The organism is Massilia sp. 05N420 (assembly GCF_056397205.1).
Genome location: NZ_JBFTMX010000019.1, coordinates 1 through 57,671 on the forward strand (window position 1 = coordinate 1; position 57,671 = coordinate 57,671).

Below are 57,671 nucleotides of genomic sequence, written 5' to 3' on the forward strand. Positions count from 1 at the left end.
GTGCTTGCCTTCCTTCAGCAGCGCCTTTGTGCTTGCCTTCCTTCAGCAGCGCCTTYTCCCARTCCTCCAGGCCTTCCATCGCCTCGTTGTACTTGTTGCGGTCCTTGTTGGTGACCGTGAAGTCGTCGTGCTCGTTGTAGAAGTCCTTGAGTTCAGGATGCGCATCGACGCGGCGCTCCAGCGTGCCCTTGTTGCGCTGGTCGGTGATCGACACCGGCTCCTGGTCCTTCAGGGATTTCTTCCACTTCTTCTCGATTTCCGGATCCTTGGTGCCGATCGTGTACTCGCTGATGCCGTCTACGCTCACGTCCACGTGATCGGTGGTGTAGAACCAGCCGCGCCAGAACCAGTCGAGGTCCGTGCCGGAAGCGTCTTCCATGGTGCGGAAGAAGTCGGCCGGGGTCGGACGCTTGAAYTTCCAGCGGCGCGCGTATTCGCGGAAGGCGAAGTCGAACAGYTCGCGGCCCAGCACGGTCTCGCGCAGGATGTTCAGCGCGGCGGTCGGCTTGGCGTAGGAGTTCGGGCCCAGCGCCGAGATCGACTCGGAGTTGGTCATGATCGGCTGCTGGTTCGCGCTCTTCATGTAGTCCACGATCGAACGCGGTTCGCCGCGCGACTGCGGATAGCCTTCTTCCCATGCCTGCTCGGCCAGGTACTGCACGAAGCTGTTGATGCCCTCGTCCATCCAGGTCCACTGGCGCTCGTCCGAGTTGACCACCATCGGGAAGTAGTTGTGGCCCACTTCGTGGATCACGACGCCGATCAGGCCGTACTTGGTGCGCTTCGAATAGGTGATCTCACCGGTCTTCTTGTCCTTGGTCGGACGCGGGCCGTTAAACGAGATCATCGGGTATTCCATGCCGCCCACCGGACCGTTCACGGAAATCGCGACCGGATACGGATAGTCGAAGGAGTACTTGTTGTACTGGTCGATGGTATGGATGATGGCCTGGGTCGAATAGCGCTCCCACAGCGGGTTGCCTTCCTTCGGGTAGTAGGACATCGCCAGCACATTGGTCGAATCCTTCTTGAAGCCCTGCGCGTCCCAGATGAATTTGCGCGAGGACGCCCAGGCGAAGTCGCGCACGTTCTTGGCCTTGAAGCGCCAGGTCCTGGTGGTGGTGGCGCGGGTCTTTTCCTTGGCTTCCGCCTCGGCCTGGGTCACGATGACGACCGGCTTGGTGGCGGTGCGGGCCTGTTCCAGGCGCTGGCGCTGGGTGGCGGTGAGTACGTCGCCCGGGTTCTGCAGCTCGCCGGTGGAGGCCACGATGTGGTCGGCCGGAACCGTGACGGAGACGTCGTAGTCGCCGAATTCCAGCGTGAATTCGCCGGTGCCGAGGAACTGCTTGTGCTGCCAGCCCATCACGTCGTAGTAGGCGGCCATGCGCGGGAACCACTGGGCGATCTCGAACAGGTCGTTCTTGTCTTCGTCGAACTTCTCGTAGCCGGAGCGGCCGCCGAGCACCTTTTGCTCGTTGATCTTGTAGCTCCACTCGACCGAGAACGCGACCTTGGCGCCAGGCTTCAGCGGCTGCGGCAGGTCGATGCGCATCATGGTGCGGTTGATGACGTAGTGGAGCGGGGCGCCATTGGCGTCCTTCACCGACTTGATGTTGAAGCCGCCGTCGAAGCTGCGCGCGGTCATCAGCGACTGCATCGCGTCGAATTTCATGCCGTCGTCCGGGCCGCGCGGCTTGTCCCAGGCGTCGCGCGAGCGGATCGTGGCGGTGGTGCGCGAATCCGAGTTCGGCTTGTAGATGTTCTGGTCGAGCTGGACCCACAGATAGGTCAGCGTGTCAGGGGAATTGTTGTGATACGTGACCGTCTCGGCACCGGTGATCGCACGGTTCGCTTCGTCCAGCGTGGCGCGGATCGTGTAGTCGGCGCGCTGCTGCCAGTAGGCCTGACCCGGTGCGCCGGACGCGGTGCGGATCGTGGTCGGCGTCGGAAGCAGTTCGTCGAGCTGGCGGAACTTGTCGTCGAAAGGTTCCGCTGCGATTGCGGACATGGTGAGGCATAGCGCCGCCAAGCTTATCGGCAAACGTATCATATTTACCCTGCAATAGAGGTTGAAAAGAAGAAAATATTCTAGTCTTACCTCTAGAACAAGGGTCCGCTTGATTTGTAACAAGCTTGTTACAAAGCACTAAAATGCCAAAATGTGGCGTTTTGGATACTTTTGTTGCTCTATATATGCATATGTTTATGCGCGGCGTGCCGCATTCGCCACCGTGCGTAAATAGAGGGTGGCAAGCGCAATCAGGATGCCCAGCAGTACCAGCACCGTGTTCATCCCCAGCTTGACCTGCAGCGCAAACGCATAGCTGGCCGTCATCGCCAGGATAGCCAGGTTTTCGTTGAAGTTCTGCACCGCGATCGATTGCCCGGCGCTCATCAGGCTGTGGCCGCGGTGCTGGAGAATGGCGTTCATCGGCACCACGAACAGGCCGGCCAGCACGCCGATCCCCAGCAGCATGGGCAGCGCGACCTGCAGCGTATGCACCAACACCATGGCGCACAGGCCGACGCCCATCACGATCCCGACCGGCATCACCGACATCGAGCGCACCAACGGCACCGTCTTGCCGGCGATCGCGGCGCCGATCACGACGCCGAAGGCGAACACACCCTGCAGCGCGGCGGCCTTGTCCAGCCCCAGGCCGAGGGCCGACTGGGCCCAGGCCAGCAACAGGATCTGCAGCACCATGCCGGCGCCCCAGAACAGCGAGGTCACGCCCAGCGAGACGCGGCCTTCGCGGTCGCGCCACAGGGTCGAATTGCAGCGGTAGAAATCGAGCAGCAGCGAAGGAATCGAACGGCGCGGCCTGGCATAGCGCGTGCCGGCGTTGACGATGCACAGGTTCAGCACGCCGGCCACGAAATAGGTCAGCACGATCACGAACGCCGCCGCGCTCACCGGCGTGTCGGCGATGCCGCCGTGGGCGGGCGCCAGCCGCAGCAGCCAGGCGATCGTGTGCTCGTTGGCGGAGATCAGGCCGCCGAGGATGGTGCCGAGAATCATCGAGACCACGGTGCTTCCCTCGATCCAGCCGTTCGCCGCCACCAGGCGCGGCGCCGGCAGGACCTCGGCCAGGATGCCGTACTTGGCCGGCGAATAGGCGGAGGCGCCGAAGCCGACGATGCCATAGGCGAGCAGGGGATTGGCCTTGGCCAGGATCAGCGAGCAGCCGAACATCTTGATCGTGTTCGTCACCAGCATCACCCGGCCTTTCGGAAACATGTCGGCGAAGGCACCGGCGAAAGGCGCCAGCAGGATATAGGAGAGCACGAAACCCATCTTCAGCATTGGCGTCATCCAATCCGGAAACGCGAGCGTCGTGACCAGCGACACGCACAGGATGAACAGCGCGCTGTCGGCCAGCGAGGAAAAGAACTGGGCCCCGACGATGGCGAAGAAGGCTGGTTTCATGAAATCGGCCGGTAGTGGAGTGCCTTGTATATCACAGCCTTGCTGGGCTCCGTTTTCGCTTGGATCACGCGCGGCATCAGCGCCGGGCGGAACGGGCGCGGCCGCGCCGGCGTGCATGGGGTGAATTTCGGGATGAGGGGGGCGCGACTGCCGGCGGTGGCTTGAGTGGCGCGTCAATCCGGTCAGCGGCCCAGGGCCTTTTTGTCATCACGGTACGCGTTTATTATTTTTCTTGATCGAAAAGGTTTTGCTCGGTGTGGACTCTTTGGAATTTTGTGCCTGAGGTATTTCTTTGGCTTCAGTCGGAGAAGTTGTCGATCCCAGGAGCCCGTTTTTTTTGATAAACGCAGCAAGGGTATCGAAATATTCTTCGAGAGCCTTTTGTCCTGCCATAAGGCTTTCGACGGTTGGCCATTCTGGCGTGGAAGCGGGTGCAGTGCCAGTATGCCCTGTAGCGCCCCGCTTCAGCGGCACGAACGCCACCTCCAAACCAAAAAACTCGCCGATCCGGTTCAGCGTCGCCACGGTCGGATTCCCCTGACCCAGCTCGAGCGTCTTGATCGCTCGCGCACTGACGCCGCGATGTTGCGCGAATTCTTCCTGCGTCATGCCGGCAATCGCACGCATCTCACGCACGCCTTCAGTGAGCGACAGTTCGGCCGCGGCAGCGGTTTCCAGCAGCCGATTGCGCCGTTCACGGGCTTGCGCCTTATCCATTGGTTTTCGTTTGCTCATGACGACCTCAATGCCAGAAGTTGGGTGCGTTGCCTGTCGATGCTTGGCCCGAGGAAATCGACGATGTCCTCTTCGACGCCGACTTCACGCATGCAGTCCTGCAGTCCGGCCAGCCGCTCGCCGAACCGCACGAGCGCCTCGACTAGCTGCTGGTGTTCAGACGCCGGCAGCGCCAAGTGCGGCAAGACGTCCTCCCAGCTCTGCAGCTCCCTGCCGGTCTCAGGGTGATACCAGCGCGACGCACGGGTAATGCCTTCAGGGTCCAGATACATCGGCGCGAAGTCGAACAGCGGCGTGATGCGGGTAACGCCATCGACGGTCTGCACAGCCGTGTTGCGGGCGTGGTTGTCGGTGTTGCGCATCGCCAGATTGAGTACGTCGCGCCGGATGAATTCGATGGTCTCGTCGATCGGTACGTCGACCACGCGGCGAATCGCCGCGAGCAGCTGGAACTGGTTGGCCTGGATGCCGAAACCGCCCAGCTTGGCGATCGAGGCCGCGCTCTCCTGATGGAAGCGCAGCACGCGTCCGTCCTGTGCGCGGCGGTCGAAGCGCGGAATGAACAGCATGTCGGCGTGCAGGGATGGCAGGTCGAAGCAGCGGATGCCGAGGCGCTGCGCGACTTCCATGTAGTGGACTTCGTTGCGCAGCACCTTGCGGTCGGCCTCCGAAGGACCCCGAGGAAGTTTGGCGATCCAGTGACGCCGCGCACGGGCGTCGGGAAGCGCCGCGTCGGGATACCAGTTGCCGTCGTCGGCTTCCGTCAGCAGATATTTGGGCGCCACACCCTGAATGCCGGTACCGCCGGCGGCAAGCATGCCGTGCACCATCATCGCTTCATGAAATTCGGGCGTGCGCGCCAGCAGTTCGTGAAAGTCCAGGCCATCGACAGCGAATCCATGGCGTTCCACATGCTGTTCGAAATACTCTACCGCCTCCCGGATGCGCAAGCGCCCGATCGGATTGAAGGCGCCAGCGCACAGCAAGGGCAGGTCGGAGGCCTGCGCATCCGGAAGCTGGAGACGGTCGAGCAGGAAACGGCGTCCGTTACCCTGCGGGACCAAGTCATATAGGAAGGCAGGCCAGGCTTGCAGGACATGACGGTCGGCATCCACCGGGAGCGTCAGTGATACCGGAGGCGGGACCTGGCTGAAGGCAAAATCCAGTTCGTACTCGAACACGCAGTCGCTCGCGCGGAAGCCATTGCGAATCACATCGGAAAAGCTGGCCAGCGCGGCTTCGAGCCACCGGTTTTCATGAAAAATCTCGATATGGCAGTCCATGCTCGGCTTTCAGGCGTCCTGATCTGCTTGTCTGATGCACGAAAAGTGCAATAAAAGATACCAGAGCAGTATATCAGTCGAATCCGCGTACCGGGAAACTCCCATCCCGCTGGATCCAGTTGCGCGACGAGTAGGCGGTGCGCGCATCCGTCGCATGCAAGGTGAAGGCATGCCGCGATACGGGTGAACGATTCGGCGCACTGTAATGCGGCAGCAGCCCATGGAAGCACACCAGGCTGCCGGCCTTGGCCTCCAGCGGCACCGCGGTGGCGTCGTCCGGCCAGGGCGTCGCATCCAGCTTTTCCATCGTGATCCGGTCGCCGTCGCGCAGGAAGCGTTCGCGCAACGGGCCGCGGTGGCCGCCCGGTTCGACCCACAGGCAGCCGTTGTCGATGGTCGCGTCTTCGAGCGCGAACCAGAAGGTGGTCACGCTGATCGGCGTCGAGTCGAAGAAGGTGGCGTCCTGGTGCCAGCGCACTTCGCCGCCAATGCCGGGCTGCTTGAAGATGTACATCGATTGCCAGACCTGGGGCTGCTCGAGTCCCAGCTCGCGCGCCACCGCCGCCAGTTTCGCGTCGCGCGTGAAGGCTTCGAAGACCGGATCGAGGTCGTGCATGGCGTGGCCGATCTTGTTGATCGACAGGGCCTTGGCCTGTTTCAGCTGGCCGTTCGCGTCGAAGGCTTCCTCTTCGAAGAAGCAGCGCACCGTGTTGTCCGAGCCGAGGAACCAGGCGTCGCTGGCGTTTTCCTGGTCGCGCGTGGTGAAGACGACGCGGGACGCCATTGGGTCGAAGGCGTCGACGATGGCTTCGGCGCGGGCGCGCAGGCCTGCGATCTCGTCCGGCGTCTTGAAATTCGGGATGACGAGGTAGCCGTCGCGCTGGTAGCGGTCGCGCTGTTCCTGGGTCAGCATGGTGGCAGGCTCCGTTGAGTAATCAAGGCATTCTACGCCGCCGACACCGTCCAGCCGCCATCGGCATACACCCGCTCACCGTCCAGGTACACCGCATCGGTCACCACGAACACGTCGATGTGGTAGCGCGCATCCTTGCGCTTGAATCCGGGCTTGGCGTACACCCCGTGCTTGGCGCCCAGCGACAGGTGGATGCCGCACATGCGCTCGTAGGTGCCGATGTCGTCGACCCGGCGCTCGCGCGAGAAGGCGCGGTTCATGCCGAAGCCGAGTTCGCGCACCCAGACCTCGCCCTCGTCGCGGCGGATGATGTCCAGCACCTGCTGGAACCCGGGCGTCACGTTCTCCGCACCGACCACGCGGCCGCGCTCGATCACCAGCGTGATCGGCGCCTCCGGACGGTTCACCAGATAGCTGGTATCGCCGAACACGTGGACCTGGGCGCGGCCGTTGACGGCTTCAAGGTCGCGCGCCTCGGTGAACACTTCGCCGATCGGGAACTGGCCGCCGACGTTGTTCATCGCGCTGTAGTCGCCGACATTCAGCTTGGCCGATTCGAAAGGCGAATCGAATACGAGCACGGCGTCGCCGCCATGGACTTCGGCGCGCGAGGCGGTATCGATGCGGCGCTTTAGCGCATGGCCGACGCCGCGGAAGTACCGAGGATCCTAGGCCAGCGACTCGATGTAGTGCTCGCCCTGAGCCCCCGGCATGCGCGACAGGTGCACGTGCTCGATCACCTTCAGTCCCAGCTTGAACAGCTCCACGCGCAGGCGGAAGCCGTCGAGGCGGAAGTTGGTCGACTGCACCAGCACCACCAGGTCGCCCGGCGCGTAGGTCTTGAACGCCGTGAGTACCGTGTCCGGCGTGACGGCGTCGAAGTCGATGAAGCCGGCCTCGGGCAGGTTGCGGCGGTAAGCCTCCATCAGGGCGCGCGACAGGCCGGTCCGGCGGTCGAACACGACCAGTGCGCGCTTGCCCGGCTCGTGTTCGAGCGCGATCGCGAGCACGTCGCGCAGGTGCGCGGTGGCGGCGTCGATGGCGGAGGAGGGCAGGTCGGGATTCGGGAGCTCGATGGCGTTCATGGCGTCGGACGATGGGAGGCAACCCGTCATTATAGCCTTGCCCCGGCCGTCCGGATGCCGGCGGCAGTGCTTGCGGCAGCTCACGGACACGAGGCCGGCTTTGCTGCACAGTTTTCCTGTCGGGGAGTCTTATCATGTTGATTCTAAAAGGAAAATTTCATTTCTTTAATTTATTTCCGCTGCTGCTGGCGTTGCTGCTGGCCGCAGGCTCGCCTGCGCAGGCGGCCGAGGCCAAGGCGGGCGCGGTCGCGCCGGACGTGGTGGCGGCCGAGTTCTACGGCTGGTACCTCGAGGCCCTGAGCGCCGACCAGGATCCGCTCAGCGACCGTTACGACACCTTCACCCGCTACGTGACGAGGGAGCTGGCGGCGCGGCTGGTCGAACGGCTGCAGGGCGGCCGGCTGCCGCAGCGCGATTACTTCACCCAGTCCGCCGGCTACCGGCCGGCCTGGCAGCGCAGCGTGCACGCGGCCACCATGCGCCGGCGCGCCGCCGCCGCCGATGTCGTCGTCACCCTCGGCGGCGGCGGGGAAACCGGCGAGGACCACGGCCCGCGCCAGGTGCTGGCCCTGTCGATGGTGCTGGAGAACGGCAGCTGGAAAATCCGCCAGGTCGTGTCCGTCGATGCGTCCAGAAGTTCCGCTGAACAGCCCRCCATTTGATCCCTGAAGCACTGCCGCCCGCTCCTTTCGTGAACGGGGCGCCATGGCGCCCATGCTGGCGCTATGATTCCAAAAGCACAACGGCCCCAGGAATGGTGCGGGCCGTCGCGTTTTTGACGACCGACAGCGGGGGACAATGGCAAACCCAGTGGCATACCGATGGGAAACTCCGGCCAGTGTCTGGCTGGAAAACGAGAACGGGCAGTTCGAGCTGGCCGCCAGCGAAGGCCTGGGCCGGATCGACTGGAGCACCCATGCGCGCGGACGCATGGCCGACTTCGCGCACCTGCTCGGCGCCTCCCTTCCATCCTGCGATGGCGGGAGCTGCGAGCACTCGCCCATCTATCCGGAAGGCTTCTCGTTCTGTCCCGAATGCGGGCGCCCCCTGGAGCGCCTGGCCGGACGCCAGCAGCGCCGCCCCGACTGGTGGGGCCCGCATGCCGACCAGCTGCTGCCGCGCCATGTGCCGCACGGCCTGCCCGTCACCTCGCTGCCGCTCGGCGACAGCCTGGAGGAACGTCCCGCCGCGCCTCACATCGGCCGCTTCGACACCTCGATGCCGCCGCCGCCCAACGCCCAGTGCGTGTTCATCGCCGCCGGCTACGGTTTTCCGGAACAGCGCCTGCTGGCCCTGGCACCGGGGCGCGGCGTGCTGCAGTACTGGGATCCGCTGGGCGCGCTGTGGCACGTGCTGGTGCCGGAAGAGGGTACGGCCGACCTGCGCTTCGGCGCCTCCGACTACGGCTGGCTGCCGGCCGTGGAGCCGCGCCGCGGCGAAGTCGGCCTGGTGCCGACCGCCCAGGGCCTCTACCGCCTGTGGATCAATCCGATCAACGAAACCTACCGCCTCGAACCGGTGCTGGCCGCGCCCCTCGTCGCCGCGCCCGGTCTCATGCGGCGCCAGCTCGCCTGCCTGGTGCGCGGGAATGCCGGCGTGCTGGTGCTGGCCTCGCTGGATGCCGACCTGGCGCCCGGCCCGCAGTATGCATGCGGCGCGCTGCCGCTGACCGGCTGGAGCCGGCCGATCGCCTACGACGGCCAGTTGTCCTGGCTGCATGACGAAGGCCAGCTGCTGTGGCGCCCGGGCGAGGCGCCGCGCTTCCTGCCCTGGCCCGACACCTGGCTGCCGCGCCTGCAGTTCGGCGGCCCGACCCTGAGCCGCGACGGCCGCATGTGGCTGATCGGGCACGACGGCCAGTCCTACTGCTTTCTCGAACTCGGGACGGAGAAGCCGCAGCGCGAGCCTATCGACGGCGCCCGCCTCGGCTTTGCCAACCTGCTGTTCCGGCGCGGCCATCCGGTGGTCGACGAGCCCTGGTCCGGCGAACACGTCGAAGACCAGAACGAAGACGATTCCCTGGTGCTGCCGCTGCTGCGCAGCTTCAACAACAACCGCAGCCAGCCCAGCGGGCTGGTGCTGCGCTTCCACAAATACACCGGCCGCGCGGAAGACGCGCTGGCCGACCGCGTGATCGCCCGCACCACGGTCGAATGGATAGGACGGCGCAACGTCATCCTCGACGAGATCGCACGCCTGTCGCGCCCGCTCGAGTGCCTGCCCTTCGTGTACGCCAACCATCTCTGGCTGCACCACCCAGACTGGAACCGGATCCGCGGCTGGAACCTGGAAGAGCCGTCGTGAGGCGCGCGCTCGCCTCACTTGCCACACGGTTGGCGACGCTTGCCGGCCTGCTCGGGCCGGCAGTGCCGGCCTTCGCCATCCCGCAGGTGGTGCTGGTGCAGAACTCGGGCTGGATGGAGCCCTTCTACAGCGATCCGGCGTCCGCCTTCAAGCCGCTGGTGACGGAACTCGTCGCCAGCGTGGTGCAGCCCGGCGACGCCCTGGTGCTGGCCGCCTTCAACCAGTCGCTGCCGGGCGCGCCGTCGCCGAAAGGGTTGCTGTCCGAGCAGGCCGACCCGAAGACCCTGCATGCCCACGTAGAGGCGGCGCTGGCCGGTTTGCAGACCGCGCGCAAGCCAGGCGCGGGCAGGTCGGGTGGCGCGGCCCTCGCCGACACCGACCTCGGCGAAGCCGTCGACGCCGCCCTGAACCAGGTCCTGGGAGGCAAGCCCGGCCTGATCTGGCTGGTGACGAACAACCGCAACAGTCCCAACAACGACCAGGCGACCGCCGCGCGCAACCGCGAGTTCTATGCGCTGATCCACCGCGGCGCCGCGATCGACAAGGCGCTGGCCTTCCCGCTGCGCATGCCGGTCAAGGGCGAGCACTACAGCGCGAACGGCCTGATGGTCTACGTGTTCGCGGCCGGGAAGGAAGGCGCCCGGGCGCTCGATGCCCTGCTGGCGTCCGGCCGCGTGCAGCGCGTGATCACCGAACCGCCGGCGCGCCTGAAACCGCTGGACCGCGACACCGTGCGCCTGGTGCCGCGCCGCGTCGAGGGCGCGGCCGGCGTCGCGCTGGCGATGGATGCCGGCGGCCGCCTGCATGCCGACGTCGAACCGGACGCGGTGGCGCCGAGCACCCGCATCCAGTGGCAGCTGGAGAACACGATCTATCCCTACACGATCGCCGGCGCCACCATCAGCGCGCGCTCGATGCTGGCCGGCGAGAACCGCCCGATCGAGCTGGCACGCAGCAGGATCGACCAGCTGGCCCCCGGCAAGGCCGAGCCGCTGGCGTCCAGCATGCAGCTGCCGGTGGCCAGGCTGCCGGGCAAATGGTCGATGGAGGCGATCAGGTCGGCCGGCTCGGCCTATGTGCTGCCGGGAAGGATCGAACTGCACCTGGCCGGCCAGAAGCTGGTGCTGTCGCAGGCTTTCCGCGAACGGATGGCGGCGCTGTTCCCCGGCGATCCGCTGCCCGAGATCTTCACACCGCCGGCCGAGATCCAGGCCTCGACCGCCACCTTGCCGCTCGAAGTAAGGGTGCACTACGGCTCGGGGCCGCTGGTGGCGCTGATCGGCGCGGCGCTGGCCCTGCTGGCGGCGGGCGTCGGCGCAGCGTACGCCTATGCCCGTCCGCGCCGCGTGCAGCTGACCGTGGAGGACGAGCTGCGCACCATGCACACGCGCGCCGGCGCCACCCAACCGATCTACGACAAGGCGGGCAGGGAAGTGGCCCGCCTGAAGACGACGCTGTTCGGCCACCAGCTGATCGACCTGCGCGAAGGCGCCCAGGTCAGGCTGGGGCGATAGAACGAGAACAACCCCGAGAGGACCCCATGCAAGATCAGAAAACCAGTCCAACGTCGACCGACCCCGGCTTCAAGCTGCCGGCCCAGACGACGCCCACCACGCCGCAGGACGGGATGCCGAAGACGGCGCCCGATACCGCCAGCCAGCCGGTCGAGATCGCACCGGGCGGCGCCACCAACACGAGCGCGGCGCCGCTGCGCGACACCTCGGCGCGCGACCTGGCCATCGGCGGCGCGGTGTTCGTGGTGCTGCTGGCGATTTACTTCTTCGTGCGAAACGCCTACGTGCACCACCTGGTCGTCAGGCGCGTGGCGCCGTCCTCGGCCGGCAGCGCGGGCTGGCTGATGTTCGTGGGCCTGGCCTTCCTGTCCTTCGCCGCGGTGCTGGCGATCATCAACGCGGCCAAGTACCTGACCCTGGCGATCACGGGCCCGCTGGTCGTGATCGGCGTGCTGGCCCTGATAGCGGCTTTGCTCATCGGCCGTCGCTAAGTGTACAAAATAAGTAAGGATGCATGACATGGCAGATTTTCCCGATCCCTCGGCCCTGAACACCACCGGCGCAGCCGGCCGGGCCGAACTCAAAGTCGACCTGCGCCCGACCCTGTTCATCGGCGCCGGCGGCACCGGCATGGAAGTCATGATGCGGATCCGCCGCCGCATCCTGTCGGCGGTCTGGAACCGCCAGCACCCGACCCGCGTGGAGTCGATCGCCGACTTCCCGGTGGCGCGCTTCCTGCACTTCGACCTCGACAACCAGGCCATCATCGACGAAGGCAAGTCGCAGCGCACCGACCCCTGGTTCGAACTGGTCAAGCTGACCGACGAGGAGCGCCTGGTCGAGCCGCTCGACCTGCCGCAGTACCACGAGTCCGACGACAGCCTGGCGCGCTTCCCCTTGATTGAACAATGGATGCCGCTGCGGCCGAAGAAGCTGCGCTCGCTGGGCATCGACCCGTCCAAGGGCGCGGGCCAGATCCGCGCGCTGGCGCGGCTCTACCTGTTCGACAAATATCCCAAGCTGAGGGGACGCATCAAGGGCGCGCTGAACTTCCTGAGTTCGAACGCCGGCATCGAGCGCAAGGAGAATTACCAGCGCCTCGGCCTGCAGGTCGATACCAGCAAGTTCCGCATCGTCGTCATCGCCTCCAATGCCGGCGGCACCGGGGCCGGCAGCGCCATCGACCTGGGCTGGATCGCCAAGGCCATCGCAAGCCAGGAGGTATCAAGCAGCCAGGTCGACCTGGTGATGTTCCTGCCTTCGGGCTATGCGAAGGCCAACAAGGAACGCACCGAGGCCAATGCCTACGCGACCCTGATGGAGCTGGAGACCAGCATGCGCGACATGAATGCGCGCGTGCAGTGGATGGATCCGGACAGCGTGGTCGGCCGCGGCGCGCCCTTCGACGACGTTTATTTCGTCGATACCGCCAACCTGGCCAACAAGGCGACCCAGGATATCAAGGACGTCTACCAGATGGTGGCGGACACCCTGTTCGAGGATTTCGCCTCGGCCGATTTCGCCAACCGCAAGCGCTCGGTGGCGGTCAACCAGCAGCAGCACAAGCTCGGACCCTACAACCCGCGYGTGCCGGAACAGCGCTTCGGCGACATGCGGCTGTCCTATTCGAAGGTGTACTCGGCCTTCGGCCAGGCCGTGCTCGACACCCAGCAAAGCTTGCGCGACGATATCCGCGCTTACGAGCTGGCGGCGCTGATGGTAAAGGCCTTCTTCGGTCTCGCCAGCACCGACGGAACGGCAGCGCGCCGCGCCACCGATGCGGAACGCGACAGCTTCATGCGCGAGCAGATGGGCATGGGGGAGCATCCCTTCTCGGAATTCCCGGACTTCCGCAAGGGCACGGTGGACGTCACGCCCTTCCAGGAATACGCACTCACCGACATGCTCCTGATGGACAAGGACCAGCGCTCGCTGCTGGAACGGGTCGAAAGCAAGGTGCAGCTCGAGATCGACCGCATCATGGCGTCCTACGACCTCAAATTGTGGCGCGAGAAGGTGGTCGAGCTGCTGCCGAACCTGGAGCGCGACGCCATCCGCGAAGCCGGCGCCACCGCCGAGACCAGCGAAGACCGGATCAAGCGCAAGACCGGAGAACTGCTCGGAGAACTGAGGTTGAACGTGCGCGGCCGCCTCTACATGCTGCTGGACGACCGCAAGCAGGGTGGGCTGGAATTCGTGCTGTCGCTGCTGGAGCAGGTGAAGGCGAGGCTGGCCCAGCGCGACCTCGCCAACGCCCAGCGCAACGGCAAGCGCTACCGCGACATCCGCGATGCCCTGCGTACCCGCCAGGTCGAGGAATCGCTGAACAACCTGTCGCAGGCCTCCGGCCGCCTGTTCGGCAAGGACGCCCAGTCGCGCGAGGTGATGAATCACCTGAAGCGCGACATCGCCGACTACCTGCGCTTCCATCTGCTGGCGGTGGCATCCGGCCAGACCATCGATGTCATGAACAGCATGTCGGCCTGGCTCGGCAACCCGCAGGGCACCGACGAGCAGGGGCAGGCGCAGTGGAGCGGCATCGCCGGCGAATTCCAGGACGGCCGGCGTTCGGTCCAGGCCATGCTGGCCGCCTGCGACCAGCGCATCGGCCAGTTGCGCGCCGACGCCCGCCAGGAACACGCCACCTACATCAAGCTGGCCAGCGACGTGCTGCCGCAGCCGGTCCGTCTCACCAGCGACGTCGGCGGCTGGGCCGAAGAAGTGCTGCTGGAATTCGGCGGCTCGGCCAAGCTGTTCCCGCAGCTGGGCGACGAGCGCCTGCGCGCCGATCTGCTGCTGAAGCTGTTCCGCCGCGCGCAGACCCAGCTGTCGACGATGCAGGCGGCCGGGCTGGAGCCGGCGCAAAGCATCGATCCGCTGCTCGAGCGCCTGAACGCCATGTCGCCCCAGGAGCGCCACCGCGTGTTCAGCGAATGGATCAAGAGCAGCATGCCCTGGATTAACGCGCGCTTCTCGGCCGAGTTCACGCCCAGCGCCGACCAGTTCAAGTGCTTCATCGGCGTCGGCGACCCATCCGCCTGGCGCAAGCTGGAACCCGAGATCCGCGCCGCCGTGCCGACCGGCTTCCTGCACGGCGACGCGGTCGCCATCGTCAACACCGGCGAGCCGGGGCGGGCGGTCTGCTACATCGAACTGTCCGGTTACCCGATGACGGTGCTGCGCGGCCTGCCGACCTGGCGCGCTTCCTACCAGATCGAGAACCCGAAGATCCCGACCCACCTGCATTTCGACTCGACCCGCTTCCGCCATCCGATCTCGCCTTCGATGGACGAGCTGAACCGCCTGGCCGACGACTACGAATGGTTCCTCCAGGCGGTGGCGCTGGGCGTCATCCGCCGCAAGCAGGATGCGGGCGACCGCGAGGCCGCCTTCCAGCCGCGCGGGCAATACCTGTTCGAGGTCGAGCCGGGTTCCGGCGAATGGCTACAGATCGGCAACGAGTACGCGATCCGCTCGAACGGCCTGCCGCCCTACTACCGCGAGCAGGTGATCGCCGGCGTGCGCCAGCGCCTCGGCACGATGGGCCCCTGCCGGCTGGCGCTGCTGGCGGCGCTGATGCGCCACTACCAGCTGCGCGTCTACGAGCCCAAGCTGGAAGTCGACGAGACCGGCGCCCAGCTGCCTTCGCCCTCGCTGCCGACCATCACCGCACGGCGCCTGTACGACCAGTGGATGCGGCGCGCCGCGACCATCCAGCCGGAGCTGTCGCCGGCCCAGGTCGAGGCGGCGCTGGCCCAGCTCGACCTGTGGAGCGAGACGGTGCCGGATTCCGCCAGCGACGCCTACCAGTGGGAAGTCGAGCGCCCGAGCGACAAGCGGGTGGTCCGGCCGGAGTTCCTGGCCAGCGAGGCGCGCGCGCTGCAGGCGCTGGAGCGGCGCTCGTCGGCGCCGGCCGTGGGCGGCCTGGCGGCGATGGAGTTGGCACATGCGGCGCACGCGGCGCCTGCCGCCGCCACCATCGTCAGTCCCTCGATGCCGCCGGCGCCGGCGGCGGCCGGCGTGCATCCGGCCGGCCTCGGACCGGCGGCATTCGTCGTCGGCGCGACCCCGATGTCCGCGCGCTACAAGCTGTTCGTGAACGGCGCCCAGCGCGGCCCGTATGCGCTGGAAGAGGTGGCGCAGCAGCTGGCGCGCGGCGAGATCGACTCCGGCACGCGCATCTGGAACATGCAGTGGAACCCGCGCCAGGACAAGTGGAAGACGGTCGGCGAGATCCCGGAACTGACGGACGGTATTGACGCCGCGATTCCCGATCCGGACGACGGGATCCCGGATCCGCAATAAGGGAGCGCCGTGCAAGACGAAGCGATCTACCGCTGTATCAACGAGACCTGCGGCCGGCCGGCGCCGCGGCCCGTGAACTACTGTCCCTGGTGCGGGACGGCGCAGGCGCACGCCGGTACGCGCACACCGTCGGCCGCGACCGGCTCCGCCGCCGCGGTCGCTGCGGCCGCAGGGGCGAGCGCGGCGGCATCGCTGTCCGGCTGGTCGGATGCGCCGCCGCCCGCCATCGCGCCGGAGATCAAGCCCGAAGCAAAGCCCGAAGCAAAGCCCGAGCTCAAGCCGCCCGTGCCGCCCACCCCGAGCGCGACCGCCTTCGGCCACAGCGCCAAGGGCGCTTCCACACCGCCGCCTCCGCCAACGCCACCGCCAGCGCCGCCGCGCCAGGAAGTCCCACGCCCGCCATTGGCCGCGCACCCGCCCCGGCGCAAGCCGATCCGGCTGCGCTGGTGGGTGCTGGCGCTGGTCGTGCTGTGGGGCGTGTGGCTGATGGCCAAGCCGTCGACCAAGAAGATCGACCGCCGCATCGACGCCGCGATCGCCCTGGCGCGCGAGTGCAAGGGCAGCGATGCCCAGGCCGAGCTGATCGCCCTGCGCAAGACCCGCGCCACGCCGGAACAGCTGCAGCGCCTGCAGCAGGCGCTGAACGACGAAGCGGCCATTTGTACGAAGCGGCGCCAGCGCGCCAGGGCATGGAGCGAGACCAGCGCCGCGGTCGAATCGGCGCTGGCGGCGGCCGGCTGGGACAAGGCACTCGCTCGCCTGCAGGCGTTCACGAAGCGCTGGGGCGAGGACGAGGACACGCGCGCGATGAAGGAAGGCATCGAGGCCGCACGCCGCGACGCCGCCCACCCGCTGGCCGTGCCGCGCAGTGCCGCCGGTTCTTCGGGCGGCGGGGCGACCGGCGCCGGTGGCGGCGACAAAGCCCAGTCCGCGTACAATCTGATCCAGAGCGCGCAACGCGACATGGCGAACGGCAATTACGGTGCCGCGGCCGACAAGATGACGCTATGCCTGACCATGGTCGATGCCGGCAACCGCGAGTGCCGGGCACTGAAGACCCAGGCCGAGCAGCAGGCAAAGTTCCCGTAACCGGAAAGGAGGAGCAGCATGAATCGCATATCGACTACAGCCATTTTGCTCGCGGCCTTGCTGGCCGGCTGCAATCAATCGACGTCCGGCGACGGCATCGGCCCGGCCCAGAAGGCCGGCAAGGCGGTCGACGATGCCGGCGYCAAGGTGCAGAGCGCGGTCCAGGACCAGGTGGTCAAGGCCGATGCCGCCGCCGAGAGGGCGCGCGACAAGGCGAAGGAAGCGGCTGCGGAAGCGAGCCGCAACCTGGATCATGTGACGGCGAAAGTCGGAGAGAAGGTCGAGAAGGCGGGCGAGAAGATGCAGGAAGCGGCGCGCTGAACGCTCGGCTYAGGAAACCGCCCGCAGCTCCGGCCAGTTGCCCTGCACCACAGACAGCTCGACGCTGCCGGCGCGCCACGCAGCCTCGATGTCCTGCTCGATCTGCTCCATGCTCATGCCGGTTTCGTGGGCGAAGCCCTGCACGCCGTAGGCGCGGTTGCGGCCGTGGCCCTTGGCCAGGTAGAGCGCCATGTCGACCAGGTTGACGGCGCGTTCCCAGGACATCGACTTGCCGCCCGGCGCAAGCGGGAAGGGCGCGAAGCCGATCGAGACGTTCACCGACAGCTGGATGCCCTGGTAGTCGATGGTGCGGGCCGGGATGCCGCTCAGCAGGCGGCGCGCCACATCGTCCAGGCTGCCGCGTGGTACCGCCGGCAGGAAGGCCAGGAATTCCTCGCCGCCCCAGCGCACGATCATGTCGGTCTCGCGCAGGATCTCGCGCAGGGCGTCGGAAATCTCGCGCAGCACCGCATCGCCGGCGCCGTGGCCGTAGGTGTCGTTGATGTGCTTGAAGTGGTCGACGTCCATCAGGTAGATCGCGCTGACCATCTCGTCGTTCGCGGAGGACGGGGTAATCTCCTGCTGGCCGCGCATGAATTCCTGGAAGTGGCGGCGGTTGTACAGGGCGGTCAGCGGATCGCGTGCGCTCTGCTGCTTGAGTTCCAGATTCTTTTCTTCGAGCTGGGCGTTGGCCTGGCGTACCTTGCGGTAGAAGAAGTAGACGATCACCGAGGACAGCGCGAATACCAGCGCCAGCAGCCACCACACGCGCTGCTGCAGGCGGCGGTTGTCGATCTCGGTGGTCTTGACCTGGTTTTCCTGGCGCAGCAGCTCGATCTGGCGCTTGGCCTTGTCGGCCTCGTACTTTTCCTGCAGCTCCATCACCGCCTTCTGGCGCCGCTTTTCGAACAGCTCGTTCGACAGGGTGCGCTCGCGATGGTAGGCATTCAGGGCGCCGGGCAGGTCGCCGGCGCGCTCCAGCGCGTCGCCGTATTCGGCCAGCACGGATTGCAGCTGCGGCTTGTCGCCCGACTTCTCGTACCAGGCCATGCCTTCTTCGATGCTCTGCTTGCCTTCGGCCAGGCGGCCGAGGGCCAGGTAGGCCTGGCCGATGTTCACGCGCGCCGTCGCCATCGAGCTTTCTTTATTGATCAGGCGCGCCTGTTCCAGCGCCTGCTGGCCGTAGGAGAGGACATTACGATAATCCTTCTCCTTCAGGTAGAAGTCGGAGAGATTGACCAGCGCGGTCGCGACCATCGGGCCGGCGCCGATCTTGCGCTCCAGTTCCACCGCCTCCAGCAGGGCCTTCAGTCCGCGCCGGGTCTGGCCGGAGTCCATCGACAGCGCGTACTCGGTAATCTTGAGCGTCGCCRGGCGCCCCGGGGAGTCGATGCTCTCCGCGGCGCGGTAGGCCTCCTTTAGCGCGTCGAAGCCTTTTTCGTATTCGCGCATCTGGTCGTACAGATTGGCCAGCGAGTTGTAGGCGATCACCATCAGCATCGGCTGGCCGCTCTCGCGTGAGAGGTTGGCCGCAGCCTGCAGCCTGGTCAGCGCCATCGGGRAGTTGCCGTCCTCGCCGAAGGACTCGCCGGAAGAGATGGTGACGCGCACCCGCAGGTCCATGTCGCGGCTGCCGGCAGCCAGCTTTTCCGCCTGCCAGATCAACTGGTGGGACAGGGCCAGTTCGTTCATCGAGAACTGCACATAGCCCTTGGCCAGCAGGCCGCGCGCGGTGATCGTGTTGTCGGCATGCTGCTGGCCGAGCTGGATCAGCTCGTCGCACAGCCTGTCGGCGACGTCGTTCTGGCCCAGGCTGTTGTGCGTCTTGCAGGCAAGGTCGAGGAAGGCGGCTTTCTCGGCCAGCGGCGCGGCGCGGCTTTCCCGCTCCAGTTTCATCAGCTGCGGCAGGGCGCGCTGCGGAACGAAGCGGCCCACGTCCTGGAGCGCGGCAAGGCGCTGGGCCAGCGGCGCGGGAGCGTCAGCGAAGGCCAGGCTGGATGCCAGGAATAGCGCCGCCAGCAGCCCGAGGCTGCGCCGGTGATGCGATCCGCGATGGTGGCCTGCCAGCATGGTTCCTCAGGGGAGTGACGATCGTCCCGTGCGGGACACAGCCGGTCATTGTACGCCGCTTGCTACAAAGAAATACATATTTTCCCGGGTATATGCGAAAAAGCTACATATGTATTCCTTGGGCTCATGGGCTGTATAGACAGGCGCTATCCCCCTGCTCAAACCGCCAGCTGCTGCAGCAGGTAGAGGCGCTGGTACAGGCCGCCTTCGATGCGCATCAGCTCCTCATGCTTGCCGGCTTCGCTGATGCGGCCGTGGTTCAGCACGATGATGCGGTCGGCGTCGCGGATGGTCGACAGGCGGTGCGCGATGGCGATCACGGTCACCTTGCCGCGCAGCCCGACCACGGCCTGCTGCACGATCTGCTCGGTCTGGCTGTCGATGCGCGAGGTCGCTTCGTCCAGCAGCAGGATGCGCGGCTTTCCGGCCAGGGCGCGCGCGATCGCGATCAGCTGCTTCTGGCCGGACGACAGGCGCGAGCCGCCTTCGCCCAGCGGCGTGTCGTAGCCTTGTTCGAGCGCCACGATGAAGTCGTGGGCATGGGCGGCGCGCGCCGCGGTCTCGATCGCCTCATCGGAGAGTCCGCGCCCCATGTCGATGTTCTCGCGCGCCGACGCCGCCAGCAGGAAGGGATCCTGCGGCACCAGCCCGACCTCGCTGCGGAAGCGTTCGTTGTCGATGGCGGCCAGCGGCTCGCCATGGATCTCGATGCTGCCGTTCCGTACCGGGTAGTAGCGCAGCAGCAGCGACAGCAGGGTCGACTTGCCGCTGCCGGTATGGCCGACGATGCCGAAGAAGGCGCCCTGCGGGATCTCGAGCGACAGGTGGTGCAGCACGGTCTGGCCTTCGACGTAGGCGAAGCTCAGGTTGCGCACCTGTACCGCCGGCGCATGCGGATCGATGTTCGCCGGACCATCGGCCGGACGGCCGCCGCTGCCCGTACGCCTGCCGTGTTCGGGTGCGTTCGTCTCGTCCAGCAGGGCCGCCACGCGCGCGGTCGCCACCACCGCCTGCTGCAGGCCGCTGAACTGCATCGTGATCTGGATGAGCGGCTCGACCACCCGCGCGATATAGCTGATGAAGGCGTACAGCACCCCGACCTCGACCGCGCCCATGCTCTGGCGGCCGAAGCTGAAGATCACCACCGCCAGCAGGATCACGTTGAGGAAGTCGAGGGCGGGGCGCAGCAGGAAGGCATTGGCGCGCAGCTCGGCCACGCGCGCCGTGTAGTGCTGGTCGTTGGTGGCGGCGAAGCGCTCGCCGAAGCGGTGCTGGGCATTGTTCGCCTGCAGCACGCTCATGCCGCCGATCGATTCCGCCATCTGGGCGTTGATGTCGCTGCGCAGGGCGCGGGCGCGGGTGACGGCCGGCGCGGAAAGGCGCTGGTACAGCCAGATGATGCCCAGCACGGCCGGCAGCAGGGCCAGCACGATCAGCATCAGGTGCCAGTCGAGCCAGGCCATCGCGATCGAGGTCCCGACCAGCACGATGCTACTGTCGAGGATCACGAACAGCACCTGGATATACAGGGTCTTCACCGCCTCGGTGTCGTTGGTCACGCGGCTCACCAGCTGGCCGGTGATGGCGCGGTCGAAGAAGGCCATCGGCAGGCGCAGCACGTGGCCGTACACCCATTCGCGCAGGCGCTGCACCGAGCGCATCGCCAGGCCGGACAGGCGCACCAGCTGCAGGAAGCGGATCCAGGACGCGGCCCAGCCGGTGACCAGCACGCCGCCCAGCAGCAGTGCCATGCGGGTCCAGTCGAGATGATGGGGCAGCAGGTGTTCGTCGATCAGCTTCTTGCCCAGCAGGGGGCCGAGCACTTCGAGGCCGGCGGCCAGGATCAGCCAGCCGGTGGCCCAGACCAGGTGGGCGCGGTCCGGATGCGCGGCGCGGCGCAGCAGGCCGGCCGCCTGCTTCGCCTGGGTATTTTTATTGAACATCGAGGCTCGCCTCCAGTTGTTGATAGCGCCACTGGCTGGCGTACCAGCCGTCTTCGGCGAGCAAGGCCTCGTGGGTGCCGGATTCGACGATGCGGCCATCCTTCAGCACGATGATGAGATCGGCCTTCACCACGGCCGACAGGCGGTGGCTGGCGATCACCGCCGACAGTTCCGGGCGATTCGCGCGCAGTTCGTCGAGGTGTTCGAGGATACGGGTCTCGGTGCCGGTGTCCACCGCCGACAGGGCATCGTCGAGCAGCAGCAACGGGCTTTGCGCCAGCAGCGAGCGCGCGATCGCCACGCGCTGGCGCTGGCCGCCGGACAGGGTGATGCCTTTTTCGCCGACCGGGGTGTCGTAGCCGTCCGGGAAGCGCAGGATGTCGTCGTGGATGTCGGCCATCTTCGCCGCCTGCTCGATCTCGGCGCGCGAGGCGCTCGGACGTGCCAGTGCGATGTTCTCGGCGATGGAGGCCGAGAACAGGAAGGATTCCTGCGGCACCCAGCTGATCCCGGAACGCAGGGTGGCAAGCAGGTATTCGTCCAGCGCGTAGCCGCCCCAGGTGACCGTGCCGTGCTGGGGCTCGGCCTGGCGCAGCAGCACCCGCAGCAGGGTCGACTTGCCGGCACCGGTGGGGCCGACCAGGCCCAGGGTCTGCCCCGGCGCCAGGCTGACCGATACCTGCTTCAGCGCCGGCTTCTCTTGTCCTGTGTAGGCAAAGCTCACATTGCGCAGCACCAGCGGCCCGCGCGCCAGCACGTCGACGGTGCCGTGGTCGTCGACCGTGAGCGGCGCATCCAGCAGCGGCTGCAGGCGCGCCAGGGCGGCGCGTCCGCGCTCGATCAGCGACAGCACCCAGCCGGCCGCGAACATCGGCCAGATCAGCTGGCCCAGGTACATCGTGAAGCTGGTCAGCGAACCGATGGTGAGCTGGTCGTTCCACACCAGGTAGCCGCCCAGGCCGAGGGTCAGGCCGGTGGCCGCGGTCAGGGTCAGGCCCACCGCCGGCTCGTAGGCCGCTTCCCATTTCTGGGCCGCCAGGCTGGCGTCGGCGGCGCGCGCGGCCAGTTCGCCGAACTGTTTTGCGCTGCGCTGTTCCAGGCCGAGGGCGCGCAGGGTGCGCACGCCGCTCAGGGTTTCCTGCACGTGGTCGTTGAGGGCGGAAAAGCGCTTCAGCGAATCGCTGGACGCGGTGTGGATGTGGCTCGAGATGCGCCAGAAGGCCAGCGCCATCAGCGGGAAGGGCAGCAGGGCGATCAGGGTCAGGCGCCAGTCTACGCCGAGGAACATGATCCCCAACACCATGACCAGGGTGAGGGTGCCGTCGAAGCCGGCCAGCATCGCCTCGCCGGCGGCCTGCTCGATGGCGTCGACGTCGTTGGTGGCGAGCGCCATCAGGTCGCCGGTGCGCTGGCGCTGGTAGAAGGCCGGGCCCTGTGCCGACAGCCGCGCATACAGCCTGGTGCGCAGCTCGACCCCGAGGCGGTAGGCGGCGGAGTACAGGCGCAGCCGCCAGGCCACGCGCAGGACGTAGATCGCCAGCCCGAGGCCGAGCAGCTGCAGTAGCTGGATCGTGAGTTCCTGTCCCTGGATGCGGTGCGCCGCCAGGGCGTCGATGGTGGCGCCGACCTTGCGCGGCACCAGCACCGAGCACAGGGCGACGCCGAACAGCATCACCGCCGACGACGCATACGAACGCCAGTGACGGCGTACGAAGCCGCCGATCAGCCTTGCCAAACCCATTGCGTGTCCCGTTATTCGTTCTTGTTGCGAGGACCGCTACTGTACTATTTTTGGCAGGGGCCTGCCCTGCTGCCTACTTCCTGCGCGAGCTGCGCGGCGGCCTGGCCGGGGCGATGCTTTCCGGCGGCGTCACCGGCGGCAGTTCGACCTTCGCTTGTGCTTCCAGCGGCACGGTGGAGGCGAGCGGATGCTCGGCGCCGGCCGGCATGGGCGAGACCTCGTGCAGTGCCTTGGCCAGCGGCTTCGGCTCGGCCGGCGGGAGGTCGTCGGCGATGGCGGTCTCGATGGCGGCTTCGGCCTGGGCCTGCCGGGCGTCGGCGGGCGCGGCTTTCGGCTGGGCGGCATCGAGCGCGGCTTCGGCATGCGCGGCGCCGATGTCCACGGCCGCGGCGGCGATCTCGCTGGTGATGGTGGCCGCATCGGCGGTGGCGATCGAGGCCTGTTCCATGATCTGCGAGTAGCTGGTCGGGACGTTGGCGGTCGGCGCCGGCGTGGCCAGCAGCGGGATGGTGGCCGGCAGCGCACGTGCGCCGACGGCGAGCCCGAACAGTTCGCGGCCGTAGGAGAACAGGGTATGCCATTGCCCCTGGGCGTCGGCGCCAAGGGCCATCAGGTCGCGCGGTTCGCGCGCTTCGAGCAGGTGCTTCACGGTGCCGGCCGCCTGTTCGATCGATGCGCGCGAGGTGCGCACGTTGAGCGCGGCGATCTGGCCGGCACTGTCGAGCGCACGGGCAGTAAGCTTGCGGAACAAGTCGAGCTGGGCTTCCCATTGAGCCTGGCGGACGGCGGCCAACTGGTCGGAAAATGGAGTCATCTGGATCCCTTTTTATTCAGTTATGACGCACTGCAATAAAGCCTAGTGTAAAGCTGTTCGGTAGTGTTGGAAAGAAGTATTTTGTGTTGTTTTTGCAAGGAAATCTTGCGTCGCAGCATAGTTTCTTAATCCAGATCATTGACAGTACAATCAATTACCTCATCGGGAGACCGTATATGGACTTAGTTATCCGCAACGCCACCCTGGCCGATGGCCGCCATTCCATGGACATCGCCATCGACGGCGAACGCATCGCCGAGGTCGGCCCGCAACTGGCGCTGACAGGCAGGCGCGAGATCGACGCCGGCGGCGACCTGGTGAGCCCGCCCTTCGTCGACGCCCACTTCCACATGGACGCCACCCTCAGCTACGGCCTGCCGCGCGTGAACGAGTCCGGCACCCTGCTCGAAGGGATCGCGCTTTGGGGCGAACTGAAACCGCAACTGCTGCAGGAAGACCTGATCGAACGCGCGATGCGCTACTGCGACTGGGCGGTGGCGCGCGGGCTGCTGGCGATCCGCACCCACGTCGACGTCTGCGACGACCGGCTGCTGGCGGTCGAGGCCCTGCTCGAGGTGAAGCGGCGCGTGGCGCCTTACATCGACCTGCAGCTGGTCGCCTTCCCGCAGGACGGCCTGCTGCGCAGCCCCGGCGCCTTCGACAACCTGAAACGTGCGATCGCCATGGGCGTGGACGTGGTCGGCGGCATCCCGCATTTCGAGCGCACCATGGCGCAGGGCGCGGAATCGGTGCGCCTGCTGTGCGAGTTCGCAGCTAGGCAGGGGCTGATGGTCGACATACACTGCGACGAGACCGACGATCCGCTGTCGCGCCACATCGAGACCCTGGCCTTCGAGACGCAGCGCCTGGGGCTGCAGGGCAGGGTGACCGGCTCCCACCTGACCTCGATGCATTCGATGGACAACTACTATGTCAGCAAGCTGCTGCCCCTGATTGCCGAATCGGGCGTGGCGGCGATCGCGAACCCGCTCATCAACATCACCCTGCAGGGCCGCCACGATACCTATCCGAAGCGGCGCGGCATGACCCGCGTGCCGGAGCTGCTGGCGGCCGGGGTGCCGGTTGCCTTCGGCCACGATTGCGTGATGGACCCCTGGTACGGCCTCGGTTCCGGCGACATGCTGGAGGTGGCCCACATGGGCCTGCACGTGGCCCAGATGACGGGCCAGGCCGCGATGCGCCAATGCTTCCAGGCGGTGACGGAGACGCCTGCGCGCATCCTCGGCCTGCGGGACTATGGTATCGCCCCCGGCTGCCACGCGGACCTGGTGTTGCTCGACGCCGGCAGCCCGGCCGAGGCGATCCGCCTGCGCGCCGCGCGCCGCCTGGTATTGCGCCGCGGACAGATCGTCAGCGAAGCGCCGCCGGCACACGCCAGCCTGCGCCTGCCGGGCCGGCCAGGCGTTGTAAATTTCCGTTTGACACGCAAGGAGTAAGAATGTTAGTCAACCATGTCTATACAAGGTAAACACAGGAGAATATCGGTAAACACGGCGAACAAACATCCTAGAAATTCGGAAAAAGTTGCTTACTGTAATTCAGTTTCTTTGTGTAAATGCGGTTACATTTTTCCCTAGCCGTGCGGACAATTCCCGGTTTAGAATCTTGCGCTTTCGTTACATTCGAGCAGGCCTGCAGTGAGAGACATCCAGATTCGACCAGCACGCGACGCCGACTTCAGTGCCATGTGGACCATCTTTCAGGCGCATGTCGCCACCGGTGAGACATTCGCCCATGGTCCCGCCACCAGCCGTGAAGACAGTCACGACTACTGGTTCGCGCCCAGTGCGACGACCTTCGTGGCGGTGAAGGGCGGCGAGCGCATACTCGGGATGTACAAGCTGCAGCCCAACCATCTCGGACGCGGCGACCACGTGGCCAACGCCTCCTATATGGTCAGCCCGAACGCCCAGGGGGTGGGTATCGGCCGCATGTTGGGCGAGCACAGCATCGAGGAGGCGCGCCGCCAGCGCTACCTGGCGATGCAGTTCAATTACGTGGTCAGCACCAATTCGCCGGCCATCAACCTGTGGAAGCGGCTCGGCTTCTCGATCGTCGGCACCCTGCCCAAGGCTTACCGGCACCGCCGGCTGGGGTATGTCGACGCCTATGTGATGTACAAATTGCTGGAAGACCCGGCCCGCTGGGACCATCCGGAGGAAGACTGAACGCATGGAGATCGCCCGGACCGCGCGCCTGCGGCTGCGCACCGCAAACCTCGACGACACCGCCTTCTATTACACGCTGGTCAACGACCCGGCCTTCATCGAGCACATCGGCGACCGCGGCATCCGCAGCCTCGACGATGCGCGCCAGGCCCTGCTGGCCGGGCCGATCGCGATGCAGGAGACGCGCGGCCACTCGCTGTACATGGTCGAATTGAACGAAGAAGGGAGCCCGGACGGGCACGTCGCCATCGGCATGTGCGGCCTGATCAAGCGCGACACCCTGGACGAGATCGACATAGGCTACGCCTACCTGCCCGACTGGCGCGGCCAGGGCTATGCCTTCGAAGCGGCGCGCGCCGTGCTGGACTACGCGCCGACCATCGGCATCCGGCGCCTGCTGGCGATTACCTCACCGAACAACCTGGCGTCGAACGGCTTGCTGCGCAAGCTGGGGATGAATTTCGTGCACTTTACACATCTGGTGCCGGACGATGCGGGGAGTAATTTGTACAGCCTGGAACTATAACGTCGTTCCCGCGCTTAAACCCGTCGTCCCCGCGAAGGCGGGGATCCAAGTTTATGTGAGTACGTGCAAAGTTAAACGCTGGTGGTACGCGACGAACTTGGGTCCCCGCCTCCGCGGGGACGACGTTTACCTGGCGCGGGAACGACGTTGTAAGGTTACTGCTTCGTGCTCCCCCAAGGGAAGAACCACGTAATCGGCTTCTCCACCCGCGCCGCCCAGGAAGCCTCGTTGTGCTTCCCGCCTTCGGCCTTGAAGAACATCAGGTCCTCGCTCTCCTTGTAGCCCTTGGCCCGCATGGCCTCGACCATCCTGGTCGTGTCGTCGAGGCCGTCGTCCCGGGTGCCGGCGTCGAGGTAGAACTTGACCGGCACGCGCGCCGGCAGCTTGGTGATGAGGGCGCCGTTGTTCCACCAGAAGGAGCTGGAGACGCCGCCCGCCTTCGAGAAGATGTCCGGATAGCGCTGCGCGATCGCGACCGAGGCGATCCCGCCCAGCGAGGAGCCCATGATCGCGGTATTCGCCTTGCCCGGCAGCGTGCGGTAGCTCCGGTCGATGTAGGGCTTGACGGTGTCGACGATGAAGGCGGCGTAGGCATCCAGCTTGCCGCCGCCGTATTTCGGGTCGCAGCAGGGCGTGTATTCGGGGATGCGGTCCGGCGTGTTGTCGATGCCGACCACGATCACCTCGTCCACCGTGCCCATCGCCACCAGGCGGTTCATGGTTTCGTCGACGCCCCATTCGACGCCGAAGGAGGCGGTCTTGGCGTCGAACAGGTTCTGGCCGTCGTGCATGTACAGCACCGGGTAGCGCTTGGCCGGGTTCTCCGCATAGCTGGGCGGCAGGTAGACGCGCAGCGAGCGGCTGTTCTTCAGCTGGGGCGAGGCGAAGTCCTTCACGATCGTCACCTTGCCGAAGGGCGCGCCAAAGAAGGGATAGATGTCGACGGTGGCGCCGGCCGGCAGCTTGTAGGCGCCGCCGATCGAGACCTTGTCCGTGCCCAGCGTCGGCTTCATCTGCACCTCGCCCAGCTCGTCCGGCCAGGTATAGGTCCAGACGTTCAGCGGGCCCTCGGGCCGCTGGGCCGGCACGCTCTTCGACCAGCTCATCGCTCCCTTGTCGCCGATGATGTGGATCTCTTCCTTGCCGGCCGGGTAGTGCACCCGCACCGTGGTGGCGCCGGCCTGGGAGGCCGCCAGCGCCAGCAGCGCGGCCATTGCCGCCGCTGCCATCGTCTTCATGCTGATTCGTTTCATGGCTTTCCTGTTCAGCGCACGCGCAGCAGGCGCACGCCATAGATGTCGAAGCGGTTGGATGGGCCATCGAGGCCGCCGGCCGCGCTGAAGCTGCTGTTGCTCTGCAGGTAGCTCATATTGTAGAAGTCGCTCATCTCGACGCGGTAGGCGCCGTTCCCTTTCAGCTTCACCGCCAGCGGCGTCGAATACACCGTCGGCGTATGCGCCTTCTCGATGCGCGCGTGCGGCAGCTGCACCACGCCCTGCGCGACGATGGCGCCCGACTCATCCTTGACCGTCAGCCATTTTACGCCACCGCTGATGCCCAGGTTCACCTGGTTGGCGCCGTTGTGATAACGGACCTGCACGGCGTAGTCGCCGGCCGCCGGCACCTTGATGTCCCTGACGCTGAAGCGGTCCTGCGGCTTGCCCCAGCCGGCCAGGCGGGCTTCGTCGAAGCGGGCGTTCGGTGCAGCCAGCGCCACGTCCGCGCTCACGCGCTTGTCCGTGGCCGGGATCTCGACGCCGGCATCCATGCAGCGCGGCCGGCTGTGGTGGCTGCGGTTGCCCGAGCCCGTGAATTCCGCCTCGACGGCATAGCAGGCGGTGGCGGAGGCCTTGCCGTCGACCCAGGCGCCGGCCGGCAGCTTCGAGGCCACCAGCTTGCCGTCGCGGTAGACGTTGTAGCGCACATTGCCGGTGTCCTTTGCCTGGATGGTCAGCGCGGCATGGCCGGCGCCGTCGCGCTTCAGGTCGGCGATGACCGGCTCGTGCGGGCCGAACACGGCCGGCGTCTCCACATAGGGATCGGCGTTTACGCGCCGGATCGCCTGCTCGCCGGCCTCCAGTTTGCCGAGCACGATCTCGATCCGGTTGTCCGCAGCCAGCGCGCCCCACGGGATGCTGCTGCCGGCCGGCTTGCCGTTCAGGAGGATGCGCTCGACGGTATATACGCCGTTCGCGCCGTTCGTGCCCGCCGCGGCGCGCGCGGGCAGGCGCAGGGTCACATCCAGCACATGGCCCTGCAGGCGCAGGTTGTTCAGCGAAGCCGCATCGCCGGCGGCGAACACCTTGGCGCCCAGCCTGGCCGTCACGAAGGGCTGCAGGGCGATGCCCTCATTGGTGGTCGAGACCCCGAACACGTTGCGCACCACCATGCCCAGGTAGGCGCCGACGGACCACAGCTGGCGCCGCGAGTTGATCACCGGTCCGATCAGGTTGGTATGGGCTTCGTCCAGCAGCAGCGGCTGGCCGGACAGCCACTCGAGGTTCTCCATGTTCGACATGTTCAGGGCCGCGCCGCGCATCAGCGAGTCGTAGGCGGCGTCGGCGACGGCCACGTTGCGGCCCGCTGCCGCGGCGCGCAGGCCATACGCCGTCACGAAGGGCCACATGGCGCGGTTGTGGTAGACCGGCATGTCGAGCTGCTGCGGCCAGATCACCGGCGCGCCCATCGGGCCGTGCGGATAGCTGGCCAGGATGCGGCGTGCGCGCTTGTCGTCGGCGATGCCGGTGAGGATGGCGAGCGACTGCCCCAGCCAGTCGAACTTGTGCATCGGCGCGCCGTCGAAATGGGCGGCGGTGAGGCTGCTGTACATGCCGGCGTCGTCCAGCCACAGGCGGGCGTTGACGGCGCGCTTCAGGTCTCTGGCCCAGCCTTCGTAGCGTGCCGCACGCGTCGGATCTCCCTGTTCGCGCGCCAGCCTGGCGGCCAAGCTCAGGGCCTTGTAGTGGCCGGCATTGGTCGACAGCGCCTTCGAACTCGCCATCGAGGCCAGGTCTTGCGGGATCCACGCAGCGTAGCTCTGGTCGCGCCAGTCGAGGAAGGATTCCTCGCCCGTGTACAAGCCGGTGGACTTGTCGAAGGCGGCGATGCGGTCGTTGGCTATCGTGTTCGACAGGGCCTTCAAGGCGGTGGCGGCGAAGGCCTTGCGCTCGGCGGGCGGCAGCGACTTCAGCACTTCCTCGGCGGCGAAGGCCCAGGTGATGCGGTCGGTGCTGACCGGCCAGCTGCCGCCGCTGCCGGTGTCCTGCACGATCTGCAGGCCGTCCGGCGTGCCGGCGATATGCGGCGCCTTCGGCACGCCGTCGCGCCAGCCGGACAGCTTGAAGAGCAGGGAATTGCGCACCCGCTGCGGGTCGAGCATGGCCAGGCCGAGGTCGGCCGCATAGGACAGGTCGCGGGTCCAGACGTAGTGCCACTTTTCTCCGGTCTCGAAGCAGTCGCAGGGAATCGCGTTGTTGCCGTTGTAGTTACCGTCGCGGATCTCCTGCACGGAATCCTGGCGCATCTCGTGGGCGGCCAGGGCGAACAGGGCATCGAAGGCCAGGTTCCCGCTGCGCACGCGGGGAAGCAGCGGGTCTTCCTGATATGTCAGGTATTGCGGTCCGGGATCGCGCAGCTGCATGGTGGTCGAGTGCGCGTAGCTGCGCAGCGGCGCCTGCGGATCCTTCACCGAGAAGCGCGCCGTTTCCTGTTTGCCGTCCCAGGTCGGGAAGCTGAGCGATGCGCTCGCGCCGGCGCCGGCGTGGGGATCGGCGGCCGGTCCGCTGGACGGCGTCTCGACGCGGCTGACGCTCAGCACCGGCCTGGCGGGATCGGAGGCGTCGACGCGGAAGCGGAAGGTCGCGGTCTGCCTGGTGAATAGATAGTCTTCGGGGCCGGCCTCGGTGGCGAGCGGATAGGCCTTGTCCGGCGCCACCGCCACGCTGGCCGACGGATTCGCGACCCACTCGGCGTTCCAGTCCTTGCTGCCGATCTTGAAGGCGTGGTTGCCSGGGCTGACCAGGATGTCGGTTTCGTAGATGCCCTTGCCCTGGTAGGCGAGCCGGTTGTCGGTGCCCCAGCCGTTGAAGGCGCCGCGGACGTAGATGTCGTAGCGCAGCGGCGGCGCTTCGGCGGCGATGGCGGGAAGGGTTTGCGCGGCGAAGGCCGCGGCGATGGCAAGAATGGTCGGCTTCATGGGTAGGGCGGGCACTACGTCAGAGTTCCAGGATGAGGGTCGATTTGGCCGGCAACCTGATCTCGTCCTTCAGGGAATAGGTCTTCCCGCTCAGGACATCGCGCCCGGACGCCACGCCCGACAGCATCTCGTGGAAGCGCCCCGCATCCAGCACGGTCTCCTTGTCGTTCGCATTGAAGGCCACCATCACCTTCTTGCTGCCGTCGTAGCGGAAGTAGACATAGGTATTGTTCTCCGGCCCATAGTGCATCAGCTTGCCGTGATGGATGACGGGGCTGTTCTTGCGCCAGTTGACCAGCTTCTTCACGAAGTCCTGGGCCTCGCGCTGGCGCGGCGTGAGGCCGGCGCCGGTGAAGGCGTTGACCTTGTCGCCGGCCCAGCCGCCGGGGAAATCGCGGCGGTAGCTGTTGTCGTCGCGTTCCTTGGTCGCGCTGGTCATCAGGATCTCGTCGCCGGTATAGAAGTGCGGGATGCGCGGCATCGTCATCACGAAGGCGATGTCCATCTTGTAGCGGTCGTAGTCTTCGCCGACGACGCTGTAGATGCGGGCCATGTCGTGGTTGGCTTCGAACAGTACCAGGCGGCTCGGGTCCGGATACAGGTGGTCGAGCGAGAGGGTTTCATATACGTCGCTGAAGATGTTCTTGCCATCCTTATCCGCCAGCGCCGTGCGCATCGCCTCCGTCAGCGGGAAGTCCATCATGCTGGGCATGTGGCTGACGTAGCCGTCGAAGTTCACCTTGCCGCGCTGCCAGTGCGAGACCACGGCCGGCAGCTTGCTCCATTCCTCGCCCACCATGTTCAGCTGCGGGTACTCGGCCATCAGGCGCTTCGTGTACTCGGTCAGGAAGGCGCCGTCGGAATAGCCGAAGGTGTCGATCCGCAGGCCGGAGAGGCCGGCGTATTCGATCCACCAGATATTGTTCTGGATGAGGTAATTGGCCACCAGCGGATTGGTCTGGTTCATGTCGGGCATGCCGGGGCTGAACCAGCCGGTGGTGAAGTTGCTGGCGTCTTCCTTCGAGGCGTAGGGATCCTGCACGGCGGTGCGGTGGTGCTGGGTCGCGACGAACTTGCCGGCATGGTTGATCCAGTCCGGCGTCGGCAGGTCCTTCATCCACCAGTGGTTCTTGCCGATGTGGGACAGCACCACGTCCTGGATCAGGCCGATGCCGTGCTTCTTCGCTTCCCTCGACAGGCGCAGGTAATCCTCGTTGCTGCCGTAGCGCGGGTCGATCTTGTAGTGGTCGGTGGCGGCGTAGCCGTGGTAGGAGGCGGCCGGCATGTCGTTCTCCACCAGCGGCGTCGGCCACAGCTGGGTGAAGCCCATGCCGGCGATGTAGTCGAGGTGGTCGATGATGCCCTGGATGTCGCCGCCGTGGCGGCCGTGGCCCAGCTTGCGGTCCAGTTTGTCGGCCATGCCGGCCACGCTGTCGTTGGAGGGATCGCCGTTGGCGAAGCGGTCCGGCATGATCTGGTAGATCGCATCCTTGGTATTGAAGCCCTTGCGCTGGGCGGAGCCGTTCTCGCGCGCCAGCAGGCGGTAGTCATACGAGGTGCTGCGCGCCGCCGCGTCGCCCTTGCCGCGCAAGTCGATGCGCAGGCTGCCCGGCACGGCTTTGCTATCGATGACCAGGTCGATGAACAGGTAGTTGCGGTTGGTGACCCGCGTCACCTGGGCGATGCGCACGCCCGCATAGTCGAGCGCCGGCTCGAGGTCGGCGATGGCCGGACCGTGGATCATCAACTGCAGGCGCTGGTCGTGCATGCCGGTCCACCAGAAGGGCGGGTCGAGGTGGTCGATGGCGGGCGCCTGGGCCCGCGCGGCGCCGCTGGCGAGGAAGGCGGTACCGAGGAGGAAGCTGACGAGGGTGCGGCGGATGGTGGCGGGCATGAAAGGTCTCCGTAAGTAGCGCAACTACATCGGCTGGCGGACGCAAGCGTCCTGGAAAGTGTGCCGGCATTGCATTATTGCCCAGAGAATACACCAGCAAAGATGTGTCTTCAACGACAGTAATTATTTGAACCTCTAGTTTTGCTACGCCATTTCTAAGGCATACATACGTGTCGCCGGGCACCTGCCTTGACATAGGCTGAAAATCTACTACGGAAATTTGCACCAAATTGGTGCGAAATCAAACATTCTTGGTGCAAAGTAATGTGTTTGTAGTACGACTACATCGTCTGTATGCGTGCTTTGTAGCTCGAATACAACGATATATGGCCTCACTCTAAGAAAAGCGCGTAAAAAATCGACATTCGCGTAGTCGAAGGCAAGTTCCGTTGACAGTGCATCTAGTTTTAGTACAGAATCGTTAGCAGAACGTCTAAGAACGTTTGCTTCTGGCTCCCGTAGTGATGGCTCTCCGGCTAGTGTTTTCGGGAAAAAACATAGATTTGAACGATTTGAGGGGACAAATGAACCTTATCAATAAGCGCGCGGCGCGCACTGTGCCGGGCAGCATTGCATTCAAGCTCAGCCCGGTTGCAGCAGGCTGCGCCGTCTTCATGGCCCTGAGCGGCCATGCCGCGCTCGCGCAGGACACCAGCAGCCAGGACGCTGCCGCTACCGGCGCCACCAATTCCGGCATCTCGACCGTGACCGTGACGGGTATCCGCCGCGGCATCGAGGCTGCCATCTCCGTCAAGAAGAACAACGACTCGATCGTCGAAGCGATTTCGGCCGAAGACATCGGCAAGCTGCCGGACCAGTCGATCGCCGAGTCGATCGCCCGCCTGCCTGGCGTGACCGCCCAGCGCGACGCCCACGGCAACGCATCCGTCATCTCGATCCGCGGCATGTCCCCGGACTTCTCGACCGGCCTGCTGAACGGCCGCGAGCAAGTCTCGACCGGCGACTCGCGCGGCGTCGAGTTCGACCAGTACCCGTCCGAGCTGCTGTCGGGCGTGGTGATCTACAAGACCCCGGACGGCGCCCTCGTCGGCCAGGGCCTGTCGGGCACCGTCGACCTGCAGACCGTGCGCCCGCTGGACTTCAACAAGCGCGTCATGGCGGTCAACTACCGCCGCGACAAGACCGGCCTGGGCATGGATAACGAAAAGGGCCACGGCAACCGCTTCACCTTCTCGTACATCGACCAGTTCATGAACCGCCAGATCGGCGTGGCCTTCGGCTTCGCTCGCCTGCAGGGCAAGAGCGGCGATACCACCCGCTTCGAAGGCTGGGGCAACGGCACCACCACCTACAACGGCCAGACCGTCAACGTCCCGTACAACGGCTTCAACTCCTGGACCGACAAGTACGAGCAGGACCGCAACGGCTTCATGGGCGTCGTGCAGTACCGTCCGAGCAAGGACTTCACCAGCACCGTCGACCTGTTCTACACCAAGTACAACAAGGACACCCGCACCCACGGCATCCAGATGCCGCTGTTCGACAATCCGGGCAATCCGCTGTACGACCGCCCGGGCCAGCTGGTCAACGCGACCCTGTCGGGCAACAACGTCACCGCCGGCACCGTCAACAACGTGCGCGCCGTCATCCGCAACGACGCCGTGGCATGGAGCGACACCAGCAAGTCGATCGGCTGGAACAACAAGCTGCGCCTGAACCAGGACTGGACCGCGAGCCTGGACCTGTCGTTCAACTCGGCCGAGCGTACCGGCACCAACATCGAAACCTATGGCAGCTCGCTCGCGACCAACCTGGCCAGCGTCCAGTTCACCGCCGGCAGCCACACCTTCGTGCCGAACCTGAACTACGCCGACACCAATGTCGTCAAGCTGACCGACCCGCAGGGCTGGGGCGGCTCCGACATCCAGGCCGGCTACGTCAAGTTCCCGCATAACTACGACAAGATCAACGCGATCCGCCTGGACGCTACGCGCGACCTGCCGGACGGTATGTTCTTCAGCAAGCTGACCACCGGCGTCAACGTGTCGAGCCGTTCGAAGACCCGCGAGTACACCGAGAACCTGCTGTCCGTGAAGGGCGGCGCCGGCAATCCCTACGCCAGCATCCCGTTCCCGTCGGGCAGCGGCTCGGCCCTGGCCGGCGACAGCGGCATCAGCGTGCCGACCTTCGACCCGGTCGCCAACATCGGCAACCTGTATGACCTGAAGCGCAAGGATCACCCGGACATCTGGAACAAGGACTGGATCGTCAACGAGAAAGTCGCGACCGCCTTCGCCAAGCTAGGCATCGATTCGCAAATCGGCGCGATCCCGCTGCGTGGCGCCCTCGGCCTGCAGATGATCCACACCAAGCAGGATTCGACCGCGTACTCGGTCGACAAGAACGGCGGCACCAGCGATGCCAATCGTCCGACCGCACCGGTTTCCGACGGCACCAGCTACAACGACTTCCTGCCGAGCCTGAACCTGATCGGCGACCTGGGCAACCAGCAAAGCCTGCGCTTCGGCCTGGCCAAGATCATGGCCCGTCCGACCCTGAACGACATGCGCGCCAGCGGCAGCTTCGGCCTCGACGCGACCCGCGGCATCTACAGCGGCAGCGGCGGCAATCCGAAGCTGGATCCGTTCCGCGCCAAGGGTGTCGACCTGTCGTACGAGAAGTACTGGGACAGCAAGGCCTACGTCAGCGCCGCGGTGTTCTACAAGAAGCTCGATACCTATGTCGTGAACGTTGCCCGCACCGTGGACTTCACGCCCTTCCTGCTGCCGAGCACCGTCAAGGCGCCGACCAATATCGGCCTGTTCACCTCGCCGGTGAACGGCAACGGCGGCAACCTGAAGGGTATCGAACTGGCCGCATCGCTGCCGCTGAACACCCTGACCCGTTACCTGGACGGTTTCGGCGTGGTGGCCAACGCTTCGCAGAACGCCAGCGCCGTCAACCTGCCGGACATCGCCCAGGGCGGTTCGGGCACGATGGGCCTGCCGGGCCTGTCCAAGCGCGTCGCCAGCCTGACCCTGTACTACGAGAAGAACGGCTTCTCGGCACGTGCGGCTGAGCGCTACCGCTCGGACTTCATCGGCGAAGTCTCCAACAACACCGGCGACCGCGAACTGAGCTACATCCAGGGCGAGAAGGTGCTGGACCTGCAGTTCGGCTACGAGTTCCAGAGTGGTCCGATGAAGGGTCTGTCCCTGCTGCTGGAGATGAACAACCTCAACGACGCGCACTACATCCGCTATCGCAAGACCAAGGATAACGTCATCGAGGACACCCGCTTCGGCCGTACCGTGCTGTTCGGTCTGAACTACAAGCTGTAATCCTGTGTTGGCGTGAGCCGATAGGTCGTATATAAAGCCTCTTGCCCGGCGTCGCCGCGCAAGAGGCTTTTTCCATATGCTGGCAGAACAATGAAAACCGAGACCCCCCTGAAGAACATCGTCATCGTCGGCGGCGGCACCGCCGGCTGGATGACGGCCGCCTCGCTGTCGCATCTCCTGCGCGGCAAGTACGCGATCCGCCTGATCGAATCGGACGAGATCTCCACCGTCGGCGTCGGCGAATCGACGATCCCGATGATCCGCCTGTTCAATACCACCCTCGGTATCAACGAGGATGAATTCATGCGCGAGACGAAGGCCACCTTCAAGCTCGGCATCGAGTTCGCCGACTGGGGCAGGGCGGGCGAGCGCTACATGCACGGCTTCGGCGTCCTCGGCCAGCCCTTGTGGACACTCGAATTCTTCCAGTACTGGCTGCGCGCCTGGCAGGCCGGCAAGGCGCCCGACCTCGAGCATTACTCGCTCAACCGCATGGCGGCCAGGGCCGGCAAGTTCATGCGGCCGCAGCCCGAGATGCCGAATTCGCCGCTGGCCGACATTCCCTACGCCTTCCACCTGGATGCGGGCTTGTACGCGCGCTACCTGCGCAAGTTTGCCGAGAGCCGCGGCGTGGTACGGTCCGAGGGCAAGGTGGTCGAGGTGCGCCAGCACGACAATGGCTTCATCGAATCGGTGGTGATGGAGAACGGCCTGGCGATCGGCGGCGACCTGTTCATCGACTGCTCGGGCTTCCGCGGCCTGCTGATCGAACAGACCCTGAAGACCGGCTTCGAGGACTGGAGCCACTGGCTGCCCTGCGACCGCGCCTGGGCCGTGCCCTGCGAGTCGAACGGGAAGCTGCAGCCCTATACGCGCGCCACCGCGCGCCCGGCCGGCTGGCAATGGCGCATCGGCCTGCAGCACCGCACCGGCAACGGCCACGTGTACGCGAGCCGCTTCATGAGCGACGACGAAGCCGCTTCCATCCTGATGAAGAACCTGGACGGCAAGGCCCTGGCCGAGCCGCGGATGCTGCGCTTCACGGCCGGCAAGCGCAAGCAGGTGTGGAACAAGAACGTGGTTGCGGTGGGCCTTTCGTCCGGCTTCCTGGAGCCGCTGGAATCCACGTCCATTCACCTGATCCAGTCGACCGTCTCGCGCCTGCTGAACTTCTTCCCGGACACCGGCTTCGACCAGGCCGACATCGACGAATTCAACCGCCAGTGCGAATTCGAGGTCGAGCGCATCCGCGACTTCATCATCCTGCACTACCACGCGACCGAACGCGGCGACACGCCGTTCTGGGACCATTGCCGTACCATGGACATCCCGGACACCCTGCGCCGCAAGCTGGAGCTGTACAAGTCGAACGGCCGCGTGATCCGCGAGAACAACGAGCTGTTCACGGAAGTCGGCTGGCAGCAGGTATTCCACGGCCAGGGCGTGCGCCCGCGCGGCCACCATCCGCTGGCCGGCCTGCTGGACGAGAAGGACCTGCTCGGCTTCCTCGGGAATATCGAGCAGGTGATCGGCAAGTGCGTCGACGTGATGCCGACGCACGACGATTTCATCGCCGCTATCGTTGCGGCGGCCCCGCCAGATACTGCTCGTCGCTGACCTTCTCCAGCCACACCACGTTCACGCCGTCCAGCGCCTCCTGGATGGCGATGTGCGTCATCGAGGTAGTCGTCGATGCGCCATGCCAGTGCTTGTGGCCGGGCGGACACCAGACCACGTCGCCGGCGCGGATCTCGACGATGTCCTCTCCCTCGCACTGGGTCCAGCCGCAGCCGGCGGTCACCACCAGGGTCTGGCCCAGCGGATGCGTGTGCCAGGCCGAGCGCGCGCCCGGTTCGAAGGTGACGCTGGCGCAGGACACCCGCGAGGGTTCGGGCGCGCTGTTGAGCGGGTCGATGCGGACGGTGCCGGTGAAGTACTGTTCCGGGCCCTTCATCGAGGGCTGGGAACCGACGCGTTTGAGATGCATGATCATTCCTTTCGTTTTGCGAAGACGTCCTTGAAGACCGGCATGGCCGAGAACACGTTCGGCCAGCCGGCGTAGAAGGCGAGCTGGGTCAGCGCCTCGGCGGCCTGTTGTTCGGTGAGGCCGTTGTCCATCGCGCGGTTGAGGTGGTAGGTGACCTGGGCGACCTGGCCGTTGGCGACCAGCGCGCTGACGGTGACCAGGCTGCGGTCGCGCGGCGCCAGGCCGGGACGCAGCCACAAGTCGCGGAACAGGGCTTCGGTCGTGTACTGCACGACACCCGGCGCCACCTTGCCGAAGTTTTCCTCGACGCCCCTGGCGCGCGCCGCCTCCGCCTTTTCGTCGAGCGGCAGCGGTGCAGGCCTGGCCGGCGGCAGCTGGGCCATGTCGATCTTCCGCTCCGCGAACACGGCGCGGGCGGCGGCATCGGCGGCGGTGGCGTTGGCCCAGCCCGAATAAAAGGCCAGGTGGGCGATCAGTTCGGCGATCTCGCCCGGCTCGAGGCCGCTGTCGAGCGCGCGGTTCAGGTAGAAGGGCAGTTCGTGGGCCTGGTTCTTCGCGACCAGCACCGACAGGGTGACGATGCTGCGGTCGCGCCCCGACAGGCCGGGGCGCCGCCACAGGTCGCCGAGTAGCAGGTGCCGGGTATAGTGGTCGAGTGCGGGTGTCATCGTGGATTTCTCCTTCTTGATCGGCGCGGCATGCCCGTCGGGCTGCATGAGGGCGCAGCAGAGCAGGGCGGCCAGGGCGATGCTGTTTGCCGTCATGAGCGGCTCCTGGCTGAAAATGCCACTATAGCCAGCGCCGACTCATGAGAGTAGTCGCTACTTATTCAATAGCGATATGAAGAAATTTCACTAATCCGCCCGATAACGCAGTGCGTCGACCACCAGCGCAAAGGCCGGCGACGCTTGCCGCCGGCTCGGATAGTAGAGGTGGTAGCCGGGATAGGTGGGACACCAGTCTTCCAGCACGCGCACCAGGCGGCCGGCGGCGACGTGTTCGAGCACCATGTCGTCCGGCAGCGTGGCCAGGCCGGCGCCGTCCAGCGCCGCCTGCAGCTTCTGCGGCGTGGTATTGAAGATGGCCTGGCCCTCGACCTGCACCTGCAGCGGCTTGCCGTCCCTGGTGAATTCCCACGGCGCCAGCCCGCCATGGGTCGCCAGGCGAAGGTTGATGCAGTTGTGGCGGGTCAGGTCCTGCGGCGTTTGCGGCAGCGGCCGTCCGGCCAGGTAGGCGGGACTGGCAACCACGGCCCGCTTCATGTCCGGCGAGATGCGAACGGCGATCATGTCCTTGGCCACCTGGTCACCTAGGCGCACGCCGGCATCGAAGCGCTCGGCGACGATGTCGATCAGGCCGTAGTTGATGCTGATCTCGACCCTGAGGTCCGGATAATCGGCGAGGACCTTCGACAGCTTCGGCCACAGGATGGTGCCGGCCGCGTGGTCGTGGGTGGTGATGCGGATGGTGCCGGCCGGCTTGCCGCGCGCATCGCCCAGCGCCGCCAGCCCGGCTTCGATGCCCTCGTAGTGCGGCTCCAGCGAGGCGTACAGCTTTTCGCCGGCCTCGGTCGGGGACACGCCGCGGGTGGTGCGGGTCAGCAGGCGCACGCCGAGTTTCGATTCCAGCGCGCGGATCGTGTGGCTGAGCGCCGACTGCGACACGCCCAGCTGGGCCGCGGCGCGCGTGAAGCTGCGCTCGCGGGCGACGAGGATGAAGGCTTGCAGGTGGTTGAAATCGGGACGGGACATGGCAGCTAGGGTGGACGGCTAGATCGCGAAGAGATGAATTATCGTAAAGCATCTGCCGTCCACGCGTGGGCGGCGCGAACGTTGTTGCGGGGCGCACTTCGGCGAAAAAGCCGCCCACCCGACGTAAATAATCGCGCTTCGCAAGCCATGAAAGAGTAAACTGCAGGTTTGCCTTCGATTTTTAAGAGAATTTCCTACATGCATGAAACCCCGCTCCCGACGTTTGCCGACCTGAACCTTCCCGCGCCCGTCCTCAAGGCGCTGAAGGACGTCGGCTACGAAACGCCGTCGCCGATCCAGGCCGCCACCATTCCCCTCCTGATGGAAGGCCGCGACGTGCTGGGACAGGCCCAGACCGGCACCGGCAAGACCGCCGCCTTCGCGCTGCCGGTCCTGTCGCGTATCGACGTCAAGAACCCCGCCGTGCAGGCGCTGGTGCTGGCGCCCACGCGCGAACTGGCGATCCAGGTGGCCGAAGCCTTCCAGAGCTACGCCACGCACATGAAAAACTTCCACGTGCTGCCGATCTACGGCGGCCAGGCCTACGGTCCGCAGCTGTCGGCGCTGCGCCGCGGCGCGCAAGTCGTGGTCGGTACGCCGGGCCGCGTCATCGACCACCTGGACAAAGGCACGCTCGACCTGTCCCAGCTGACCACCCTGGTGTTGGACGAGGCCGACGAGATGCTGCGCATGGGCTTCATCGACGACGTCGAGCGCATCCTGCAGGAGACGCCGGAGTCGCGCCAGACCGCGCTGTTCTCGGCCACCATGCCGCCGCAGATCAAGCGCATCGCCAACACTTATCTGAACGAGCCGAAGGAAGTGACGGTGGCCGCCAAGACCACCACCGCGGTCAACATCACCCAGCGCTACTGGCTGGTGGCCGGCCTGCAGAAGCTGGAGGCGCTGACCCGCATCCTGGAAGCCGAGCCCTTCGACGGCATGATCATCTTCGCCCGCACCAAGCTCGGGACCGAGGAGCTGGCCTCCAAGCTGCAGGCGCGCGGCTTCGCGGCCGCCGCCATCAACGGCGACCTGGCCCAGCAGCAGCGCGAGCGCACCATCGAGCAGCTCAAGAACGGCAAGATCGACATCCTGGTCGCCACCGACGTCGCCGCGCGCGGCCTGGACGTCGAGCGCATCACCCACGTGATCAACTACGACGTGCCGTCCGATCCGGAAAGCTACACCCACCGCATCGGCCGCACCGGCCGCGCCGGCCGCAGCGGCGACGCCATCCTCTTCATCACGCCGCGCGAGCGCGGCCTGCTGAAGGCGATCGAGCGCGCCACCCGCCAGCCGGTCGCCCCGCTGACCCTGCCGACCATCAAGGCCGTCAACGAAGTCCGCATCGCCAAGTTCAAGGACCAGATCGGCGAGGCCCTGGCCGCCGGTGGCCTGGAGATCTTCCGCCAGCTGATCGAAGACTACGAGCGCGAGCAGAACGTGCCGGCGATCGACATCGCCGCCGCCCTGGCCAAGCTGAACCGCGGCGACGAGCCGCTGCTGCTTGAGAAGCCGGACCGCGAGCCGAAGCCGGAGTGGAAGGAGCGCGAGCCGCGCCCGGAATGGCGCGAAGATACGCGTCCGGCCCGCGCCGGCCGTGAAAGCTTCGGCCGCGAAAACTTCGGCAACGACGAGCGCCCCGCGCGCCCGACGCGCGAAGGCTTCGCCCAGCCGCGCGAGAGCTTCAAGAAGGAGCGCGTGATGCGCGCGCCGGAACCGGGCATGGCGACCTACCGTATCGAAGTCGGCCACGCGAACAGCGTCAAGCCGGGCAATATCGTCGGCGCGATCGCCAACGAAGGCGGCATCCCGTCGAAGGAAATCGGCCGCATCGAGATCTACGACGACTACTCGACCCTCGACATGCCGGCCGACCTGCCGCAGGACCTGCTGCAGCACCTGCAGAAGGTGTGGGTGGCGGGCCGCCAGCTGAACATCACGCGTGACGGCGAGGAGCCGATCAAGGCGGCGCCGAAGAAGAAGTTTGGCGAGAAGAAGCCGTACAAGAAGGGCTGAGTTACCAGTCATTCCCGCGAAAGYGGGAATGACGTTTACACCTTGCTGGTCCGTTTTACACTTCAGTAGTCTGTTGTTTGACTACAAAATCACCCCGCCATCCTAGGTGTTGTCCTGATTGACACTCAACAATCCCCATGTTACTTTGCTACATGGAGGTAGTTCGGCACGAGTCCGGGCACCGTTAGGGGACACAGATGGAAATGCACACTCATTCGCTCAAGCCGCGCCTGTCGTTCTGGCAGTTGTGGAACATGAGCTTCGGCTTCTTCGGCATCCAGTTCGGCTTCGCCCTGCAGAACGCCAATACCAGCCGGATCTTCTCGACCCTTGGCGCTTCGCCCGACGACCTGGCGCTGTTCTGGCTCGCCGCTCCCGTCACGGGCCTGCTGGTGCAGCCGGTGATCGGCTACCTCAGCGACAATACCTGGCACCCGACCTGGGGCCGCCGCCGTCCCTTCTTCTTCATCGGTGCCATCCTTGCCGCGATCGCCCTGTTCCTGATGCCGAATTCCGCCGCCGTCTGGATGGCGGTGGCCGTGCTGTGGATGATGGATGCCGCGATCAACGTGTCGATGGAGCCCTTCCGCGCCTTCGTCGGCGACAAGCTCGATCCGTCCCAGCAGACCGCCGGCTTCGCGATGCAGACCTTCTTCATCGGCTGCGGCGCGGTGATCGCTTCGCTGCTGCCGCAGATTTTCGCGCATTACGGCGTCTCGAACGTCCCGCTGAACGGCGCGATTCCGGATACGGTGAAGTACTCCTTCTACGTCGGCGGCGCCGTGTTCCTGGCAGCCGTCAGCTGGACCGTGTTCACCGCCACCGAACTGCCGCCGCCCGACCTGGACAGCTTCAAGGTCCAGCGCCAGCACGCGCGCAGCTTCGGCGTGGCCCTGCGCGAGATCGTCGGCGGCTTCAGCCAGATGCCGAAGACCATGGTGCAGCTGGCCTTCGTCCAGTTCTTCACCTGGATCGCGCTGTTCGCGATGTGGATCTACACCGGTACCGCGATTGCCGACAACGTCTACGGCACCGTCGACGCGCAATCGGTGGCCTACCAGGACGCCGGCAACTACGTCGGCGTGATGTTCGCGGTGTACAACGGCGTGTCGGCGCTGGCCGCCTTCCTGCTGCCGGTGCTGGCGCGCGCCACCAGCCGCAAGACCTGCCACACGATCTGCCTGGCGCTCGGCGGCCTGTCGCTGGCCAGCATCTTCTTCATCCACGACAAGCAGGCCCTGATGCTGCCGATGATCGGCGTCGGCATCGCCTGGGCCAGCATCCTGACCATGCCGTATGCGATCCTGGCCGGCGCGCTGCCCGCCAACCGCATGGGCTACTACATGGGCCTGTTCAACTTCTTCGTCGTGATCCCGCAGATCGTCAGCGGCCTGCTGCTCGGCTTCTTTACCAAGCACTTCTTCGGCGGCCACACGGTGCTGACCCTGGTGCTGGGCGGCGCCTGCATGGTGCTGGCGGCCGTATTGACGATGTTTGTGACGGATCAGGCCGAGAAGTAAGCCTGCGCCATCATTTCGGCTCCTGTCCTATCATGAAGGTTTGACAACAAACCAAGCATCGATACAGGAGCACGAGATGACGATTCAGACAGTAGCGACCTCGCCGTTCTCCGGACAGCGTCCCGGCACCTCGGGTCTGCGCAAGAAGGTGACCGAGTTCCAGCAGCCCGGCTACCTCGAAAACTTCGTCGAGGCGATCTTCCTGACCCTGGGCGACTGCAGCGGCCGCACCCTCGTGCTCGGGGGCGACGGCCGTTATTTCAACCGCGACGCGATCCAGACCATCCTGCGCATGGCCGCCGCACACAAGATGGCGAAAGTGCTGGTCGGACGCGGCGGCATCCTCTCCACCCCGGCGGTGAGCTGCGTGATCCGCAAGCGCRGCGCCTTTGGCGGCATCGTGCTGTCGGCCAGCCACAATCCGGGCGGCCCGGACGGCGACTTCGGCATCAAGTACAACATCGAGAACGGCGGCCCGGCCCCCGAAAAGATCACCGAGGCGATCTTCGCGCATACCCAGGCCTTGAAGGAATACCGCATCAGCGACGCCGATCCGGTCGATCTCGACCGGATCGGTGCCAGCCGCCTCGAAGAGATGGAAGTCGAGGTCATCGACCCGGTCGCCGACTACGCCGAATTGATGAGCCGCCTGTTCGACTTCGACGCCATCCGCGCGCTGTTCCGGAGCGGCTTCACGATGCGCTTCGACGGCATGAGCGCGGTCTCCGGCCCCTACGCGAAAGCCATCATCGAAGGCATGCTCGGCGCACCCGCGGGCACCGTCATCAACGCCGAGCCGCGCGAGGACTTCGGCGGCCACCATCCGGACCCGAAYCCGGTCAACGCGGCCGAGCTGGTGGCGCTGATGAACGGCCCCGACGCTCCCGACTTCGGCGCCGCCTCGGACGGCGACGGCGACCGCAACATGATCGTCGGCAGGAACCTGGCGGTGGCGCCCTCGGACAGCCTGGCCATCATCGCCGCCAACGCCACCCTGGCGCCGGGCTACCGCGACGGCTTGAAAGGCATCGCGCGCTCGATGCCGACGTCAACGGCGGCCGACCGCGTGGCCGAAGCGTTGGGCATCGCCTGCTTCGAGACCCCGACCGGCTGGAAGTACTTCGGCAACCTGCTCGACGCCAATCTCGCCACCCTGTGCGGCGAGGAGAGCTACGGCACCGGCTCGAACCACATCCGCGAAAAGGATGGCGTGTGGGCCGTGCTGTTCTGGCTGAACCTGATCGCCGCGACCGGCAAGCCGGTCAACCGGATCGTGCAGGAACACTGGGCCCGCTTCGGCCGCAACTATTATTCGCGCCACGACTACGAAGCCGTCGATGCGGCCGCCGCCGACCGCATGATGGTCGACCTGCGGGCCGGGCTGGAATCGCTGGCCGGCCAGGTCTTCGGGAATTTTCGCGTCTCGCAGGCCGACGACTTCGTCTACACCGACCCGGTCGACCAATCGGTCGCCACGCGCCAGGGCATCCGCATCATCATGACCGATGGATCGCGCATCGTGCTGCGCCTGTCCGGCACCGGCACCGAGGGCGCGACCGTGCGCGTCTACCTCGAGCGCTACGAGGCGGACCCAAGGCGACATGATCTCGATACCCAGGACGCGCTGGCGCCCTTGATTGCGATTGCGGAGCAGGTGTCGGAGCTGAAGCAGCGTACTGGGCGTAACGAACCAAGTGTTATCACATGATCCGTAATTAACCATAAAGGACCCTGAATGAAATTCTCCGCCCTTGCCGTCTCCCTGCTGCTCGCCTTCGGCTCCGCGTCCGCCGCTCCGGACCTGTCGCCCATGAAAGGCAAGCCCTTTACCTGGGAGAACGCGACCGTCTACTTCCTGCTGACGGACCGCTTCAACAACGGCAACCCGGCCAACGACCACGCCTATGGCCGCAAGGACGACGCGGCCGTCGCCCGCGGCTTCATGGGCGGCGACCTGGCCGGCGTGACGCAGAAGATCAAGGAGGGGTATTTCGACGACCTGGGCGTGGACGCGATCTGGATCACGCCGCCGGTCGAGCAGATCCACGCCGGCACCGACGAGGGCACCGGCAAGTCCTACGGCTTCCACGGCTACTGGGCGCGCGACTTCACCAGCCTCGACGCCAACCTCGGGACTGAGAAAGACATGCACGAGCTGGTGGATGCCGCCCACGCGCGCGGCATCCGCGTGCTGCTGGACGTGGTGATGAACCACACCGGCCCCGTCACCGCGGAAGATCCGGCATGGCCAGCCGAGTGGGTGCGTACGTCTCCGACCTGCACCTACAAGGACATGGCGACCACGGTCAGCTGCACCCTGGTGAAGAACCTGCCGGACTTCCGCACCGAGAGCAACGAGAAGGTCGACGTGCCGCCGGCGCTGGTGGCCAAGTGGAAGCAGGAAGGCCGCTACGAGCGCGAAACCAGGGAACTGGACGACTTCTTCAAGCGCACCGGCTATCCGCGTGCGCCGCGCTACTACCTGATGAAATGGCATGCCGACTGGGTGCGCAAGTACGGCTTCGACGGCTTCCGCGCGGACACCGTCAAGCACACCGAGCCCGGCGTGTGGAAGGACCTGAAGAAGGTCGCGGGCGCCGCCTACGAGGACTGGAAGCGCACCCCGGCCGGGAAGCAGGCGGTGGCGAAGCTCGGCAACCTGCCGTTCTTCATGACGGCCGAGACCTATGGCTACTCGATCAAGGCCGGCCGCGAGTTCAGCTACGACGGCGGCACCAGGGTCGACTATTACGACAATGGCTTCGACAGCATGATCAACTTCAGCATGGCGCGCGACGCGGCCGGCGGCTACGAACAGCTGTTCTCCGGCTATTCGGCGGCGCTGAACGGCCCGCTGAAGGGTGTGTCGGTGCTGAACTACCTGGATTCCCACGACGACGGCCATCCTTTCGACGCCATGCGCGAACACCCGATGGAAGCGGCCAACAAGCTGCTGCTGGCGCCGGGCGCGGCCCAGATCTATTACGGCGACGAGACCGCGCGCGTGCTCAAGATCGAGGGCGCGGAAGGCGACGCCAACCTGCGCTCCTTCATGAACTGGGACCAGCTGAAGAACAACAGCCGCGTCGGCCTGTTCGGCGTGGCCGAAGTGCGCGATCACTGGGCGCGCCTGGGCCGCTTCCGCCACGCGCATCCGGCGGTGGGCGGGGGCGTGCACCAGATGCTGCAGTCCAGCCCCTACGTCTTCAAGCGCACGTATGAAAAGAATGGCGTGAGCGACCGCGTGGTGGTGGCGCTCGGGCTGCCGCAGGACCGCCCGGTGGCGATTCCGGTGGCCGGCGTGTTCTCGGACGGCCAGACGGTGCGCGACTGGTACACCGGCAAGTCCGCCATGGTCTCGGGCGGCAAGGTGAAGTTCGAGCTGGCGGCGCCGGTGGCGCTGATCGCGCTGGACTGATCCGCGCTTCGATCCTCGTATTCGCAGTTGGGGGCACAAAAGCGGCGCTTCGTTCCGCCGTTCTTGTGCCCCCTTGCCGTTTTCCCTACCTTGGGATGCATGACGATCCCACACTTGCTGAACATCCTCGTCCACGTCCTGGCCGGCAGCGCCGCCATCGTCCTCGGCATGTATGTGCTGTGGAAGCCGAAGGACGCAATCCTGCACCGCCGGCGCGGGCGCGTGTTCGTGCTGCTTACCGCGGTGGTCTGCCTGAGCGCCGCGATCGGCAATGCGGTGTTCCGCTTCCTGCCCCTGTTCGCGGTGCTGACCGTGCTGGTGTCCTACCAGCTGCTGAGCGGCTGGCACGTCATCTACACGCGCGGCGCCGGCCCGGACAGGCTCGATGCCGGCCTGCTGCTGGGCGCCGCCGCGCTCACCGCCATGCTGGTGCGCCGCCTGTTCGCCGATGGCGCCATGGTGGGCGCGTCGGCATCGGTCCTGTATTCGACCCTGGCGGCGGTGGCGATGCTGCTGGCTTACGATGCGGCGCGCTGGCTGTTCCCGAAGCGCTGGCATGCCAGGCTGTGGCGCTACGAGCATATCTACAAGATCCTCGGCTGCCTGTTCGGGATGCTCTCGGCGGCCGTCGGCAATACGGTCAGGGTAGGGCAGCCCTGGTCCCAGCTGGCGCCGACCGCGATCGGCCTGGCCGTGGTGGCGGTGTGCTGGGTAAGGACCCATCGCGAACAGCGCCGTATCGACGTGCTCTCCGATCCGGCTTTTCGACAGGCTGGACTGCGAAAATAGCATTCTGTCCTCATCGCCGTTGAGCTCCTTCTCTCTTCTCTCTACATTGACCGGCTACGACAACACCGTTCGAAAGGGGGAAGAGGATGGGCAAGTGGACCAAGTGGGGCTGGGGACTCGTCGCGGCGGTGCCGCTCGCAGTGCCTCTGACTGTGCAGGCGCAGTCGCCGATCGACCTGACGGCGCTCGACCGCGACATGACCGGAGCGCGCGCCCAGGTACTGGTGCTGGGCACCGTACACCTGCGCACCATGCCGAAGAGCTTCGACCCGAAAGCGCTGGACGGTGTGCTGGACAAGCTCGCGGCGTTCAGGCCCGAGATCATCACCGTCGAGAACGAGCCCGGCGAGGAATGCGACCTCGCGCTGCGCCATCCCGCCAAATACGGCGCCGGCTATTGCGACGCGCCCGAGGCGGCAAGAAAGGCCACCGGTCTGGACATCCCCGCCGCGCTTGCCGAGATCGCGAAGACGCTCAAGGCCTGGCCGGCGCAGCCGTCGCCGCCCACGCCGGCCCAGCGGCGCCACCTGGCCGCGTTGTTCCTGGCGGCGCACGAACCCGTCTCCGCTTATGTGCAGTGGCTGCGCCTGCCCGAGGCCGAGCGCCGCGGCGGCGACGGCCTCGACGCCGCGCTGGTCGAGCAGCTGGCGCAGATCGGCAAGCGCAACAACGAGAGCTACCAGATCGCCGCGCGCCTGGCCGCGCGCCTAAGCCTGGAGCGCGTCCACGCGGTGGACAACCATACCGGCGACAACATCGACGTGGCGGACGTCAAGGCCTACGTCAAGGCGCTCGAAGCCGCTTGGGCCTCCGACCGCGCGGAGCTGAACGCGCTCGAGAAACGCGAGGACGTCCTCAAGCAGGCGCCCGACCTGCTGCCGCTGTACCGTTCGGTCAACGACCCGAACAATCTGCGGATCCTTGCCGAGAACAACGTCGTTCCGTCGATGCGTTCACAATCGCCGGAAGGCTATCCGCGCATGTTCGTCGGCGGCTGGGAAGTGCGCAACCTGCGCATGGTCGCCAACATCCGCGAGACCTTCCGCGAACGCCCGGCTGCGCGCGTGCTGACCATCGTCGGCGCTTCGCACAAGCCCTGGTTCGACAGCTGGCTGGGCCAGCTGCAGGGCGTCGATATCGTCGATGCGGAAGCGGTGCTGAAGTGATTGCGCGGATAGGCTAGACTCGCAGGCATCGCAATCCGCCGAGGAAGCACGATGCCTGTCCATGTCGGTTCCACCGCACTGCTGTTGAGCCTCGTCCTGGGCGCCGCGCGGGCCGCCGAACCCGCCTACGGCCCCGAGCTCGAGGGCTTCGACTATCCCTACCCGGTGCAGCAGTACCGTTTCACCTCGCAAGGCCTACCGATGCACATGGCCTATATGGACGTGAAGCCGGCCACGCCGAACGGCCGCACCGTGGTTCTCCTGCACGGCAAGAACTTCTGCGCGGCCACCTGGCAAGCGTCGATCGAGGCCTTGAGCAAGGCCGGCTACCGCGTGGTGGCGCCGGACCAGATCGGCTTCTGCAAGTCGACCAAGCCCGAGCATTACCAGTACAGCTTCCAGCAACTGGCCGCCAACACGCATGCGCTGCTGGAAGCGATCGGCGTCAAGAAGGCGACCGTCATGGGCCACTCCACCGGCGGCATGCTGGCGGTGCGCTACGGCCTGCTGTATCCGGACCAGACCGAGCAGCTGGTGCTGGCCAATCCGATCGGCCTCGAGGACTGGAAGGCGCTGGGCGTGCCTTCGCTGGGCGTCGACAAATGGTACGAGCGCGAGCTGGGTCAGAACGCCGACAAGATCCGCAACTACGAGAAATCGACCTATTACGTGAACCAGTGGAAGCCCGGGTACGAGCCCTGGGTGCAGATGCTGGCCGGGATGGTCCGCGGGCCGGGCAAACAACTGGTGGCCTGGAACTCGGCCCTGCTGTACGACATGATCTACACCCAGCCGGTGGTCTACGAGTTCCCGCTCTTGACCATGCCGGTGCTGCTGCTGATCGGGACCAGGGACAACACCGCCATCGGCAAGGATGCCGCCCCGGCCGAGCTGCGGCCCAGGCTCGGCAATTATGCGGAGCTGGGCAAGCGCACCGCGAAAGCGATCCCGCATGCGACCCTGGTCGAGTTCGAGAACATGGGCCATGCGCCGCAGATGCAGGATCCGGCGGCCTTCCATACGGCCCTGCTGAAGGGCCTGGCGGGCAAGTAAGGAGAAACCTCATGTTCGTCAACGCAGACTTTTCACGGCGCGTCATCGTCGAACCCGGCCAGTACGAATGGGTCGCGTCGCCGCAGGCGGGCGTCGAGCGGATGATGCTGGACCGGATCGGCGAGGAGAAAGCCCGCGCCACCAGCATCGTGCGCTATGCCCCGGATTCGCGCTTCCCGCCGCATGCGCATCCGGGCGGGGAAGAGATCCTGGTCCTGTCGGGCACCTTCTCCGACGAGACCGGGGACTTCCCGGCCGGCTGGTATCTGCGCAATCCGCCAGGGACTTCCCACCAGCCCTCCAGTGCCGAGGGCGCGCTCATCTTCGTCAAGCTGCGGCAGATGATGCCGGATGACGAACGGCGCGTGCGCATCGATACGCGCGATTCCGCCGCCTGGCGGCGTGAAGGCGACAGGATGGTCTGTCCGCTGTTCTCGAGTCCTGCCGAGCAGGTATGCCTGCAGCGCCTGGAAGCGGGGCAGGTGGTCTTGAACGGGGTCGTTGGAGGCGCCGAACTGCTGGTGCTCGACGGCGAGATCGCCGATCGCGAGCGGCGTTATGGGCCAGGCAGCTGGATCCGCCTGCCTGCCGGCGAACAGGGTGACCTCATCGCCGGCCGGCAGGGAGTGAGCTTCTATTTGAAGACCGGACACCTGGCAAAGCCGGCGTGAAACGCAGGGCATCGACGACGAGGGCAAACGCGGACGACGGCTGGCGGCGACTCGGATAATAGAGGTGGTAGCCGGGGAAGACGGCGCACCAGTCCTCGAGCACCCGCACCAGCCTGCCGTCGGCGACATGGGTCTGCACGCTGTCTTCCAGCATGAAGGCCAGTCCCATGCCGCCCAGGACTGCCTGCAGCACCTGCGGAAAACCGTTCAGGATGAGCTGCCCTTCGACACGCACGTTCAGTTCGCGTGTCCCCTTCTTGAAATCCCAGGGCAGCAGGCCGCCGTGGGTGGGCAGGCGCACGTTGATGCATCTGTGATCGGTCAGGTCCTGCGGCTTCGTGGGGGCAGGATGCCCGGCGAGGTAGGCGGCGGAGGCGACCACCGCCATCCTGGCGTCGGGTCCGATGGGCACGGCGATCATGTCCTTTGCCAGGTGCTCGCCCAGGCGCACGCCGGCATCGAAACGCTGCTCGACGATGTCGATCATCCGGTAGTCGGTGTTGATTTCGAGTTCGATATCCGGATAGCTGGCCAGCAGCGGCATCAGCTTCGGCAGCAGGATCGTATCGGCGGCATGTTCCGATGCGGTGATGCGGATCGAGCCGGCGGGCTTGTCGCGCAGTTCGCTGAGTGCGGCAAGGTCGTCCTCGATGCCGTCCAGCCGCGGCCCCACCGTCATCAGCAGCCGTTCTCCGGCCTCGGTCGGCGCCACCTTGCGCGTGGTGCGCGTCAACAGGCGCAATCCCAGCCTCTCTTCCAGCGCCCGGATGGTCTGGCTCAGGGCCGACTGCGACACGCCGAGCTGCGCGGCCGCTTTCGTGAAGCTGCCTTCGCGCGCAACCAGCACGAAAGCCACGAGGTCATCCAGATCCGCCTTCATGATTCATTAGGTGAGCTAATCAAGGCATGCCGATTATACCGTCTTATCAAGCAATGCCTGCCTGGGTACAGTAGTCGGTACAGGAGGAAAAACGATGCAACAACGTGAACTTGGCAAGAGTGGTTTGAAGGTATCCGCAATCGGTCTTGGCTGCATGGGCCTCAGTTATGGCTACGGCCCGGCCGCGGACCGTGACGTGGCAATCGCATTGATCCGCGCCGCGGTCGAGCGCGGTGTCACCTTCTTCGATACGGCCGAAGCCTATGGCGCGAACGAAGAACTGGTCGGCGAAGCGCTGGCGCCGTTCCGCGGCCAGGTCGTGATCGCGACCAAATTCGGATTCCGAAATGGCGATGCGCATGCGGGCCTGGACAGCCGGCCGGAGCGCATCCGTGAAGTGGCGGAGCAGTCCCTCAGGCGCTTGAAGACCGAGCGGATCGATTTGTTTTACCAGCACCGGACCGACCCGAACGTGCCGATCGAAGATGTGGCCGGCGCGGTGCAGGACCTGATCCGCCAGGGCAAGGTCAAGCACTTCGGCCTGTCGGAAGCCGGCCCGCAGACGATCCGCCGCGCCCATGCCGTGCAGCCGGTGACGGCCCTGCAAAGCGAATACTCGATGTGGTGGCGCGAGCCGGAAGCCGAAATTCTGCCGCTGCTGGAAGAGCTGGGCATCGGCTTCGTGCCTTTCAGCCCGCTCGGCAAGGGCTTCCTGACCGGCGCCATCAGCGCGGCGACGCAGTTCGATCCGACCGACTTCCGCAACACCGTGCCACGCTTCAGCCAGGGCGCGCGCGCCGCGAACCAGGCCCTGGTCGATCTGCTCGCACGAATCGCCGGCGAAAGGAACGCGACCCCGGCCCAGATCGCGCTGGCCTGGCTGCTGTCGCGCAAGCCGTGGATTGTCCCGATTCCAGGCACCACCAGGCTGCACCGGCTCGACGAGAACATCGGTGCTGCGCCGCTGCAGCTGGAGGCCGGTGAGTGTCGCGACCTGGACGCGGCGCTGTCGACGATTGCTGTGCAAGGGGCGCGTTATTCCGCCGATCGTCAGGCCCTGGTCGGCAAATGAAAGGAGCAAGGACTATGCAGTATGTAGAGCTTAACAATGGCTTGCAGATGCCGGTAATGGGATTCGGCGTCTTCCAGATTCCCGATCCGAAGGCGTGCGAACGGGCGGTCGTCGATGCGATCGAGACCGGCTATCGCCTGATCGATACCGCAGCTTCCTACATGAACGAAGCGGCGGTCGGGGAGGGTGTGAAGAACGGTGGCGTGGATCGCGAAGAGCTGTTTATCACGAGTAAACTCTGGGTCCAGCACACCGGCTATGAACGCACGAAGGAAGCGATCGGGAATTCGCTGCGGCGGCTGCGGGTGGATTACATCGACCTGTTCCTGATTCATCAGCCGTTTGGCGACGTCCACGGTTCCTGGCGCGCGATGGAAGAGGCATATGGTGCGGGCAAACTGCGCGCCATCGGCGTCAGCAATTTTCATCCGGACCGGCTGATGGATATCATCGCCTTCAACGAGATACCGCCGGCGGTCAACCAGGTCGAAATCAACCCCTTCCATCAGCAGGCCGAGGCCCTGGCTTTCATGCGCGAGCACGGCGTTCAGGCCGAGGCTTGGGCGCCGTTCGCGGAAGGCCGTAACGGGCTCTTCGAGAACGGCGTTCTGATGGCGATCGCCGCCAGGCACGGCAAGACGGTCGGTCAAGTCGTGCTGCGCTGGGTGACCCAGCAAAACGTGGTCGCCCTGGCCAAGACCGTGCGCCGCGAGCGGATGCTTGAAAACCTCGACATCTTCGATTTCACGTTGACCGCTGACGATATGTCTGCGATCGCGGCGCTGGAAACCGGCAGCAGCTGTTTCTTCTCCCACCGCGATCCGGACATCGTGAAGTGGATGAGCGAACGAAAGCTCGACATTTGAAAGGAGCGGCAATATGAAAGAAGTCGTCGTCGTCATCGGCCCGGGATCGATCGGTCAGGCCATCGCCCGCCGCGTCAGCCTGGGCAAGCTCGTGCTGCTGGCCGGACTGGCATCAGCCCGGGGATCATCTTCACGCCGCTGGCGAAGGACGAATTCGCCGGCCCGCGCGGGCCGGGCTACAGGCGCATGATCGAGGTGTCGGCGGCGGGACGTGTCGGTACGCCCGACGAGGTGGCGAACGTCGCGGCCCTGCTGATGGGCCCCGATGGGGGCTTCATCACGGGCAGCGACTTCCTGATGGATGGTGGTGTGACGGCCGCCTGGCGGTACGGCGAGCTGGCGCTGAAGTGAGTAAACGCGCCGCCTGGGCTCAGCAGGCGCTCGGCTTCACCCGCTCGACCTCGAGGCCGAACAGCGGACGCAGGCGGGTGCCGAAGACGTTGCCGGCAAACGCGGCCACCAGCCACAGCCAGCCGTGCAGGCTGCCCGACACGATGCCGCTGAAGTAGGCGCCGATRTTGCAGCCATARGCGAKGCGAGCGCCGTAGCCCAGCAGCAGRCCGCCGACGACGGCCGCGATCAAGGAGCGCAGCGGCAGCTTCCACACCGGCGAGTAGCGGCCGGCCAGCGCGGCCGCCAGCATTGCGCCGAGCACGATGCCGATGTCCATTACCGACGTCACGTCATGCGAGACCGGCGCGGCCAGCGCGGCGGCGTTGGCCTTGGTCGACCAGTAGGCCCAGCTGGCGGTGTCGATGCCGATGCTTGACGCCGCTTTCGCGCCCCACAGCGCGAAGGCCGAGGTCACGCCCCAGGGACGGCCGGACAGCGCCAGCGTGGCGAAGTTGAGCACGACCAGCGCCAGGGCGCCGGCCACCAGTGGCCAGGGGCCGTGCAGCCAGGTGGCGGCGCGGTCCGCCGGCAGCTGCGGAGCGACCAGGCGGCCGTGACGACGCTTCTCGACGACGACGGTGATGGCCGCGATGGCCGCGAACACCAGCCAGTTGAGCAGCAGCGCGGGCGCCAGGCCCAGGGTCTTCACCAGCGAGACCGGCTTGAGCTGGGGCAGCGAAGTCCAGAAGGGCATGTGCGCGGTGGCGATCACGGAGCCGGCGATGAAGGCGACCAGGGTCACGATCATGCGCGTGCTGCCGCCGCCCACCGTGTACAGGGTGCCGGATGCGCAGCCGCCGCCGAGCTGCATGCCGATGCCGAACATGAAGGCGCCGATGACGACGGAGGTGCCGGCCGGCGACACCAGGCCGGTGACGGGATTGCCGAACAGCGTGCCGCTGGCCAGGGCCGGGAAGAACAGCGCGACGCCGACGGCGAGCATCAGCATCTGCGCGCGCAGGCCGGCGCCGCGGCCGTCGGCGATGAACACGCGCCACGACGAGGTGAAGCCGAAGGCCGCGTGATACAGCGAGAGGCCGAGCAACGCGCCGACCACGAACAGCGCGGAAATTTTGGCACTGACCGCCTGCGCGAGATACAGCGCGCCGAGGACGATCAGCAGCAGCGACACGCCGAGCGGCGCCGGATTCATCGCCGCGCGGCGGGGGACAGTCGAAGAAGCTACATTGGACATGGCGGAAAGGTATGGTCCTTGAATTCGTAAGTTCTTATTTTCGCTCGTTTTTTTGTTTTCTGCTGGGAGAGTACCTATCCCGGTGCCGGCGCATGTATGGACCTTGTTTTCGCTTACCATGAATGCAATCTCATATTCGTGGAACCATGGCCGTGCTGGATGAATCGCTTGTCGACTGGATCAGGGAGCGTGCGGAAGCACTCGATACGCGTGCCGATGAAGGGGATGGTTTGCTCGCGCGTTTGGCGCAATCCGGCCTGTTCGCAGCCGGTACGCCGGGCAGCGCCGTGCGCGTGGTCGCGGCGCTCGCCGAACATTCGCTCAGCGCCGCCTTCGTGTTCTGGGCGCAGCGCGCCTTCATGGAATGCCTGCTCGCCAGCCCGAACCGGGAACTGGCCGCACGCCTCATGCCGGACCTGCAACAGGGACGGCTCGCCGGCGCGCCGGGGCTGTCGAATGCGATGAAGTTCCTGGGCGGCCTGGATCGCCTGCGCACGTCCTTCACGACCGGACCCGGGGGCGTGCGCCTGCACGGCGCCGTGCCCTGGGCCAGCAACCTGCGCCGCCAGGGCTTCGTCGCCGCGATCGCGGCCGGGGATGCGCAGGGCTACAATCCCGCCGTGTTCGCCGTGCCGCACGATGCGCAGGGCCTGCGGCGGACGCCGGACCTCGAGCTGCTGGCGCTGCGCGGCACGAATACGGCGGCGCTGCACCTGGACGAGGTGCCGGTCGAAGAGTCCTGGCAACTGCATCCGCAGGCGCGGGTCTTCCTGCCCGCCATCCGTCCGGTCTTCGTCGGGCTCCAGTGCGGACTGGGGCTGGGCCTGGCGCGCGCATCGCTGCGGGCCGCGCGGGATGCGCTCGCCGGCGCGCAGTCCGCCGAGCTGGCGGCACTCGAATCGGCAACGCAGGATCTTGACGCGGCCCTGCTTGCGGGCCTGGACGGGGGCCGCCTGCGCGAACGGCCGCGCGGACTGCTGGAGCTGCGCCTGCGCATGGTCGAGATGGCGGCGGATGCGGTGCGGCTGGAGCTGCAGGCCCTCGGGGGACGCGCCCTGCTGGGCAGCGAAGGCAGGGACTTTGCCCGGCGCTCGCGCGAAGCGGCTTTCCTGAACGTCGTGACGCCCACCGTGGTGCAGCTCAGGAAGGACCTGGCGAAGCTGTGCTAGTCCTTGTAGCGGATCGCCTCGATCACCAGCGCCAGCGCGCGCGAGTTCTGGCGCCGGCTCGGATAGTAGGCGTGCAGGCCCGGGAAGCTCGGGCACCAGTCTTCCATCACGCTTTGCAGGCGTCCGGCGCGCACGTGGACGCCGGCCAGGTCTTCCGGGATGAAGGCCAGGCCGCAGCCGTCGAGCGCCGCATGCAGGATCTGGTAGGCGCTGTTGAAGGTGAGCTGGCCGCGCACCCGCACTTCCATGTCGCGGCCTTCGTGGCGCAGCTCCCAGGCATACAGGCCGCCGCTGCTGGCCAGGCGCAGGTTGATGCAGTTGTGCTTCATGAGGTCCTGGGCCGAGCCTGGCACCGGCCGGTGCGCGAAGTAGGCGGGGGTGCCGACCACCATCATCTTCATGTCCGGCGTCAGGCGCACCGCGATCATGTCCTTGTCGACCTGGTCGCCCCAGCGTACGCCGATGTCGTAGCGTTCGGCGGCGATGTCGACCAGGCGATAGTCCGAACTCATTTCCACGTGCAGGTCGGGATACTGCGGCAGCAGCGGCGCCAGGCGCGGCCACAGCACGCTGTCGACCACGTGGTCGATGGCGGTGATGCGCACCAGGCCGGCCGGCTTGTCGCCCAGGTCGCTGACGGCGGCGATCTCGGCTTCGATCTCTTCCAGCCGCGGTCCCACGTTCTGCAGCAGGCGCTCGCCGGCATCGGTGGGCGAGACGCTGCGCGTGGTGCGGGTCAGCAGGCGCACGCCCAGGCGTTCCTCCAGCCCGCGGATGATGTGGCTGAGCGCCGATTGCGTCATGCCGAGCTTGGCCGCCGCGCGCGTGAAGCTGCGTTCGCGCGCGACGGCAAGGAAGACGAGGATATCGTTGATGTTTTCGCGGGCCATTGATGACAGTTTAGCGTTAATTAGTCATTTGATTCATGAGCTGAATTCATAAGCCCATGCAATTCCGGCACCGTTTTGCGGTTCTGTTTGCTCGTATCATGCGCTCTTTGCGAACGAAAGGAACCAGCATGACTGTGAAAGCCTATGGTGCTTATGCCAGCGACAAGCCGCTGGAATCGATGGACATCACCCGCCGCGCGCCGGGTCCGCACGATGTCCAGATCGACATCGCCTTCTGCGGCGTCTGCCATTCCGACCTGCACACCGTGCGCGCCGAATGGGCCGGTACCCTCTACCCCTGCGTGCCGGGCCACGAGATCGTCGGCCGCGTCTCGAGCGTGGGCGACCACGTACACAAGCACAAGGTCGGCGACCTGGTCGGCGTCGGCTGCATGGTCGACAGCTGCCGGCACTGCGCCGACTGCGACGAAGGCCTGGAGCAGTACTGCGACGGCATGGTCGGCACCTACAACGGCCCGACCCGGGACGCCCCCGGCCATACGCTGGGCGGCTACTCGCAGCAGATCGTCGTGCACGAGCGCTTCGTGCTGAGCGTGAAGCACGCGGAAGACCAGCTGGCCGCCGTCGCGCCGCTGCTGTGCGCCGGCATCACCACGTATTCACCGCTGCGCCACTGGAAGGCCGGCCCCGGCAAGCTGGTTGGCATCGTCGGCATCGGTGGCCTCGGCCACATGGGCATCAAGCTGGCGCGCGCGATGGGCGCCCACGTGGCCGCCTTCACGACCTCGGAATCGAAGCGCAAGGATGCGGAAGCGCTGGGTGCGCACGAAGTGGTCGTGTCCAGGGACCCGGCAGCGATGGCTGCGCGTGCCAAGACGCTCGACCTGATCGTGAATACCGTGGCGGCGCCGCACGACCTCGACGCCTACCTGAACCTGCTGAAGCGCGACGGCACCATGGTGCTGGTCGGCGCGCCGGCCACGCCGCACCCGTCGCCGCAGGTGTTCAACCTGATCACCAAGCGCCGCGCACTGGCCGGCTCGATGATCGGCGGGATCCCGGAAACCCAGGAGATGCTGGACTTCTGTGCCGAGCACGGCATCGTGTCCGACATCGAGATGATTCGCGCGGACGAGATCAACGCCGCCTACGAGCGCATGCTCAAGGGCGACGTCAAGTACCGCTTCGTGATCGACAGCGCGACCCTGTCGGCTT

42 protein-coding genes and 2 pseudogenes (1 of these 44 running past the window's edge) are annotated in these 57,671 nt (G+C 66.1%); 25 read left to right on the plus strand and 19 right to left on the minus strand.

Annotated features, from left to right (window positions below; genetic code table 11):
• The 6 genes and pseudogenes from AC1DIX_RS14840 to AC1DIX_RS14865 all read right to left on the minus strand — a co-directional run.
• Positions 1 to 2,008: M1 family metallopeptidase (locus tag AC1DIX_RS14840; RefSeq protein ID WP_477325310.1), on the minus strand; the 2,008-nt coding region annotated here is incomplete at its 3' end.
• A gap of 195 nt (positions 2,009 to 2,203) precedes the next feature.
• The gene (gene lplT / locus AC1DIX_RS14845; RefSeq protein WP_477325312.1) at positions 2,204 to 3,430 is read right to left on the minus strand and encodes a lysophospholipid transporter LplT; all 1,227 of its coding nucleotides are present in this window, start codon (positions 3,428 to 3,430) and stop codon (positions 2,204 to 2,206) included.
• A gap of 207 nt (positions 3,431 to 3,637) precedes the next feature.
• The gene (locus tag AC1DIX_RS14850; protein ID WP_477325314.1) at positions 3,638 to 4,165 is read right to left on the minus strand and encodes a helix-turn-helix domain-containing protein; all 528 of its coding nucleotides are present in this window, start codon (positions 4,163 to 4,165) and stop codon (positions 3,638 to 3,640) included.
• The gene (locus AC1DIX_RS14855) at positions 4,162 to 5,448 is read right to left on the minus strand and encodes a type II toxin-antitoxin system HipA family toxin (RefSeq protein ID WP_477325316.1); all 1,287 of its coding nucleotides are present in this window, start codon (positions 5,446 to 5,448) and stop codon (positions 4,162 to 4,164) included. Before AC1DIX_RS14855 ends, AC1DIX_RS14850 begins: the two co-directional genes overlap by 4 nt.
• A gap of 73 nt (positions 5,449 to 5,521) precedes the next feature.
• The gene (locus AC1DIX_RS14860; protein ID WP_477325318.1) at positions 5,522 to 6,361 is read right to left on the minus strand and encodes a phytanoyl-CoA dioxygenase family protein; all 840 of its coding nucleotides are present in this window, start codon (positions 6,359 to 6,361) and stop codon (positions 5,522 to 5,524) included.
• A gap of 32 nt (positions 6,362 to 6,393) precedes the next feature.
• Positions 6,394 to 7,446, minus strand: a pseudogene (locus AC1DIX_RS14865) (M29 family metallopeptidase).
• A 134-nt stretch (positions 7,447 to 7,580) separates the two neighbouring features.
• On the opposite strand from AC1DIX_RS14865, the gene AC1DIX_RS14870 reads away from it, so the two are divergent.
• The 6 genes from AC1DIX_RS14870 to AC1DIX_RS14895 all read left to right on the plus strand — a co-directional run bounded on the left by AC1DIX_RS14870 (position 7,581) and on the right by AC1DIX_RS14895 (position 16,658).
• Positions 7,581 to 8,108 carry a DUF3828 domain-containing protein gene (locus AC1DIX_RS14870; protein WP_477325320.1) on the plus strand — a complete coding sequence of 176 codons (528 nt, stop codon included), beginning with the start codon at positions 7,581 to 7,583 and terminating at the stop codon, positions 8,106 to 8,108.
• A 148-nt stretch (positions 8,109 to 8,256) separates the two neighbouring features.
• Entirely contained in the window at positions 8,257 to 9,750 is a 1,494-nt protein-coding gene (locus AC1DIX_RS14875) for a hypothetical protein (protein WP_477325322.1), read from the plus strand.
• Positions 9,747 to 11,264 (plus strand): hypothetical protein, encoded by a 1,518-nt coding sequence (locus AC1DIX_RS14880; protein WP_477325324.1) that lies wholly within the window; start codon positions 9,747 to 9,749, stop codon positions 11,262 to 11,264. The genes AC1DIX_RS14875 and AC1DIX_RS14880 overlap by 4 nt, the downstream gene beginning before the upstream one ends.
• Before the next feature lie 26 nt (positions 11,265 to 11,290).
• Positions 11,291 to 11,755, plus strand: a complete 465-nt coding sequence (locus AC1DIX_RS14885; protein WP_442123613.1) for a hypothetical protein — start codon at positions 11,291 to 11,293, stop codon at positions 11,753 to 11,755.
• 28 nt (positions 11,756 to 11,783) lie between these two features.
• Entirely contained in the window at positions 11,784 to 15,569 is a 3,786-nt protein-coding gene (locus AC1DIX_RS14890; protein ID WP_477325326.1) for a tubulin-like doman-containing protein, read from the plus strand.
• 9 nt (positions 15,570 to 15,578) lie between these two features.
• On the plus strand, positions 15,579 to 16,658 hold the full coding sequence (locus AC1DIX_RS14895) for a hypothetical protein (RefSeq protein ID WP_477325328.1): 1,080 nt from the start codon (positions 15,579 to 15,581) through the stop codon (positions 16,656 to 16,658).
• A 330-nt stretch (positions 16,659 to 16,988) separates the two neighbouring features.
• Here the strand turns inward: AC1DIX_RS14895 and AC1DIX_RS14900 are convergent, their stop codons facing one another.
• From AC1DIX_RS14900 to AC1DIX_RS14915, 4 genes are all read right to left on the minus strand, one after another.
• Entirely contained in the window at positions 16,989 to 19,049 is a 2,061-nt protein-coding gene (locus AC1DIX_RS14900) for a tetratricopeptide repeat-containing diguanylate cyclase (protein ID WP_477325402.1), read from the minus strand.
• Positions 19,050 to 19,207: 158 nt separating this feature from the next.
• On the minus strand, positions 19,208 to 20,992 hold the full coding sequence (locus tag AC1DIX_RS14905) for an ABC transporter ATP-binding protein (RefSeq protein ID WP_477325330.1): 1,785 nt from the start codon (positions 20,990 to 20,992) through the stop codon (positions 19,208 to 19,210).
• Positions 20,982 to 22,733 (minus strand): ABC transporter ATP-binding protein, encoded by a 1,752-nt coding sequence (locus AC1DIX_RS14910; RefSeq protein ID WP_477325332.1) that lies wholly within the window; start codon positions 22,731 to 22,733, stop codon positions 20,982 to 20,984. The genes AC1DIX_RS14905 and AC1DIX_RS14910 overlap by 11 nt, the downstream gene beginning before the upstream one ends.
• Positions 22,734 to 22,806: 73 nt before the next feature.
• Complete coding sequence (locus AC1DIX_RS14915; protein WP_477325334.1) at positions 22,807 to 23,547, minus strand: phasin family protein; 741 nt, start codon at positions 23,545 to 23,547, stop codon at positions 22,807 to 22,809.
• Positions 23,548 to 23,723: 176 nt separating this feature from the next.
• Here AC1DIX_RS14915 and AC1DIX_RS14920 point away from each other — a divergent pair, with 176 nt between their 5' ends.
• The 3 genes from AC1DIX_RS14920 to AC1DIX_RS14930 all read left to right on the plus strand — a co-directional run bounded on the left by AC1DIX_RS14920 (position 23,724) and on the right by AC1DIX_RS14930 (position 26,262).
• Positions 23,724 to 25,004, plus strand: coding sequence for an amidohydrolase family protein (locus tag AC1DIX_RS14920; protein ID WP_477325336.1), 1,281 nt, complete (start codon positions 23,724 to 23,726; stop codon positions 25,002 to 25,004).
• A gap of 201 nt (positions 25,005 to 25,205) precedes the next feature.
• Positions 25,206 to 25,736, plus strand: coding sequence for a GNAT family N-acetyltransferase (locus tag AC1DIX_RS14925; protein ID WP_442123604.1), 531 nt, complete (start codon positions 25,206 to 25,208; stop codon positions 25,734 to 25,736).
• 4 nt (positions 25,737 to 25,740) lie between these two features.
• A complete protein-coding gene (locus AC1DIX_RS14930; protein ID WP_442123603.1) occupies positions 25,741 to 26,262 on the plus strand; it encodes a GNAT family N-acetyltransferase in 522 nt (173 codons plus the stop codon).
• A 155-nt stretch (positions 26,263 to 26,417) separates the two neighbouring features.
• On the opposite strand, the gene AC1DIX_RS14935 is transcribed toward AC1DIX_RS14930, so the two are convergent.
• From AC1DIX_RS14935 to AC1DIX_RS14945, 3 genes are read right to left on the minus strand one after another with little or no spacing between them, the layout of a single operon-like run.
• Positions 26,418 to 27,515: an alpha/beta hydrolase gene (locus AC1DIX_RS14935; RefSeq protein WP_477325338.1), complete on the minus strand. Its 1,098-nt coding sequence runs from the start codon at positions 27,513 to 27,515 to the stop codon at positions 26,418 to 26,420.
• A gap of 11 nt (positions 27,516 to 27,526) precedes the next feature.
• The gene (locus AC1DIX_RS14940) at positions 27,527 to 30,457 is read right to left on the minus strand and encodes an MGH1-like glycoside hydrolase domain-containing protein (protein ID WP_477325340.1); all 2,931 of its coding nucleotides are present in this window, start codon (positions 30,455 to 30,457) and stop codon (positions 27,527 to 27,529) included.
• A gap of 19 nt (positions 30,458 to 30,476) precedes the next feature.
• Positions 30,477 to 32,351 carry a glycoside hydrolase family 13 protein gene (locus tag AC1DIX_RS14945; RefSeq protein WP_477325342.1) on the minus strand — a complete coding sequence of 625 codons (1,875 nt, stop codon included), beginning with the start codon at positions 32,349 to 32,351 and terminating at the stop codon, positions 30,477 to 30,479.
• A gap of 524 nt (positions 32,352 to 32,875) precedes the next feature.
• On the opposite strand from AC1DIX_RS14945, the gene AC1DIX_RS14950 reads away from it, so the two are divergent.
• Together AC1DIX_RS14950 and AC1DIX_RS14955 are read left to right on the plus strand one after the other, a co-directional pair.
• Positions 32,876 to 35,653 (plus strand): TonB-dependent receptor, encoded by a 2,778-nt coding sequence (locus AC1DIX_RS14950; protein WP_477325344.1) that lies wholly within the window; start codon positions 32,876 to 32,878, stop codon positions 35,651 to 35,653.
• A gap of 90 nt (positions 35,654 to 35,743) precedes the next feature.
• A complete protein-coding gene (locus AC1DIX_RS14955; protein ID WP_442123598.1) occupies positions 35,744 to 37,270 on the plus strand; it encodes a tryptophan halogenase family protein in 1,527 nt (508 codons plus the stop codon).
• On the opposite strand, the gene AC1DIX_RS14960 is transcribed toward AC1DIX_RS14955, so the two are convergent.
• The 3 genes from AC1DIX_RS14960 to AC1DIX_RS14970 all read right to left on the minus strand — a co-directional run bounded on the left by AC1DIX_RS14960 (position 37,230) and on the right by AC1DIX_RS14970 (position 39,391).
• The gene (locus tag AC1DIX_RS14960) at positions 37,230 to 37,640 is read right to left on the minus strand and encodes a (R)-mandelonitrile lyase (protein ID WP_442123597.1); all 411 of its coding nucleotides are present in this window, start codon (positions 37,638 to 37,640) and stop codon (positions 37,230 to 37,232) included. The two genes, AC1DIX_RS14955 and AC1DIX_RS14960, sit on opposite strands and share 41 nt — an antisense overlap.
• 2 nt (positions 37,641 to 37,642) lie before the next feature.
• Positions 37,643 to 38,404 carry a carboxymuconolactone decarboxylase family protein gene (locus AC1DIX_RS14965; RefSeq protein WP_477325347.1) on the minus strand — a complete coding sequence of 254 codons (762 nt, stop codon included), beginning with the start codon at positions 38,402 to 38,404 and terminating at the stop codon, positions 37,643 to 37,645.
• Positions 38,405 to 38,494: 90 nt separating this feature from the next.
• Complete coding sequence (locus AC1DIX_RS14970) at positions 38,495 to 39,391, minus strand: LysR family transcriptional regulator (RefSeq protein WP_477253195.1); 897 nt, start codon at positions 39,389 to 39,391, stop codon at positions 38,495 to 38,497.
• Between the two features lie 198 nt (positions 39,392 to 39,589).
• Here AC1DIX_RS14970 and AC1DIX_RS14975 point away from each other — a divergent pair, with 198 nt between their 5' ends.
• From AC1DIX_RS14975 to AC1DIX_RS15010, 8 genes are all read left to right on the plus strand, one after another.
• Positions 39,590 to 41,413 carry a DEAD/DEAH box helicase gene (locus AC1DIX_RS14975; protein ID WP_442123594.1) on the plus strand — a complete coding sequence of 608 codons (1,824 nt, stop codon included), beginning with the start codon at positions 39,590 to 39,592 and terminating at the stop codon, positions 41,411 to 41,413.
• Positions 41,414 to 41,610: 197 nt separating this feature from the next.
• A complete protein-coding gene (locus AC1DIX_RS14980; RefSeq protein WP_442123593.1) occupies positions 41,611 to 42,933 on the plus strand; it encodes an MFS transporter in 1,323 nt (440 codons plus the stop codon).
• A gap of 76 nt (positions 42,934 to 43,009) precedes the next feature.
• On the plus strand, positions 43,010 to 44,641 hold the full coding sequence (locus AC1DIX_RS14985; RefSeq protein WP_477325349.1) for an alpha-D-glucose phosphate-specific phosphoglucomutase: 1,632 nt from the start codon (positions 43,010 to 43,012) through the stop codon (positions 44,639 to 44,641).
• A 27-nt stretch (positions 44,642 to 44,668) separates the two neighbouring features.
• The gene (locus AC1DIX_RS14990) at positions 44,669 to 46,351 is read left to right on the plus strand and encodes an alpha-amylase family glycosyl hydrolase (RefSeq protein WP_477325351.1); all 1,683 of its coding nucleotides are present in this window, start codon (positions 44,669 to 44,671) and stop codon (positions 46,349 to 46,351) included.
• A 99-nt stretch (positions 46,352 to 46,450) separates the two neighbouring features.
• Positions 46,451 to 47,140: a hypothetical protein gene (locus AC1DIX_RS14995; RefSeq protein ID WP_477325353.1), complete on the plus strand. Its 690-nt coding sequence runs from the start codon at positions 46,451 to 46,453 to the stop codon at positions 47,138 to 47,140.
• Between the two features lie 86 nt (positions 47,141 to 47,226).
• The gene (locus tag AC1DIX_RS15000; protein WP_477325355.1) at positions 47,227 to 48,306 is read left to right on the plus strand and encodes a DUF5694 domain-containing protein; all 1,080 of its coding nucleotides are present in this window, start codon (positions 47,227 to 47,229) and stop codon (positions 48,304 to 48,306) included.
• Positions 48,307 to 48,357: 51 nt separating this feature from the next.
• Positions 48,358 to 49,359 carry an alpha/beta fold hydrolase gene (locus tag AC1DIX_RS15005; protein ID WP_477325357.1) on the plus strand — a complete coding sequence of 334 codons (1,002 nt, stop codon included), beginning with the start codon at positions 48,358 to 48,360 and terminating at the stop codon, positions 49,357 to 49,359.
• Positions 49,360 to 49,370: 11 nt separating this feature from the next.
• A complete protein-coding gene (locus AC1DIX_RS15010) occupies positions 49,371 to 50,030 on the plus strand; it encodes a cupin domain-containing protein (RefSeq protein ID WP_477325358.1) in 660 nt (219 codons plus the stop codon).
• Here AC1DIX_RS15010 and AC1DIX_RS15015 read toward each other — a convergent pair.
• Entirely contained in the window at positions 49,966 to 50,910 is a 945-nt protein-coding gene (locus AC1DIX_RS15015; protein ID WP_442123586.1) for a LysR family transcriptional regulator, read from the minus strand. The two genes, AC1DIX_RS15010 and AC1DIX_RS15015, sit on opposite strands and share 65 nt — an antisense overlap.
• Positions 50,911 to 51,004: 94 nt before the next feature.
• Here AC1DIX_RS15015 and AC1DIX_RS15020 point away from each other — a divergent pair, with 94 nt between their 5' ends.
• From AC1DIX_RS15020 to AC1DIX_RS15035, 4 genes and pseudogenes are all read left to right on the plus strand, one after another.
• Positions 51,005 to 51,982, plus strand: coding sequence for an aldo/keto reductase (locus AC1DIX_RS15020; protein ID WP_477325360.1), 978 nt, complete (start codon positions 51,005 to 51,007; stop codon positions 51,980 to 51,982).
• A 14-nt stretch (positions 51,983 to 51,996) separates the two neighbouring features.
• Entirely contained in the window at positions 51,997 to 52,848 is an 852-nt protein-coding gene (locus AC1DIX_RS15025) for an aldo/keto reductase (protein ID WP_442123584.1), read from the plus strand.
• Positions 52,849 to 52,861: 13 nt separating this feature from the next.
• The gene (locus tag AC1DIX_RS15030) at positions 52,862 to 53,038 is read left to right on the plus strand and encodes a hypothetical protein (protein WP_477325362.1); all 177 of its coding nucleotides are present in this window, start codon (positions 52,862 to 52,864) and stop codon (positions 53,036 to 53,038) included.
• Positions 52,954 to 53,199: pseudogene (locus AC1DIX_RS15035) on the plus strand (SDR family oxidoreductase); the annotation flags it as partial. The gene AC1DIX_RS15030 and the pseudogene AC1DIX_RS15035, both read left to right, overlap by 85 nt.
• Before the next feature lie 19 nt (positions 53,200 to 53,218).
• Here AC1DIX_RS15035 and AC1DIX_RS15040 read toward each other — a convergent pair.
• A complete protein-coding gene (locus AC1DIX_RS15040; protein ID WP_477325364.1) occupies positions 53,219 to 54,436 on the minus strand; it encodes a YeeE/YedE family protein in 1,218 nt (405 codons plus the stop codon).
• Positions 54,437 to 54,582: 146 nt separating this feature from the next.
• Between AC1DIX_RS15040 and AC1DIX_RS15045 the strand changes: the two genes are divergently transcribed.
• On the plus strand, positions 54,583 to 55,605 hold the full coding sequence (locus AC1DIX_RS15045; RefSeq protein ID WP_477325366.1) for an acyl-CoA dehydrogenase: 1,023 nt from the start codon (positions 54,583 to 54,585) through the stop codon (positions 55,603 to 55,605).
• Here the strand turns inward: AC1DIX_RS15045 and AC1DIX_RS15050 are convergent.
• On the minus strand, positions 55,602 to 56,495 hold the full coding sequence (locus AC1DIX_RS15050) for a LysR family transcriptional regulator (RefSeq protein ID WP_477325368.1): 894 nt from the start codon (positions 56,493 to 56,495) through the stop codon (positions 55,602 to 55,604). The two genes, AC1DIX_RS15045 and AC1DIX_RS15050, sit on opposite strands and share 4 nt — an antisense overlap.
• A 128-nt stretch (positions 56,496 to 56,623) precedes the next feature.
• Here AC1DIX_RS15050 and AC1DIX_RS15055 point away from each other — a divergent pair, with 128 nt between their 5' ends.
• Positions 56,624 to 57,671, plus strand: partial view of an NAD(P)-dependent alcohol dehydrogenase gene (locus tag AC1DIX_RS15055; RefSeq protein WP_477325370.1) — the 5' portion only. 2 nt of this gene lie beyond the right edge of the window; only the first 1,048 of its 1,050 coding nucleotides appear in the window; the start codon lies at positions 56,624 to 56,626; the stop codon is cut by the window's right edge — 1 of its three bases falls inside, at position 57,671.

Coding starts and splice junctions, on each gene's coding strand:
- AC1DIX_RS15030 (WP_477325362.1), top strand. CDS start 52,862: ATGAAAGAAGTCGTCGTCGTCATCGGCCCGGGATCGATCGGTCAGGCC.
- AC1DIX_RS14860 (WP_477325318.1), bottom strand. CDS start 6,361: ATGCTGACCCAGGAACAGCGCGACCGCTACCAGCGCGACGGCTACCTC.
- AC1DIX_RS14910 (WP_477325332.1), bottom strand. CDS start 22,733: ATGGGTTTGGCAAGGCTGATCGGCGGCTTCGTACGCCGTCACTGGCGT.
- AC1DIX_RS15025 (WP_442123584.1), top strand. CDS start 51,997: ATGCAGTATGTAGAGCTTAACAATGGCTTGCAGATGCCGGTAATGGGA.
- AC1DIX_RS14915 (WP_477325334.1), bottom strand. CDS start 23,547: ATGACTCCATTTTCCGACCAGTTGGCCGCCGTCCGCCAGGCTCAATGG.
- AC1DIX_RS14995 (WP_477325353.1), top strand. CDS start 46,451: ATGACGATCCCACACTTGCTGAACATCCTCGTCCACGTCCTGGCCGGC.
- AC1DIX_RS14850 (WP_477325314.1), bottom strand. CDS start 4,165: ATGAGCAAACGAAAACCAATGGATAAGGCGCAAGCCCGTGAACGGCGC.
- AC1DIX_RS15015 (WP_442123586.1), bottom strand. CDS start 50,910: ATGAAGGCGGATCTGGATGACCTCGTGGCTTTCGTGCTGGTTGCGCGC.
- lplT (WP_477325312.1), bottom strand. CDS start 3,430: ATGAAACCAGCCTTCTTCGCCATCGTCGGGGCCCAGTTCTTTTCCTCG.
- AC1DIX_RS14935 (WP_477325338.1), bottom strand. CDS start 27,515: ATGAAACGAATCAGCATGAAGACGATGGCAGCGGCGGCAATGGCCGCG.
- AC1DIX_RS14980 (WP_442123593.1), top strand. CDS start 41,611: ATGGAAATGCACACTCATTCGCTCAAGCCGCGCCTGTCGTTCTGGCAG.
- AC1DIX_RS14970 (WP_477253195.1), bottom strand. CDS start 39,391: ATGTCCCGTCCCGATTTCAACCACCTGCAAGCCTTCATCCTCGTCGCC.
- AC1DIX_RS14990 (WP_477325351.1), top strand. CDS start 44,669: ATGAAATTCTCCGCCCTTGCCGTCTCCCTGCTGCTCGCCTTCGGCTCC.
- AC1DIX_RS14930 (WP_442123603.1), top strand. CDS start 25,741: ATGGAGATCGCCCGGACCGCGCGCCTGCGGCTGCGCACCGCAAACCTC.
- AC1DIX_RS14885 (WP_442123613.1), top strand. CDS start 11,291: ATGCAAGATCAGAAAACCAGTCCAACGTCGACCGACCCCGGCTTCAAG.
- AC1DIX_RS14975 (WP_442123594.1), top strand. CDS start 39,590: ATGCATGAAACCCCGCTCCCGACGTTTGCCGACCTGAACCTTCCCGCG.
- AC1DIX_RS15050 (WP_477325368.1), bottom strand. CDS start 56,495: ATGGCCCGCGAAAACATCAACGATATCCTCGTCTTCCTTGCCGTCGCG.
- AC1DIX_RS14950 (WP_477325344.1), top strand. CDS start 32,876: ATGAACCTTATCAATAAGCGCGCGGCGCGCACTGTGCCGGGCAGCATT.
- AC1DIX_RS15000 (WP_477325355.1), top strand. CDS start 47,227: ATGGGCAAGTGGACCAAGTGGGGCTGGGGACTCGTCGCGGCGGTGCCG.
- AC1DIX_RS14965 (WP_477325347.1), bottom strand. CDS start 38,404: ATGACGGCAAACAGCATCGCCCTGGCCGCCCTGCTCTGCTGCGCCCTC.
- AC1DIX_RS14920 (WP_477325336.1), top strand. CDS start 23,724: ATGGACTTAGTTATCCGCAACGCCACCCTGGCCGATGGCCGCCATTCC.
- AC1DIX_RS14945 (WP_477325342.1), bottom strand. CDS start 32,351: ATGCCCGCCACCATCCGCCGCACCCTCGTCAGCTTCCTCCTCGGTACC.
- AC1DIX_RS14955 (WP_442123598.1), top strand. CDS start 35,744: ATGAAAACCGAGACCCCCCTGAAGAACATCGTCATCGTCGGCGGCGGC.
- AC1DIX_RS14960 (WP_442123597.1), bottom strand. CDS start 37,640: ATGCATCTCAAACGCGTCGGTTCCCAGCCCTCGATGAAGGGCCCGGAA.
- AC1DIX_RS15045 (WP_477325366.1), top strand. CDS start 54,583: ATGGCCGTGCTGGATGAATCGCTTGTCGACTGGATCAGGGAGCGTGCG.
- AC1DIX_RS15010 (WP_477325358.1), top strand. CDS start 49,371: ATGTTCGTCAACGCAGACTTTTCACGGCGCGTCATCGTCGAACCCGGC.
- AC1DIX_RS15020 (WP_477325360.1), top strand. CDS start 51,005: ATGCAACAACGTGAACTTGGCAAGAGTGGTTTGAAGGTATCCGCAATC.
- AC1DIX_RS15005 (WP_477325357.1), top strand. CDS start 48,358: ATGCCTGTCCATGTCGGTTCCACCGCACTGCTGTTGAGCCTCGTCCTG.
- AC1DIX_RS14855 (WP_477325316.1), bottom strand. CDS start 5,448: ATGGACTGCCATATCGAGATTTTTCATGAAAACCGGTGGCTCGAAGCC.
- AC1DIX_RS14905 (WP_477325330.1), bottom strand. CDS start 20,992: ATGTTCAATAAAAATACCCAGGCGAAGCAGGCGGCCGGCCTGCTGCGC.